55 protein-coding genes and 1 pseudogene are annotated in these 50,780 nt (G+C 53.7%); 34 read left to right on the plus strand and 22 right to left on the minus strand.

Features of this window, described 5'->3' with window-relative positions:
* Positions 1–377: 377 nt before the first annotated feature.
* The 3 genes from M1E04_RS25425 to trfA form a co-directional block, all read right to left on the minus strand.
* On the minus strand, positions 378–812 hold the full coding sequence (locus tag M1E04_RS25425; protein WP_456293350.1) for an antirestriction protein: 435 nt from the start codon (positions 810–812) through the stop codon (positions 378–380).
* A gap of 85 nt (positions 813–897) precedes the next feature.
* Positions 898–1,281, minus strand: coding sequence for a hypothetical protein (locus M1E04_RS25430; protein ID WP_456293351.1), 384 nt, complete (start codon positions 1,279–1,281; stop codon positions 898–900).
* Between the two features lie 1,508 nt (positions 1,282–2,789).
* Complete coding sequence (gene trfA, locus M1E04_RS25435) at positions 2,790–3,944, minus strand: plasmid replication initiator TrfA (RefSeq protein WP_456293352.1); 1,155 nt, start codon at positions 3,942–3,944, stop codon at positions 2,790–2,792.
* Positions 3,945–4,198: 254 nt separating this feature from the next.
* Here trfA and M1E04_RS25440 point away from each other — a divergent pair, with 254 nt between their 5' ends.
* From M1E04_RS25440 to M1E04_RS25585, 30 genes are all read left to right on the plus strand, one after another.
* Positions 4,199–4,564 (plus strand): helix-turn-helix domain-containing protein, encoded by a 366-nt coding sequence (locus M1E04_RS25440; protein WP_456293353.1) that lies wholly within the window; start codon positions 4,199–4,201, stop codon positions 4,562–4,564.
* Positions 4,565–4,776: 212 nt separating this feature from the next.
* Entirely contained in the window at positions 4,777–5,739 is a 963-nt protein-coding gene (trbB, locus tag M1E04_RS25445) for a P-type conjugative transfer ATPase TrbB (protein ID WP_456293354.1), read from the plus strand.
* A 10-nt stretch (positions 5,740–5,749) separates the two neighbouring features.
* Positions 5,750–6,184: a TrbC/VirB2 family protein gene (locus tag M1E04_RS25450; RefSeq protein WP_456293355.1), complete on the plus strand. Its 435-nt coding sequence runs from the start codon at positions 5,750–5,752 to the stop codon at positions 6,182–6,184.
* 5 nt (positions 6,185–6,189) lie between these two features.
* Positions 6,190–6,501: a conjugal transfer protein TrbD gene (locus tag M1E04_RS25455; RefSeq protein WP_456293356.1), complete on the plus strand. Its 312-nt coding sequence runs from the start codon at positions 6,190–6,192 to the stop codon at positions 6,499–6,501.
* On the plus strand, positions 6,498–9,050 hold the full coding sequence (locus M1E04_RS25460; RefSeq protein WP_456293357.1) for a VirB4 family type IV secretion/conjugal transfer ATPase: 2,553 nt from the start codon (positions 6,498–6,500) through the stop codon (positions 9,048–9,050). Before M1E04_RS25455 ends, M1E04_RS25460 begins: the two co-directional genes overlap by 4 nt.
* Entirely contained in the window at positions 9,047–9,778 is a 732-nt protein-coding gene (locus M1E04_RS25465) for a VirB8/TrbF family protein (RefSeq protein ID WP_456293358.1), read from the plus strand. The genes M1E04_RS25460 and M1E04_RS25465 overlap by 4 nt, the downstream gene beginning before the upstream one ends.
* Before the next feature lie 18 nt (positions 9,779–9,796).
* Positions 9,797–10,693, plus strand: coding sequence for a P-type conjugative transfer protein TrbG (gene trbG, locus M1E04_RS25470; protein WP_456293359.1), 897 nt, complete (start codon positions 9,797–9,799; stop codon positions 10,691–10,693).
* A gap of 107 nt (positions 10,694–10,800) precedes the next feature.
* Complete coding sequence (locus tag M1E04_RS25475) at positions 10,801–11,154, plus strand: conjugal transfer protein TrbH (RefSeq protein ID WP_456293377.1); 354 nt, start codon at positions 10,801–10,803, stop codon at positions 11,152–11,154.
* Between the two features lie 5 nt (positions 11,155–11,159).
* A complete protein-coding gene (locus M1E04_RS25480; RefSeq protein ID WP_456293360.1) occupies positions 11,160–12,587 on the plus strand; it encodes a TrbI/VirB10 family protein in 1,428 nt (475 codons plus the stop codon).
* A gap of 16 nt (positions 12,588–12,603) precedes the next feature.
* On the plus strand, positions 12,604–13,374 hold the full coding sequence (gene trbJ / locus M1E04_RS25485; protein WP_456293361.1) for a P-type conjugative transfer protein TrbJ: 771 nt from the start codon (positions 12,604–12,606) through the stop codon (positions 13,372–13,374).
* An 18-nt stretch (positions 13,375–13,392) separates the two neighbouring features.
* Positions 13,393–13,632, plus strand: a complete 240-nt coding sequence (locus M1E04_RS25490) for an EexN family lipoprotein (protein ID WP_456293362.1) — start codon at positions 13,393–13,395, stop codon at positions 13,630–13,632.
* Positions 13,633–13,709: 77 nt separating this feature from the next.
* Entirely contained in the window at positions 13,710–15,146 is a 1,437-nt protein-coding gene (trbL, locus tag M1E04_RS25495) for a P-type conjugative transfer protein TrbL (protein ID WP_456293363.1), read from the plus strand.
* Between the two features lie 11 nt (positions 15,147–15,157).
* Positions 15,158–15,457 carry a TrbM/KikA/MpfK family conjugal transfer protein gene (locus M1E04_RS25500; RefSeq protein WP_456293364.1) on the plus strand — a complete coding sequence of 100 codons (300 nt, stop codon included), beginning with the start codon at positions 15,158–15,160 and terminating at the stop codon, positions 15,455–15,457.
* 10 nt (positions 15,458–15,467) lie between these two features.
* Entirely contained in the window at positions 15,468–16,124 is a 657-nt protein-coding gene (locus M1E04_RS25505; protein ID WP_456293365.1) for a muramidase, read from the plus strand.
* 10 nt (positions 16,125–16,134) lie between these two features.
* Positions 16,135–16,866: a TraX family protein gene (locus M1E04_RS25510; protein WP_456293366.1), complete on the plus strand. Its 732-nt coding sequence runs from the start codon at positions 16,135–16,137 to the stop codon at positions 16,864–16,866.
* Positions 16,863–17,135 carry a hypothetical protein gene (locus M1E04_RS25515; RefSeq protein ID WP_456293367.1) on the plus strand — a complete coding sequence of 91 codons (273 nt, stop codon included), beginning with the start codon at positions 16,863–16,865 and terminating at the stop codon, positions 17,133–17,135. Before M1E04_RS25510 ends, M1E04_RS25515 begins: the two co-directional genes overlap by 4 nt.
* A gap of 209 nt (positions 17,136–17,344) precedes the next feature.
* Entirely contained in the window at positions 17,345–17,608 is a 264-nt protein-coding gene (locus tag M1E04_RS25520; protein WP_456293368.1) for a hypothetical protein, read from the plus strand.
* Positions 17,609–17,670: 62 nt separating this feature from the next.
* Complete coding sequence (locus M1E04_RS25525) at positions 17,671–17,907, plus strand: hypothetical protein (RefSeq protein ID WP_456293369.1); 237 nt, start codon at positions 17,671–17,673, stop codon at positions 17,905–17,907.
* Positions 17,908–17,983: 76 nt separating this feature from the next.
* Entirely contained in the window at positions 17,984–18,211 is a 228-nt protein-coding gene (locus M1E04_RS25530; RefSeq protein WP_456293370.1) for a hypothetical protein, read from the plus strand.
* A 165-nt stretch (positions 18,212–18,376) separates the two neighbouring features.
* A complete protein-coding gene (locus M1E04_RS25535; RefSeq protein WP_410935968.1) occupies positions 18,377–18,841 on the plus strand; it encodes a plasmid fertility inhibition factor family protein in 465 nt (154 codons plus the stop codon).
* Positions 18,842–19,119: 278 nt separating this feature from the next.
* A complete protein-coding gene (locus M1E04_RS25540) occupies positions 19,120–19,371 on the plus strand; it encodes a hypothetical protein (protein ID WP_192174986.1) in 252 nt (83 codons plus the stop codon).
* A gap of 118 nt (positions 19,372–19,489) precedes the next feature.
* On the plus strand, positions 19,490–19,798 hold the full coding sequence (locus tag M1E04_RS25545; protein ID WP_192136153.1) for a putative quinol monooxygenase: 309 nt from the start codon (positions 19,490–19,492) through the stop codon (positions 19,796–19,798).
* A gap of 52 nt (positions 19,799–19,850) precedes the next feature.
* Positions 19,851–20,219: a hypothetical protein gene (locus M1E04_RS25550; protein ID WP_456293371.1), complete on the plus strand. Its 369-nt coding sequence runs from the start codon at positions 19,851–19,853 to the stop codon at positions 20,217–20,219.
* A 219-nt stretch (positions 20,220–20,438) separates the two neighbouring features.
* Positions 20,439–20,711, plus strand: coding sequence for a hypothetical protein (locus M1E04_RS25555; RefSeq protein ID WP_456293372.1), 273 nt, complete (start codon positions 20,439–20,441; stop codon positions 20,709–20,711).
* A gap of 17 nt (positions 20,712–20,728) precedes the next feature.
* The gene (locus M1E04_RS25560) at positions 20,729–21,061 is read left to right on the plus strand and encodes a hypothetical protein (protein ID WP_410935971.1); all 333 of its coding nucleotides are present in this window, start codon (positions 20,729–20,731) and stop codon (positions 21,059–21,061) included.
* 673 nt (positions 21,062–21,734) lie between these two features.
* Positions 21,735–21,989 carry a hypothetical protein gene (locus M1E04_RS25565; RefSeq protein WP_456293373.1) on the plus strand — a complete coding sequence of 85 codons (255 nt, stop codon included), beginning with the start codon at positions 21,735–21,737 and terminating at the stop codon, positions 21,987–21,989.
* An 8-nt stretch (positions 21,990–21,997) separates the two neighbouring features.
* Positions 21,998–22,426, plus strand: a complete 429-nt coding sequence (locus tag M1E04_RS25570; protein WP_456293374.1) for a hypothetical protein — start codon at positions 21,998–22,000, stop codon at positions 22,424–22,426.
* A 24-nt stretch (positions 22,427–22,450) separates the two neighbouring features.
* The gene (locus M1E04_RS25575) at positions 22,451–24,406 is read left to right on the plus strand and encodes a DUF7380 domain-containing protein (RefSeq protein ID WP_456293375.1); all 1,956 of its coding nucleotides are present in this window, start codon (positions 22,451–22,453) and stop codon (positions 24,404–24,406) included.
* Positions 24,407–24,619: 213 nt separating this feature from the next.
* Positions 24,620–24,865, plus strand: a complete 246-nt coding sequence (locus M1E04_RS25580) for a hypothetical protein (RefSeq protein WP_410935975.1) — start codon at positions 24,620–24,622, stop codon at positions 24,863–24,865.
* Between the two features lie 512 nt (positions 24,866–25,377).
* Positions 25,378–25,902, plus strand: coding sequence for a hypothetical protein (locus tag M1E04_RS25585; protein WP_456293376.1), 525 nt, complete (start codon positions 25,378–25,380; stop codon positions 25,900–25,902).
* Positions 25,903–26,007: 105 nt separating this feature from the next.
* Here the strand turns inward: M1E04_RS25585 and M1E04_RS25590 are convergent.
* The 4 genes and pseudogenes from M1E04_RS25590 to M1E04_RS25605 form a co-directional block, all read right to left on the minus strand.
* Positions 26,008–26,496 (minus strand): annotated as a pseudogene (locus M1E04_RS25590) (tyrosine-type recombinase/integrase); the annotation flags it as partial.
* On the minus strand, positions 26,441–28,399 hold the full coding sequence (locus M1E04_RS25595; RefSeq protein WP_456293328.1) for an AAA family ATPase: 1,959 nt from the start codon (positions 28,397–28,399) through the stop codon (positions 26,441–26,443). The pseudogene M1E04_RS25590 and the gene M1E04_RS25595, both read right to left, overlap by 56 nt.
* 214 nt (positions 28,400–28,613) lie before the next feature.
* Entirely contained in the window at positions 28,614–29,597 is a 984-nt protein-coding gene (locus M1E04_RS25600; protein ID WP_456293329.1) for a tyrosine-type recombinase/integrase, read from the minus strand.
* The gene (locus M1E04_RS25605; protein ID WP_456293330.1) at positions 29,594–30,148 is read right to left on the minus strand and encodes a GNAT family N-acetyltransferase; all 555 of its coding nucleotides are present in this window, start codon (positions 30,146–30,148) and stop codon (positions 29,594–29,596) included. Before M1E04_RS25605 ends, M1E04_RS25600 begins: the two co-directional genes overlap by 4 nt.
* 256 nt (positions 30,149–30,404) lie before the next feature.
* On the opposite strand from M1E04_RS25605, the gene M1E04_RS25610 reads away from it, so the two are divergent.
* Positions 30,405–30,953 carry a hypothetical protein gene (locus tag M1E04_RS25610; RefSeq protein ID WP_456293331.1) on the plus strand — a complete coding sequence of 183 codons (549 nt, stop codon included), beginning with the start codon at positions 30,405–30,407 and terminating at the stop codon, positions 30,951–30,953.
* A 253-nt stretch (positions 30,954–31,206) separates the two neighbouring features.
* Here the strand turns inward: M1E04_RS25610 and M1E04_RS25615 are convergent, their stop codons facing one another.
* The 8 genes from M1E04_RS25615 to traJ all read right to left on the minus strand — a co-directional run bounded on the left by M1E04_RS25615 (position 31,207) and on the right by traJ (position 43,992).
* Positions 31,207–31,704, minus strand: coding sequence for a KfrB domain-containing protein (locus tag M1E04_RS25615; RefSeq protein WP_456293332.1), 498 nt, complete (start codon positions 31,702–31,704; stop codon positions 31,207–31,209).
* A gap of 97 nt (positions 31,705–31,801) precedes the next feature.
* On the minus strand, positions 31,802–36,145 hold the full coding sequence (locus M1E04_RS25620) for a zincin-like metallopeptidase domain-containing protein (protein ID WP_456293333.1): 4,344 nt from the start codon (positions 36,143–36,145) through the stop codon (positions 31,802–31,804).
* A 15-nt stretch (positions 36,146–36,160) separates the two neighbouring features.
* Positions 36,161–36,319 (minus strand): hypothetical protein, encoded by a 159-nt coding sequence (locus M1E04_RS25625; protein WP_456293334.1) that lies wholly within the window; start codon positions 36,317–36,319, stop codon positions 36,161–36,163.
* A 2-nt stretch (positions 36,320–36,321) separates the two neighbouring features.
* Positions 36,322–38,421, minus strand: coding sequence for a DNA topoisomerase 3 (locus tag M1E04_RS25630; protein ID WP_456293335.1), 2,100 nt, complete (start codon positions 38,419–38,421; stop codon positions 36,322–36,324).
* 4 nt (positions 38,422–38,425) lie between these two features.
* Positions 38,426–38,977 carry a conjugative transfer signal peptidase TraF gene (traF, locus tag M1E04_RS25635; RefSeq protein WP_456293336.1) on the minus strand — a complete coding sequence of 184 codons (552 nt, stop codon included), beginning with the start codon at positions 38,975–38,977 and terminating at the stop codon, positions 38,426–38,428.
* Complete coding sequence (locus M1E04_RS25640) at positions 38,974–40,917, minus strand: type IV secretory system conjugative DNA transfer family protein (RefSeq protein WP_456293337.1); 1,944 nt, start codon at positions 40,915–40,917, stop codon at positions 38,974–38,976. Before M1E04_RS25640 ends, traF begins: the two co-directional genes overlap by 4 nt.
* Entirely contained in the window at positions 40,914–43,580 is a 2,667-nt protein-coding gene (traI, locus tag M1E04_RS25645) for a TraI/MobA(P) family conjugative relaxase (RefSeq protein ID WP_456293338.1), read from the minus strand. The genes M1E04_RS25640 and traI overlap by 4 nt, the downstream gene beginning before the upstream one ends.
* Before the next feature lie 34 nt (positions 43,581–43,614).
* The gene (gene traJ, locus M1E04_RS25650; protein WP_456293339.1) at positions 43,615–43,992 is read right to left on the minus strand and encodes a conjugal transfer transcriptional regulator TraJ; all 378 of its coding nucleotides are present in this window, start codon (positions 43,990–43,992) and stop codon (positions 43,615–43,617) included.
* 325 nt (positions 43,993–44,317) lie between these two features.
* Between traJ and M1E04_RS25655 the strand changes: the two genes are divergently transcribed.
* Genes M1E04_RS25655 through M1E04_RS25665 form a run of 3 tightly spaced genes read left to right on the plus strand, consistent with a single transcriptional unit; the run spans position 44,318 to position 45,875 of the window.
* On the plus strand, positions 44,318–44,710 hold the full coding sequence (locus tag M1E04_RS25655; protein ID WP_456293340.1) for a TraK family protein: 393 nt from the start codon (positions 44,318–44,320) through the stop codon (positions 44,708–44,710).
* Entirely contained in the window at positions 44,710–45,438 is a 729-nt protein-coding gene (locus M1E04_RS25660; RefSeq protein ID WP_456293341.1) for a nucleotide-binding protein, read from the plus strand. Before M1E04_RS25655 ends, M1E04_RS25660 begins: the two co-directional genes overlap by 1 nt.
* On the plus strand, positions 45,438–45,875 hold the full coding sequence (locus M1E04_RS25665) for a conjugal transfer protein TraM (RefSeq protein WP_456293342.1): 438 nt from the start codon (positions 45,438–45,440) through the stop codon (positions 45,873–45,875). The genes M1E04_RS25660 and M1E04_RS25665 overlap by 1 nt, the downstream gene beginning before the upstream one ends.
* Positions 45,876–45,924: 49 nt before the next feature.
* On the opposite strand, the gene M1E04_RS25670 is transcribed toward M1E04_RS25665, so the two are convergent.
* The 7 genes from M1E04_RS25670 to kleA form a co-directional block, all read right to left on the minus strand.
* Complete coding sequence (locus M1E04_RS25670; RefSeq protein WP_456293343.1) at positions 45,925–46,563, minus strand: IncP plasmid survival protein KfrC family protein; 639 nt, start codon at positions 46,561–46,563, stop codon at positions 45,925–45,927.
* Positions 46,564–46,591: 28 nt separating this feature from the next.
* Positions 46,592–46,945, minus strand: a complete 354-nt coding sequence (locus M1E04_RS25675; protein ID WP_456293344.1) for a KfrB domain-containing protein — start codon at positions 46,943–46,945, stop codon at positions 46,592–46,594.
* A 378-nt stretch (positions 46,946–47,323) separates the two neighbouring features.
* On the minus strand, positions 47,324–48,337 hold the full coding sequence (locus M1E04_RS25680) for a ParB/RepB/Spo0J family partition protein (protein ID WP_456293345.1): 1,014 nt from the start codon (positions 48,335–48,337) through the stop codon (positions 47,324–47,326).
* Positions 48,334–49,104 carry a ParA family protein gene (locus M1E04_RS25685; protein ID WP_456293346.1) on the minus strand — a complete coding sequence of 257 codons (771 nt, stop codon included), beginning with the start codon at positions 49,102–49,104 and terminating at the stop codon, positions 48,334–48,336. Before M1E04_RS25685 ends, M1E04_RS25680 begins: the two co-directional genes overlap by 4 nt.
* 2 nt (positions 49,105–49,106) lie before the next feature.
* Positions 49,107–49,409 (minus strand): TrfB-related DNA-binding protein, encoded by a 303-nt coding sequence (locus tag M1E04_RS25690; protein WP_456293347.1) that lies wholly within the window; start codon positions 49,407–49,409, stop codon positions 49,107–49,109.
* 220 nt (positions 49,410–49,629) lie between these two features.
* Positions 49,630–49,965: a KleE stable inheritance protein gene (kleE, locus tag M1E04_RS25695; protein ID WP_456293348.1), complete on the minus strand. Its 336-nt coding sequence runs from the start codon at positions 49,963–49,965 to the stop codon at positions 49,630–49,632.
* Positions 49,966–50,075: 110 nt separating this feature from the next.
* Positions 50,076–50,297, minus strand: a complete 222-nt coding sequence (gene kleA, locus M1E04_RS25700; RefSeq protein WP_456293349.1) for a stable inheritance protein KleA — start codon at positions 50,295–50,297, stop codon at positions 50,076–50,078.
* Positions 50,298–50,780 lie beyond the last annotated feature (483 nt).

Raw genomic sequence — 50,780 nt, forward strand, 5'->3', positions numbered from 1 at the left:
GCTGCATAAGCCCATTTTCACACCTGGTACGCTTCGAGGGCAGTTAATACAACGTCTACCTGCTCGAAACCATAAGGTATAGAGGTATCCAGTTTCCCCAAGTCTCTGTCCAGTATCTCAAGAACGCTGAGGTCATAGGAAATATGAGCTTCCTGAAGCTCCATAGTGTGCTTGTCAGAGCTGATACGGTCCAGGTCATCACTGAATCCGGCACCGATCCCGCAGGGCGGGGCCCTACATCCTTACCCCAAGGGTACTGAGCAAGCACCTGGGCAATGGCTTCTGTATCGGCCTGGTCACGGACTTGTCGGGCCTGCTCGTGGAATGTCATAGATCTACCCTTACAAAAAGGCCCGGTATGAACCGGGCCTTTTAATTCAGTCGATGGCAGTCAGAATGGCCTGAGACTCGGGATGGTCCAGAGCGAACTCACGTAGCTTGTGGTAAAGCTCTACGAACCTGTCTGATTCAGTGTGAGGGATATTTGCAGCCAACAACCGACCAAGTACAAACAACGTAAGAACGACGCCGGCCGCTTTTGCGCTCATGTGCTCGGAGCAATAATTGTCTGCAATGACTACATGCTGCGGCTGGGTACTATTCAACGCGAGAAAGAAACCGCCATTGCTGAGGGTAAAGAAGTTCCAAAAGCCACCTTTGTAACCTTTGACATATTTGTCTGCATGGGCATACAGCAAGCCTTCGCCAGCCATGTAATATTTGCCAAAAAAAGTAGGCAAAAACGACAAACGATCGTCGTCGGCCACAATCATCGAGGTGATAAGAGGGGTGTCTTGAGTCTGAGTTGTCATCGGAGTTATCCGGTACTGACCTGGGCAAAATGCCTGGCCTTCGCGCACATAATAGGTCTTAAAGACCTATTATGTCAAAGAGATTTTAATGCATTCGATCGTTTTGTGAATACAGCTCACAAGCCTCCACCAGTCGCAAAGCCCGTGGGCTAGGCTTCTGGGACTTTATGCGCTCAATGCGATCAGCCGATGCCGCCAGAGTAGCTGTCAGGCCATTAACAGCCTCGGCCCACTGCTGCAGGTCATACGGCGTCGCACGCTTGCAGGTGAGGGGTTCAGTGTCCGCAAATGCCCGGCGAGCAACCGTCTGCCAGGTCTGAACTTCAATCACACCTACACAAGCGTGATAGTGAGTGTTGGCCAACCGAAACAGGCGGTCGGTTTCGTTACGTAGTACGGCGATTTTGACTATGTACATCGGATAACGCCGGTCATTGACCCTGGCAAATGCCTGGCCTCTGTAGAGCATTATAAGTCCTAAAGACCTAAAACAACGCATATACGAGTTCTTTTGTAGATTTGTATGCATTTCCTTTGGCGTACAACCAGGCAAATGCTTTGACACTTGGGGGGCTAATTACCTCTAACCTCGGCAAGCCAAACCAGGTAAAGCCAGGTAGGCAGTGACTGCGCGCCTAACCCATGACACTTGGGGGGCCGAAAAGCCTAACGCGCTTCGCTTGTTGGGTGGCCGACAGCACAGCGCCCTTCGGTCACTGCACTGCCCGCCACCTTGATCTAGGATCAACAGCCATGACACTTGGGGGGCACTGAAGTACCTCGATGCTCAGACTGGCACCAGGTCAAATTGACATATAGACCGAGAATCCTTGCCATGACACTTGAGGGGCCAGTGTCATAGAACTAGCGGGAAGGGGGTTTATGCGAAGGCTCGTAACCCATGCGCTGTAGCCTTCTGACTAGATCCTGAACCTGGCCTTTGAGGCAGCCAATATTGGTATTGGCAGTGTGCAAATCCGTTTGCAGTTCAACAACCCGCCAGGTTAGCTGCTGATGGATAGCCACAAGGCGGCGGACACTGGATCGCTCGCGCTCAAGATGCGCAACGTCAGATACGTCGCCTGGGTCATAACGAGCCTCTAGCCGGGCAAGAATATCTGATGGAATCTCAGGGACATCATCGGAAAGGAACCAGGACATAGCCACCGCCTACAACTGTACATACAAACAGTATGTAAGAAAGCGCGGCGATCCGCTATGAGCTGAACCGTCGAAAAATAGCCTCGCCGGCATAAGATCTGCGCTGTGTCGGAAGTGCACCTCTCCTATGGCGTAAAAACCTTGCTTTCGTATTGTTCATGCAAAGTTTCGAGTCTTACAGCGTACTACCCATCAACACAGCAAAGGAGGCTTTATTCCTTTGCGTAGCGAAGCGGTTATGGCGTCGCGCAGCGGCGTTGACTGCCTTTGGGGTGAAGTGAGCTTGCGAACGAGGGGCGTAAGCCCCTGGGGGGATGGGAGAGACGCGAAGCGGCTCGGGAGGGATCGAGAAGGGGGGTCTCCCCCCTTCGGCGCGGTTGGTTAAAAGGCGGTTTAAAGAAGGTGGTTTAAAAAAGGGTTCAAAAGAAAGGGTTAGAGCACCCGAAAAACGGCACGCAACTGACTGATTTTAAAGAGTTTACGCCAAAACGGTGGCCCCTCATGTGTCGGCAACCCTGCCCCCCATGTGTCAGTAGTTTAGCCCGCCAAGTGTCATCACCACAGCCCCTCAAGTGTCTGTAGTCGGCCCCTCAAGTGTCTATAGCAAAACACGGTTATGCGCCCGGTTATCCGCCACGGACGCATGCGGCCGTGCTTGGGAGGCTTCGAAGACGTGTGTTTCTGGCTCAATTAATGAATGATGGTTGAATTTCAGGCGCAAAAAAGGGAGGCTAGCCCCCCAAATGTCAACTAGATGGGCCTTCTAGCCCCCCAAGTGTCAATAGACCAGGTGATTATCCCGGCACTGTCCACACGCTACCTGACGCAGTGGACTGCTTCCTTTTCCACATAGGCTTGCTGAACCAGCTTGGCTGCCTCCAGTTCTTTACAGGCTTCCCGGGTTTGCTCGGCCCACTTCTTGGGGCGGGTAGACTCGGAACCACAAATGAGACGGAACGTCTCCAGCTTCAAGGGGTACGGGGCTTTGTGCGTGACGATCCAATCGAACAAGCGCCTAGCAGTGGGGGAGAGTGCGCGGTATCTCTCCCAAACGACCTTGGAATAATGATCGTTCGCGAAAAGTACGACCAGGTGCGTTGAAAGCTCGATCTGGCAAACAGAACGCTTATTGGCGTCCGTGACTATCTCGAACTCCTTTATCAAAGAAAGCCCTTTTATTCTGCTGTGCCGGGGTGAGCTTATTTGAAAAGAGGTCGCTTTGAGCCGATTGATACAGGCCAAGGCGCGCTTATAGTAGAAACCGTTAATCGGCCAGCCTAGATCGGTGAGTAACTGGTACAGAGTGAAGTAGACGTGGACACCAATCACAGAGTGCTTTGCGTATTCAAGGATCTGCTGCCATACCAGCTCGTCGTCGTCGGCGCGTAATTCAATCCCGGTGTAATGAATCTCCACCTCTTTGTTGTAGTGGTACACCAGCTCGTTGTCGTACGCTCGACGCTTGACCCCCTTATTCCTGACGGTGAAGACCGCAGACCTTGCCCAGTCATTAGGTATGACGCGCAAATCGTCGTCCCATGAGGCAACGTCATAGAGAGAAAACTTCATTTGCACCATTTCGCCAATGAGGCTGTCCAGCTTCTCTATCTCTTTTCGTTCTGCAACCTTTGCAGCGATAGTGTCTATAGGAGTAGGCGCACCCTTGCTTGAACCTTTTGGGAACAGCTCCGGCTGCTTGCGTGCCGTCACAGCTTCATCAAGCCGGTCCGCAACCGTGCGTTTCTTTTTCACAGGGGTGGCAGATGCTGGTTTTGGTGTTGGGCTGTCGAAATCTATTTTTGAGGACTCGGCCAGCGCAGCGGCAATGAAATCCTCAGACTGGACTCCAGGGTAAGCGGTAGTCGAAGCGAGCACTGCTTTCGCGGCTTGCATCGCAGCATCCTCGCGAGACATACCGTTTTTCATCAGCTTGTCTATGTGCTTCTGAGCGGCGGTCTTGAGACTTGCCATTGTCACTCCTTTACCTATGTAGAGCCGGCTTTATCCGGCATGCCGGCCCATGTCCAGGGAAATCTTACGCGCCAATTTGGGACGGATCACGCGCTATTAAAAAAATAGCGTTTACCGAAACTGTGTACAAAATGTAAGATGCCCGAAATGACGGGAACGATTTACTTACCAGCGCTTACTTTAGCTAAATAATCGCTCACGGTCAAGAATTTTAGCGGCTAAAGTTTAGCCCTGCATTGAGGCGCCGATCGACTGTGCATAACGCGATTTTTTTTACCAATGTGCTGCGCCTGCTAGGCGAGAGAGGCATGACTAAACATGAGCTTGCGAAGCTCACAGGTGTTTCTATTTCAGTTTTGTCGGACATCACCAACGGCAAGGGAAACCCAACGCTCAAGACCCTTGCTGCCATTGCGGACGCTCTAGAAACGCCGCTGCCAATGCTGCTTGAATCAACTGATCTAGATAGCAAGGAATTAGACGACGCTGCGGGAACTCATATCCTTCCTAGCTTGCCGCGTGGGTACTGTCGGACCTGCGCGACGCTCACGCTTCATCAAGCGTTCCAGGTACGCAAATGGCACGAAGTCAACACTGCGAAAATCAGGGAAAACATCTAACGGATCACAAAGCTGAGAATATTTAGCGGCTAAAAACCAAGAGCCCCTTGCAAGGGGCTTTTTTTGTCGGTGTCGGATATTAGCAACAAGTCACGGAAGGCGAGCGGTGTATATTAAATCCACTGTTAAAAAGGATGCTGAGTTGTTGCTCTTGACTCAGTTTCTGTATATCGTTTGCCTAATTCGCGAATTTATGGAATCTGGAGCAAACGATGAATGAAGAGTCCGACGATCAGGACACAAGCAAGAAGCGCGTAACCGAGCGCTTACGCCGTGACCTAGGGCCTATGGTCATGGGCGCTCTGAATGACGCAAAAACGACCGATCTTCTGCTTAATGCAGATGGAAACCTGTGGCTGAAACGCTTAGGCGAGCCAACTCGGATAATCGGACAGTTAGAGGCATGGCGGGCTATGTCAGCCATGAAGACACTCGCCGGCCTACTTGGTAAAACCATCGGCGCGCTTGAGCCGATCCTTGACGGCGAATTGCCATTCGGCAATGAGCGTTTCGCGGGACAGCTACCGCCCTTGGTTTCGTCTCCAGTTTTCGCAATTCGAAAACCAGCCATCAAAGTGTTCACACTCGACGAATATGTCGAGATGGGAATCATGACCCAAGCTCAATGTGACGCCATTGAGAAGGCCGTGCGTGAGCATAAAAACATCTTGGTCGTTGGTGGCACAGGATCAGGCAAAACAACGCTTGTAAACGCGATAATTCAGGAAATGGTTAATAACGATCCTAATGAGCGGGTCGTCATTATTGAGGACACCGGAGAAATCCAGTGCGCCGCTATCAACTGCGTGCAGTACCACACCACGCTCGAAGTTTCGATGACCGACCTCCTTAAAACGACGCTTCGGATGTTGCCTGATCGCATCATCGTCGGTGAGGTCCGGGGTGCGGAAGCTCTAGACCTTCTGGACTCTTGGAGTACAGGCCACCCCGGCGGCACTGGGACTCTTCACGCAAATAACCCCGAATCGGCACTTCAACGACTCTTGTCGCTTGTCACCCGTAACGCATCCGCTCCAACAACGATTGAGCCGCTGATTGCTGAAGCAGTGGATGTGGTCGTTCACATCCAAAAAACCACCGAAGGCCGCCGAGTAGAAGGGATTTTGGAAGTTCTCGGCTGTGAAAATGGCAACTACATCACCCGTAAACTCTAGGAGTAACACCATGCAAAACAACACTTCCCGCGTAAACACTAAAGCTGTCTTGGCTGTTGGCGCTGCGCTCATGCTTTTGGTGAGTGCGCATCCAGCGCTTGCGGCCAGTACCGCTGGCGGCGGGCTTCCGTTCGATGATTGGTTCACTAAGGTCCGTTCCTCCATCACCGGCCCGTTCGCTTTCACCGCGTCAATCGTGGGTCTGGTAGGTGCGGGGGCTGGCCTGATTTTCGGCGGCGACATGAACGGATTCCTTCGCACCCTGATTTTCATCGTTCTTGTTCTAGCGTTCATCGTTGCTGCGCAAAACACCTTGTCCGCCATCACCGGCCAGGGCGCCGAAATCACTGCTGCGCATGATATGGCTGCAAAGTCCGCGGACTGGATCATGGACAAGGCTGAGGCATTCAAGTCTGCGGCTGCTCACGTGGTTATGGGGGCCTAATTCCGATGGCACTACGCAAGATCCCTATTCGTCGGGCCGGCAACCGCCACAACCTATTCATGGGTGGGGATCGTGAATTGGTTATGTTCAGCGGTTTGCTGGCTGCCGTACTGATCTTCGCTGCACAAGATTGGTTGGCCTTCTTTCTGGGCATGGGTATGTGGTTCGCCTCGCTTTGGATGCTTCGCAAAATGGGCAAATCCGATCCGATGATGCGCCCCGTTTACCTGCGCAGCCGCAAGTACAAACCCTTTTACCCGCCGCGTGCCACTCCCTTCCGCGAAAACGGCACCACACAAGGGAAGCAATACAAATGATCGAATCAATACTGTTTGCAATTGCGGCCGTTGGCATCCTGTTGGTGCTGTTCTTGTTCATGCAAGCCCGACAGCTCCATGCTGATCTGCGCCTCAAGAAGCACCAGTCCAAGGACGCGGGTTTGGCGGATCTGCTCAACTACGCTGCTGTCGTCGATGATGGCGTGATTGTGGGCAAAAACGGCTCGTTCATGGCTGCCTGGCTGTACAAAGGATCGGACAACGCCAGTGCTACCGAAGTAGAGCGGGAAATGAACTCGTTCCGCATCAACCAGGCGCTGTCCAACATGGGCAGCGGCTGGATGGTTCACGTTGATGCGGTGCGTCGTCCAGCTCCAAACTACAGCCCTCCAGGCACGTCAGCTTTCCCTGATCGGGTCTCGGCCGCTATTGACGAGGAACGTCGTCGCACCTTCGAAGGTTTGGGCAACTTGTACGAGGGGTTTTTCATCCTCACCGTAACCTGGTTTCCGCCGATGCTGGCTGAGCGTAAATTTGTCGAACTGATGTTCAGTGATGATACTGACAAACCAAACAACAAGGCACGTACTCATCATCTTATCGAATTCTTCAAACGTGAAGTCAATAACATCCAATCGCGCATGTCTTCTGCCGTTAGCTTGGAGCGCCTGCGCGGTCAGAAAATACTGAATGAGGACGGCTCGACTGTTACGCACGACGAATTCCTGCAATGGCTTCAATTCTGCATTACAGGGGTGAATCATCCTGTGATGCTGCCGACCAATCCTATCTACATCGACAACCTGATTGGGGGCAAAGAGCTATATACCGGCGTGACGCCAAAGTTGGGTAACAAATTTATTCAAGTGGTTGCCATTGAAGGTTTTCCCATGGAGTCGTCGCCAGGGATTTTGTCGCACCTGGCTGAGCTGCCCGTTGAGTATCGCTGGTCTAACCGGTTTATCTTCATGGATCACCATGAGGCCGTTTCGCACCTGGAGAAATTCCGCAAGAAGTGGAAACAGAAGATCCGGGGGTTCTTTGACCAGATATTCAATACCAATGGAGGCATCGTCGATGACGATGCGGTAAACATGGTAGCGGATGCGTCCCAAGCTATCGCTGAAACAAATAGCGGTATGGTCGCGCAGGGGTTCTATACCAGTGTCGTCGTGCTGATGGACGAAAGCCGCCCTGTAGTCGAAGCGGCTGCCATGAGACTTGAAAAAGCGATCAACGCGATGGCGTTCACTGCCCGTATTGAAACCATTAACACGATGGATGCTTTCATGGGATCGCTGCCAGGGCACGGTGTGGAAAACGTGCGTCGCCCTCTAATCAACACAATGAACCTTGCTGATCTGATTCCAACAAGCACGATCTGGACGGGCGAAAACTTTGCGCCAAATCCACTGATGCCGCCAAATTCACCACCGCTGATGCACGGTCTAACTAGTGGTAATTCTCCGTTTCGCATCAATCTAGACGTGCGCGACTTAGGCCATACGATCATGTTCGGCCCTACGCGGGCTGGTAAATCAACGCACCTGGGCATCATCGCCATGGCCTGGCGCCGTTACAGTGGGTCGCAACTGTTCGCATTCGACAAAGGTATGTCGATGTATCCGGCCTGCAAGGCTGCTGGCGGCTCGCATTACGTTGTCGCCGGTGCCAGCGAAAGACTTGCTTTCGCACCGCTGTCCGGCTTGATCACTCAGGCTCGTCAGGCTTGGGCTATGAACTGGCTGAACGACCTGCTCGCGTTGAACGACCTGAACACTACGCCAGAACAGCGCAACAAGATTGCCGAAACCATTCTCGAAATGAGCAAGGTTGAACAGGAGACAGGCCGTCCAGGCACCATGTCGGAATTCAGCGCTATGGTTCAGGACAACAGCATTCGTGCTGCCCTAAAGGACTACACAGTTGACGGCCTAATGGGTCACCTGCTGGACGCTGAAGAGGACCAGCTTTCTATCTCGGACTTCATCACGTTTGAAATCGAACACCTGATGGACCTGGGCGACCGCTATGCGCTGCCGGTGCTTTTGTACCTGTTCATGCGGATTCAAGAAGCACTCGACGGCCGACCAACTTTGATCATTCTCGATGAGGCTTGGTTGATGTTGGGCCATGATGTATTCCGGCAAAAGATCCGTGAATGGCTTAAAACCCTGGCTAAGAAGAATTGCCGCGTATTGATGGCGACACAAAACCTTAGTGACGCCTCCGGCTCGGGCATCTTGGATGTTATTGTCGAATCGACTGCGACCAAAATATTTCTGCCAAATATGTATGCCCGCGATGAAACAGCCACTGAGCTGTACCAGCGTATGGGTCTGAACTTGCGGCAGATCGAAATCATCGCAACTGCCCAACAAAAGCGTGATTACTACTTGGTGTCTGAAAAAGGCCGTCGCCTCTACAGCCTTGCGCTTGGCCCCTTGGCACTTTCGTTCGTCGGTGCAACCGGTGCAGAGGACATTGCAACTATCAAGCAATTGGAAGAAAAACACGGCGACGCATGGGTAGATGTGTGGCTGCGTGACCGGGGCTTAAGCCTTGATAACTACAGAGGTGCAGCATGAATATTTTTAATCGTCAAGCAGAGGCTAGCACCGAAGTATCGGACGAAAATTTAGCCGCTAATAAGAAGGTCAGTAACCCTTACCTGAACGCACGCCGCTCCTGGAACGGTCATGTGATGGGAGTTATGAGTTCCATTCAGGTTTGGCAGACTGTGGGAATCATCAGCCTACTCATTGTCATGGGCGCTGTAGGGGGTGTCGTCTACATTGGCGCGCAGTCGAAAATCATTCCTATGGTGTTCCAACAAGACGCTGCTGGTAACACAGTTTCTGTTACCAAACTGGAACGCGTGCCGGATGCTGTGATAACAGACTACCAAAGTGCTGTGGTTAATTTCGTGACCAACACCCGCATGGTTACGCCAGATATCACGCTTCAGACTAAGGCGATCAAGGCTGCTTATGCCTATCTGGCTCCACAAGATCCAGCCACCGCTAAAACGAGTGAGTACCTTAACGGAACGCCTGAGCGCAACCCATTCAAGCGTGCTGAGAATGAAACTGTATCTGTAGAGGTTTTATCCGCTTTGCCGCAGACCAAAGATTCTTGGCAAGTGGACTGGGTTGAAACCGTTCGCAGCCGTGACGGCCAGTTAAAGGGCAAGCCGTACAACATGCGCGCACTCATCACTGTTTACCAAAACAAAGACACGCCGGTTGACGCAAATACTTTTGTTAACGGCCATTTCATTTTCGTGCGTGACTATAACTGGTCGAAACAACTTTAATTCGGGGCGGACACTCCTATGAACAAAACACTGATTTCCTCTCTTATCGCCGGCATTCTTCTTCCAGGTCTAGTGCAAGCGGCTGATACTCAGAAGGATATGGCAGATAAGTATTTCGCGCCGCAGACCATCAAGCTGACGCCTCAAGAGCAAAAAGCTATAGATATCGGCAAGAAGTGGCAGACCGGCCAAGCCACCAGCAAACCAACTCCTGGCGGTGACGGCGCCATTACATTCCTTTACGGCAGCGGTCAAACTCAAGTCGTCTGCGCCGTCCTCCAGGTCTGTGACATTTCCTTGCAGCCTGGGGAGCAGTTCAACGGTCTCAACGGGGGCGACCCTCGTTACACGGTTGAACCTGGTATCAGCGGCTCTGGTGCAGACCAAACGATTCACTTGATCTTGAAACCGCTGGACGTTGACCTTGATACCGCTCTGGTCGTAATGACTGATCGTCGTGTCTATCACTTCCGCATGCGCTCTACTCGCAGCGAGAGCATGCCTTATGCACGGTTCATCTATCCCGAGGACGCGGCAGCTAAATGGGCTGCGATCCAAACTGCTGAGGTCAAGGATCGCCACGACAACACCATTCCGCAAACCCGTGAATACCTTGGCAACCTGAATTTCAACTATTCCATCAATGGCAAGGCACGCTGGAAGCCAGTGCGTGTGTTCAATGACGGCACAAAGACCATCATTGAAATGCCCGACACCATGAGCCAGGAGGAATCTCCAACCCTGTTGGTGGTTCGTCGTGACGGCGGCATTTTCCGTGATGCGGAGACGCAAATGGTCAACTATCGCGTACAGGGCAATCGCTACATCGTTGACAGCGTATTCGACAAGGCGATTCTCATCGCTGGTATTGGCTCTAGCCAGGACAAGATCACCATTGAGCGGGAGGCCAAGTAATGCGCAATGTCCTCCTTATTTCGGCGCTAATCGCGGGTTTGAGCGGTTGCGCATCGAACTCTCCATACGGGAACTATTCGGCCGCACCTGCCGCTTACAACAAGACTATGGCAAGCGACACAGTTGCATACCTGGTGACACAGTATCCACCTGCGCTGACCAGCTTGAACATCATGCAGCCAGCGGATGATGCCTACGGGAACGCTCTAGTGACGCTTCTGCGCGGTCGCGGGTACTCAGTCAAAGAATACGCGCCCGAGAGCAGCAGCAAGGCACAGCCGGCCGTTAAGTCAGTTACTGCGCCTGGCGTAGACCTCCGCTATGTGGTTGATTCGCTTGCGCCTGCCGCAGACCTTTATCGGGTGACAGTCACAGTCGCTGGCCGGCCGGCCAGCAGGGCTTACATTCCACAAAAGAACGGGACTGTCGCTGCGGCCGGGTCCTGGTCGCGTAAGGAGTAATTGCCATGGCTGATAATGACCAAATGTCTCCCGACTCGTCGCCAGGTGCCTCTACCAAAAGAACCGGCGTACGCCGCGTCAATAACATGCCCCTGGTTATCGGGTTTGCTGTTATTGCTCTGTTCTTGGGACTGGTGGCAATGGTGGCCGTCAAACGTAACAACGAAGCGACTGTGGAGCATGCGGCGGTTACGACGGGGAAGGGTGGCGATAGCTCGCTGATGGCCGGCGATATTATCGGTGGTCGCGGTGCCGGCTTGATCGCTCAGGCAAAAGCACCCGAAGCGCCTGTTCTGCCGGGAACCGTCCCAGCGGCTCCTACCCAAGCCAACGGAGTTCCCGTTGCGCCCGTCGATAACCCTGATGCACCTCCGGTCCCTCCGCGTCCTAACGGAGGTCAGGGCAATCAAGCAGATCCAGAAGACACGCAACTTCGCCAGCTGAAAATGCAGGCGTTTCAAACGGCAGTAGGTGCAAAAACGGCAATCACCTTGCCTGACATGAGCCGTGTCGGGGAAAGCACAACTGCAAATGCAGAAGCTCCGCAAACCCGTGACGAAATGGTCAATCGTATAGCTCAGGTTCGACGCCAGATCGATCAACAACGTGCCACTGACCCAAACGCGGCTTACCAGGCTCAATTGCGCCAGGTGCAGGGTGGAATGGGCGGGAGTGGCGGTGGTCGCGGCGGTATGGGTGGTCGTTCGAGCGGATCGGCCGGCATGATGCTGGCAGCGTCATCTGACAGCTCGGCCAAGGATTACGGGAACTTTGACAACAACGACAAGAAAGATCGTTGGGCACTTGACTCCAAAGTAGAAGCGCCGCGTTCCCCATTCGAGATCCGGGCCGGTGCTGTAATCCCTGGGATCATGCTGAGTGGTATCAACTCTGATTTACCTGGTCAAATCATGGCGCAGGTCTCGCAGAACGTATACGACACAGCTACTGGCAGACACGTATTGATTCCACAAGGGACCCGCCTCGTAGGTTCCTACTCAAGCGACGTTGCATTTGGGCAGGAGGGCGTATTGATAGCCTGGCAGCGTCTGGTATTCCCAGACGGCAAAGCATTAGATATTGGTGCAATGCCGGGAGCTGATATGGCAGGTTACTCAGGCTTCCGCGATCAAGTGGATAATCACCTCTGGCGTATATATGGTTCTGCCCTATTCATGGCAGGTATCACCGCTGGAGCCTCCATGGCAACCGATCAGGGCCAAGGAAGCAGCGGCACAGGCTATCAGCAGCCGTCTGTGAGCAGCGAACTTAGCTCGGCGCTTGGGCAGCAACTTGGTCAGGTATCTGCGCAGATTGTCTCCAAAAACTTAAACGTGGCACCTACGATTAAAATTCGTCCGGGCTATCGTTTCAACATTGTGGCGGTAAAGGACGTGACTTTCACCAAGGCTTACCAGTCGTTTGACTACTAAGGCAAAGGAGCTAGCTATGTTTTCTAAATCAACTATTTTAGCCGTTAAAGGCTTTACAGCAGCGGCAATCTTCTCTTTGCTGGTATCTCAACCTGCGCAGGCTGGGATTCTGGTATTAGATGAGGTAGGACTAACTCAAACCACTGTTACTGCAATTAACCAGGTTAAACAAGTAGCCGCGCAAATTCAGCAGTATAAGACACAACTGGAACAGTATGAGAATATGTTGCAGAACACTGTTGCCCCTGCCGCTTACGTGTGGGACCAGGCAAATAGTGTCATGAACAAATTAGTTCAGGCACAGGACACTTTGAACTATTACAAAAATCAAAGCGGCAGTATTGACTCATACCTTTCACGCTACCAGAACGTCAACTATTACCGTAACTCGCCTTGCTTCACCCCAGCTGGATGCTCAGAAAGCGAGATGAAAGCTGTTGAAGATGCGCAGGCTGATAACTCCGAGGCGGTGAAGCGGGCTAATGACGCGGTGTTAAAAACTGTAGATCAGCAGCAACAGACGCTAAATACGGACGCAGCCAATCTACAGAAGCTACAGTCACAAGCGACCAGCGCAAGAGGGCAAATGCAGGCGATCCAAGCCGCAAATCAGCTAGCAAGCGCGCAGACGAATCAGCTGTTGCAAATAAGAAGTATGTTGGCTGCTCAATCGGCAGCAGCAGCTACTCAAGCCGCTCGAGCTAACGATGAGGCTGCAAGTCGGGCCGCTGGCGACGCAGTTTTTCGTTCAGGCACCTTTGATAAAAGCACACCAAGAAATTGGTAAGCAAAGAGGAATTAAAATATGAACCGCATGATTAACACTGGATGTGTTGTCGGTATCAGCATAGTGCTTGCGGCGTGCGGCAAGCCCCCATCCCACTCTGTGGAATATTACAAAGCCAACGTTACTGAAAGAACAGAAATGTTGCAGAAATGCGATGCCGACCCTGATCTATCGACGAAGACTAGCAACTGCACCAGTGCCGCAACTGCTGAATCTCTATCAGGAAGCTTTGAACAAAGCAAACCACGGGCGTGGTAATTATGAAAAGACTAGCCCCATTACTTATGCTAATCGTTACTGTACAGGCTCACGCCGCCCCCGTACGCGGCGGCGGGGTGCTGGACGACATTCTTGATCGCTTCGAAAAAGTAGCCAGCACTTGGTCCATAGCCATGGTCAACTATGCTAGTTGGCTCTTTTGGGGCTTAGTGCTTATAAGTATGGTCTGGACCTATGGGATGATGATCCTTCGCAAAGCGGACATAGGTGAGTTTTTTGCAGAAACCATTCGATTCCTAGCAACTACAGGTTTCTTCTGGTGGATTTTAAAAAACGGTCCAGCCATTTCTGTTTCTATCATGGACACGCTAAGGATAATTTCGGCAAAGGCGACTGGACTGGGGAATACAATTACACCCTCGTCGATAGTTAATATCGGCTTTGATATTGCCAATAAGGTAGTAGATAGTTCGTCGCGCTGGGAGCCGGTAAACACAGGTGTGGGCCTGATTATTGCCGCTATAATTTTAGTCGTGCTGGCATTAGTCGGCGTTAACATGCTGCTGCTGTTAGTTTCGGGATGGTTGTTGGCATATGGCGCGGTTTTCTTGCTTGGTTTCGGCGGGGGCCGTTGGACCAGCGATATCGCCATCGCTTACTACAAGACTGTTTTAGGTATTGCAGTGCAGTTATTTGCCATGATCTTGATCGTAGGGGTCGGTAAGTCATTCATAGACCAGTATTACGCAGCGACTATGAACGGCGCTGTTACCGTTAAAAACCTTCTGGTCATGCTGGTCGCTTCAATTATTTTGCTCATGCTGGTCGCTAAAGTTCCGCCGATGTTTGCCGGAATTGTTGGTGGCCCCTCTGCCGCAGGCATCGGTGGTTTTGGTGCGGGTGCAGCAGTAGGCGCGGCTGCAGCCGCTGCAGGAGTAGCGGCGGGCGTAGCAAGTGCAGGCGCTTCGCTTGCCATGGGCGGCGCCGCCAATTTGGCGGGTGCGGGTAGCGCGCTACAGGCCGCATTTCAATCCGCTCAGGCGAACATGGGTGGCGGTGGTGGTGGTGGTGGTGATGCCGGCAGCTCAGGTAGCGGAGGCGGTGATACGGGTAGCGTTGGAGGCTCAGAAGGCGGTGGTGGTGGTGGTGGTGGTGGCAGTAGCGGTGGTGGAGGTGGCGGCTCCAGCTTCGGCCAGGCAATGGGTACTGCCGGACGCTTCGCCGCTGATATGGGCGGCAGCCTTGTAGGAGGCGCAAAATCCGGCTTAGCCGCAAAAGGTGCCTCGATGTTCGATTCTGCTAAAGAGCGCGTTAGCCAAACCGCAGGCGGGAAGCTGGCTGCCGAAATCAATGGGACGGCTGGCCAAGCTCGAAACGATGCCCAAACAATGGACCGAGCTGGAGAAATCAGGCAAGAGCAAGAGCTACAGGAAGCGCGCTCAGTGGTTTCAAACTACGACAACCCAGCACCTCAAACCGAGCCGCAATTTGATGGCGACAGCGTAGCGAGCGGCAGACCCGATATTGACGCATTCGTGAACGGCAAAGCATGAGGACCATACATATGAAAAAGATTATCAGCGCATCCGTGGTCGCATTTGTTATGGCGACACAAGCCACTTGGGTTTTTGCAAAAGACCCCTGCGAAACAGTTCTGTGCATGGCAGGCATGCTACAGGGGCAGGGCAAAGCAGGAGGATGCGACGGGCCTGTATCAGACTTTTTTAGCATCGTTAAGAAGAAAGATGGCGAGTTCAAGCCTGACGCAACCCAAGATGCGCGTCGAGAATTCGTAAACCAGTGCCCAACACCTGACGGTTGGGGTGACAAGATCGCAGACAAGTACGGCCGGCTGAAAGGCTAAGGGAGTACACATGCCATTTCTTGATCTGCCACCCCAAATGCAAGAGCGCGTGGTCTGTTCCGTTACTGCTGCCATCAAGTATGAGGTTCCTGCAAATCTGGTGTTGGCCGTGGCAGAAAAAGAGGGCGGGAAACCGGGTCAGCGCGTTCGCAACTCGAACGGCACTGACGACATAGGAGCAATGCAATTCAACACGGCTTATCTGCGTGACTTGGAACGTCTATACGGAATTACAGCTGACGACGTGGCGCAGGCCGGTTGCTACTCCTATGATCTTGCCGCCTGGCGACTGCGCGGGCACATACGCAATGATTCCGGCGATGTGTGGACGCGCGCAGCTAACTACCATTCACGTACACCGCAATACAATGCGTCTTACCGTGCCGACCTTATGAAAAGAGCGGCAAAGTGGGGCACCTGGTTGTCAGATCGGTTTGTTACCTACGATCCAAGTGCAGCCGGCGCACCGGCCCTTGTCGCCGCCACGGCATCGGGGGAAGGGACACCAAAGGAAAGTGCTGTAACCATTCCTCAATCCGCGATCACAGCCATGGTTGAGCCGGCCCAGCCAGCGGCGCAGACGATTACGCACACTCGCCAACGGCCCCGCAACGAAGCAGCCGAACGCGCCCTGGCCGCTATGTATGCGCCTGGGCTGATGAAATAGGGTAGGGCTGATGCATCAGACAGCAACTCGCACCACATCATGGCCGCGCCTGGAAATCTCAAGTGGGACCATCGAGGCGGTGAAGTGGCTCGCCCTGGTCTTGATGATCGGCGACCACATCAACAAATATCTCTTGAACGATACGATGCCGTGGCTGTACAGCGCCGGCCGCTTGGCGATGCCTTTGTTCATGTTTGTTCTGGCGTACAACCTAGCTCGTCCTAGAGCGCTAGAGCGCGGTGTGTACCGCCGCACCATGCAACGACTGGCGATCTTCGGCGCACTGGCGTCGCCGGCGTTTCTCGCCCTGGGGGGCCTTCTGCACGGTTGGTGGCCGCTCAACATCCTGTTCACGCTGTTCGTGTTGACAGCGACTCTGCGCCTAATGGAAATAGGCACCCTCCAGGGCTACATATCTGCTGTCGTGGTCTTCGTCCTGGGCGGTTGCATAGTTGAGTTCTGGTGGCCGGCCGTGGCTTTTGGAGTGGGGATCTGGAGCTACACAAAACGGCCCTCATTGCCGGCGTTGATCCTCATAATCGCGGCGTGCGCTGCGCTTGGACATATTAACGGCAACCAATGGGCGCTGGCTGCACTGCTGATTTTGGCCGGTGCTCCGCCCGTCACGTTAAGGTGTCCTAGAGTACGTTGGTTTTTTTACGCATTTTATCCAGCTCACTTGACCTTGATATGGCTCGCCAGAATTCCTTTGCGCCATGCCGGATATTTATTTTTCACATGACCTTAAAGCCGCTTCCTGGAGAAGGAAAACGCTTCATTCGAAAGCGAGCAGGCGCTGCGCTCGCCTGCGCTGACAGTGGCAAAAATCGTGCTGTAGAAGCCTTGCTTGATGAAGGCGTAACGCGCGCCGAGCTGGCCAAGCGGCCGGGCTGTTCGCGGCAGGTGTTGGATCGTCTGGTCGACTTCCTGCACACCTCGAAAATCGAGCAGGTAGAACGCGCGCTGGCCGTGCTGGGGCTGCACCTTTCGGTCAGCGTGCAGGCGGCCTGATTGCTACTTAGCAAATTAGCGAAATAGCTAAAAGGTGAGCGAATGTCGACTGATGATCGGGAAGACGGCCGCGCCGTGATGCTGGCGGGCCACGACGGTTAACGATCCACTTGGGGGTTTTCCAAAAACGTGGCTCGACGGAAAACCAAAAGCGGGGTCGCGCTGAAGCGGCCCCACTTCTACCAGCAACCCTGCTTAGGAGTTTCCCCATGATTGAAGCTATGAATGACATCAAGCGTATCCGCACGACGTTCGATCTTAAGGAGGCGAACAAGGCGCTAGAAACCGGCTGGAAGCTGATCAACGTCGCGGCAGGGCAGGACGAGTCTAATTTTCCGATCACTAAGTACACGCTGGGGTCGACACGGACCGAAGCCGAGGTAGAGGCCGCTAGGGCCCAGAAAGACCCGTTGGCCGGTGCCACGGCGGAGAGCCTTGCCCGTGCCGACGCCCTGTTTCGGGATGACGCATAACGTAGAGAACGGACCCCGGCCGTGACACTCTGGAGCGGCCATTTATAGGCAAGGAAACGAGCATGAGTGATCAATACGATCCAGAAGTCAGTTATGACCTGATGTACGAGAGCCGCAAGGTGGGGGAGGTGCGCAAGGGGCTGTATTACGAGGGCGATTGGGAAGTGGGTGCCATTGAGGGTGATGTGTTCATCTACAACCGCGAGCCTGCCGGTTCGGTCGAGGGGTTGAGCGTATCGCGTCACGATCAGCCCAACGGCCCGACTGTGTTCCAGTTGGTGCCGCAAGAACCCGCATAACCGCCGTTACACATAACGAAAGGAACCCCGGCCGGGCCGCCCTGGAACGGCCACCCATGCAGCACAAGGAGTTGTTATGCAGTTCAGTGACGTGAAACAAGTTAAGCAGGTGATCGGTGTCGGCAACGCTAACACTCTGCTCAATGAAGGGTGGGCGCTGCTGGGTATCGTGCCCGCCAGCTTGGCCGCTGGTGGCGCCTCGGTCATATACGTGTTCGGCAGCAGCGAACCTGCAGAGCCGAAAAAGCCCACGAATATTTCGGCGGCAGCGCTGGCCCAGGCCAACGAGGGACTGAGCCTCTGACGCGTTACGCATAACGGGTCATTGGTTAAATAGGCCCCCGGACTTTCCGACAGTCTGGGGGCCTTTTTCATGCCTTTCGGACACCGATTTACGGTAAACGGGAAACCGATTTAGGCTAAGTCGGTTTCGGGTGCAAGCCTGCCCCCCATCAGCAAAGGACAAAGGATGAACACAGATCTGTATGAAGTCAGTCTCTCTGGTGGTCACCCTGGTTATCAGAGCGTGAGTCTGCGGTGCCGCCCAGGCTACGATAACCATGTGGTTGTCATGGTTGATGTACAAAAGTTGATTCACTACTCGGATCAGCACGAACACCAAAGCTTTGTCGTCTCACCTGTAGAGGAATGGGACCAAGATAAACGCCAGGGCATCTTTGAATTTCTGGCACCACCTGGTCCGAAGGAGCGGCACGTCGAAATGCCGATCGTTTCTTTCAACGAGGTTAAAGAAGAGTCCAAACAGCCTATCTTGAAAATATTGGGTCGTAGGTCTGAGCGCGTGTCGCGCTGGGTCGGCTACACCAATGGTCGTCATCGCACGCGCTATCTTCACTTCGCGGGTGCGCAAGAAATGCCGGTCATGTGTCACAAGGACCAGGTGGCACTTCTTGAGCAATATTGCGGCGTTTAGCTGCTGCTTAGCGCATACGTAATCATTTTCCGTGAACACCGCGCCGGGCCTGCCTGTAAGCTATTCAGGAGGCCTGCTGGCTACTCTCTCCAGATTCATCGCGATTCCCGCGGCATCCTGACAGAGAGCCCGTATGACTCCCCGCCATGCCACTTCGCTACGCCCTGGGCAATTCAAACACCTTATTCGCGTTGCATCCGTCACTGGCCGTCTGGCGACGACTATAACGGGGCGAAAGCGTGGGTCGCTGTTGACCCCGATCAGGACTAGGAAAAGCCATGGGCATTATCAAGATCGAGCAGGACAACCCCAAAACCGTGATGCGCATTCGTGACAGGATTTCCGCCGTCAGCGATGCGCCCAGCGATCTCTTGGTGAGTTACTACCATGCTTTGGCCCTAGGCTGGATTATGGCCTTGGGCCTAGAAAACGTGATCAGCCCAAGCATGAGAAACACCTTGGAGACCGAGCTGAAACAGACACATCAGGCTAGGCAGACTCAGGTCCAGCCGATCAGGCCGAGTATCTAGGAAAAGGGTGGCGGCGCAGTAACAGTAGCCTCCCTGTTTTTCTGAATGAATACCTTACGTGGCATGTCTCATGCGCTGACGGCTCCATTCCGGCGCCGGCATTGCCAGGACTCCCCACATGACTTCACCTCTTAACGTCGTCGCGATCATGAAAGCCAAGCCAGGCAAGGAAGCGCAACTGAAAAACCTACTGCAATCCGCCCTGCCGCAATTCCAGCACGAGCCTGGGTGCCAGGCCTATGCGCTGTTGACGGATCTCGAAGACCCCGCCCGCTTTGTTTCCTACGAAAGCTGGGACGATGAAGCGGCATTGCAAGCGCACATGAAGGCCCCGACCCTGACAAACGCTATGCCGGTTCTGGAAAATATCCTAGCCGAGCCCATGCAGCAGATTCGCCTTAATCAATTGCCGGGCAGCACCGTCTAGGCCGTGGTATGCCATGTACGCGGGATTGACATCCGATCAAAGGGACTGAGTCATGAAACATATTTTCTTCACTTCGTTGTTTGCTTTTAGCCTGACCGCTACTGCTGCACAGCAAAGCCTCAATCTTCCAAGCTGCGACATCCAAAACCAACAAGAAATAGCCGGCGAGACCGGCGGGCAGATCAGCGATCTAGGACAAGCACATATCTCAGTAAGAGCGAATGTTCTAAATGCCGATATCAGTACCTCAAGAAAAGGCCGTCGTATTACCGAGGTTGAAGCACAGCGCATGGTGAAACGTGTAGAGAACGTCCGGAATGAAACTAATCGGTTCGTCGAGCAGCAGGGTTTCTTGAGCGCGGCAGAGAAAGCTAGCTTTGACCGTGAGTTCGATGCCATTGCGATGCAGCTGTGTAAGTAAGAAAAATTGAGCAACGCCCAATTCCCGGCACGAGTGGGGCTGTGGCCGTAGAGGAATACAGCGACGCCGCGGCCAAGATTGACGCTGCATTGGCGGCCCTGCGCGCAAAACGCACCTGACACAGGAAAGCACCAGGTTCACCCCAATCCCAGCCATCGAGCTGGGCCGAGGCAGTAGGATAGGGAGCACTCGCTTTCAAAGATCGAGAAGGGAATTCGAATGCAGATCGTGAAAACCAAAGGGCACCTAATCTATAGCGCTAATCATGGAGCACCCAGCCACGCATGCCTCGGGAGTTGTCGGAAGGTTTGGTGGCCGGACGACATCCCATCGAACTTGGCAGTTCTGGCGAATCCAGCCTGTCCGCAGTGTGGCGGGCCGCTCACGATGGATATCCCATCAGGGCATTACAAGGTGATTTCTGATAATGCAGGGGTGCTGAAAAAAAACGGCGCAACGATCACAAATGCTGGCCTCAACCTCGGCAATTGATCAGTAAGGAAATTAGCATGGCAAAGAAAGTCATCGTGAAAAGCGGCACGGTTTATAACACCCTCGGCGCTGCTAAAGCTTACTTCGATGCTTTACGGGAGAGGACGGCCATCGAGGGCAAGCTCTCAGATCCTGATCGATCTGACGTGCTCGACATCTACCACCGTTATTGCCAACTCGACAGCTGGGGTGGAGAGGTGAAAGACACAGTTGATGTGGTTGCTGTCTGGGACAATAGGGCACGTGGGCCAGGTCAATACGCTCAAACGAAGGCCTTCGCAGTGGTTTCCGAGTCTGGCGAACGCTCCATTTTTAGCATCGGTCAAGCGCTGGCCAAAATAGCGGTCTGATCATCAGACCGAGAATCACGGAAAAATCCGCTGTGCACTACAGGCCTTTGGCAGTACCGGGGCGCGTCTTTCGCGTCCGAGAGTTCAAGGGGAAGATCGCTTCCAGAATGTTGCCGATGTGCAAAAAGAGATCACAGGTAGGTCATGGATGAAAGCAGAACTCAGTGATGCCCCGGAACGAATTACCCGAAGAGGCCACAGGCGTGGCGTGCAAAGTCTTGTCGCGTGCCTAGCAATAGGCAGTGTTATTGGAGTAAGCGCTTTGCTGTGGTCAACCCGATCGGAGCCCCACCGAGGAGTCGCGTCGATGGAATCCAAAGCTCAGGAGTTGAACGCAGAAGTGGACAGGGGCTCTGTCATACGCTCGAGTTCAACATCGTTGGACACGGGTCCTAACCCCGGGCCTCGGCAAACCAGCTTCAATAATCAGAACTTTGTTCCCACGGGCGCTCACAACATTGTCACCTTTCATCACAGCCCCTCTATCCCTCCTCGGGCTGAGTCTCCGCAGAAGGTCAAGCTGACGATCGTCCGGCAAACTCCCAGCATGAAGGATCGGGCGTGCTGGCCTTTCAGGCAGGGGAGTATTGAGTCCCGCAACTGTCGGCTTTCAGTGGGCCTCAAGCATCGCGACTAAAGAAAAATCGTCCGGAGGCTCAACCAATGAGTGATATTGAAAACCGACCTGTTCCATCACCTGGAGCAAGCTGTTCAGGACTTGGACGCTGACTCAATTAGCCTGGCTCACAACATGTTCGACGCCTTGCTGGAGCAGCTTTACGAAATCGGGGCCTTCACCGAGCGCTTTGAAAGATGGGGCTTTGGTCGTGATGAATCTGCGGGAGCGCAAGGCTCATGGCGTCGACGATCGGCATCTGATTTCCCCCCCAAAGGGCTGTACCGGCTACTACCCGGAAAGTTGAGGTAAAAGCAAAAATGCGGATTTTCTACTACTTTAAAAAACGTGCACTTCTAGCACGGGTTGCTGCCGAGCTAAAAGCCCAGTGCCATGACCAGGGCCTAGTCAACAAGGTGTGCTACAGCCTACCTGGTGTTCACATTACTGCCGAATTGGCGGAAGGCCGATTTCGGGTGAAGAACCGCCTGCGTGAATTCATGATCGTCACTTTTCTTCTTGCCGAAACCATGTGTGTGGTCGGTGTCCCGATCACTATCAAGGCAGCCTGTTTTGAGCTGCTCAATCAGCGCCGCGCAAGGATTCAGTCGCTGATTGACACCGGTGTTGGTAATGGTGAGCTCAATGAAACTGACATTGTTGACCTGGACCAGATCAGCGATGTTGGTATGCAACTTTTTTGGTCTGAACGCAGGGAGCATTTAGCGAGTTCGCTCATACAACCGTAGATAGGAAAATAGGAGTGACGCAAAGTGAAGGACACTGATCAATTGGAGGCGGCCCAGCACGACCAAGGGGCTAGAGGTGGGCAAACGATGCAAGGGGCTGAATCAGAGTCCGCGCCTATCACTGACGACGAGCCCAATCGTTTTGAATTAGAGCTAGCGTCTACCACAGACTTCGAACAAACAAAGATTAGCAACCTGCTGGAAACCATGGACACCCTCGAACTTTTTACGCTTGATTCTCAGTTCGGGGCTCTTTCCAGACAGGCGCTTGCCGATGGTCAGCACGGTGCATACCGAGCGTATCGGGTGCTAATGGTCGTGTGCTCATTCCATTTTTCCGTTGATCGCCAAGATGCATTCGTCCCAAGGTTGATCAGAGACGGAATGCGCACCTCTGCTCCAGCTGACATATGCGGTGAGCAAAGCCAAGTACTCGCCACCATTGCAGAAAATATCGATCATCCCCTGCTGCGCGCTAGGGTGGCTGACGTGGCTTGGTATAACCATAGAAAATTCCACCAATCCGCCAGTCTGTCGATCGAGGCTTACTGCCAGGCAATCGAGTTCTATCTCGACGACAAACTTTCTTTCAGCTATGAGCCACCCTCCGGCTTGTCCTCGAAAGTCGTTGATCTGATCCATCGGGTCTTCCATATCATCGCCAGTACGGGTAAGCGTAAAAACCCTCCTGATGCTTCTGTGGCTTCGTGGAAGCGCCTGTACGCTGAAGCCCAGAGGAAGCGGTGCTATTCGAGTTTCGTCCGACTTGCACGCTTGGCTGAGACATTCAAGCTAATTGAATGGGCACAAGTGGCTCAAGACGCTGAGGAGTTAGCAACCAATGCTGGGGCTAGTGAATACGCCATGGCGGTCAAGGGGGTGTGGGAGCTTGCCGCCCAGGCTCACCAACAATCACAAGATCATGAAGCCTTCAAGCGCTGCAAGCTCCAGTCGATCCAGCAGACCCTCAAGATGGGGGACGCTATCGAAAGCTACATGGCAAAAGCTAGTTGGACCCGAGATGCCATCCGAGAGCTTCGTTCAATCCCAGGGATGCAGGAAGAACTGAAGGTCTTGAAGGCCCAGTTACTGGAGCAGCAAGCGCAGGCTGCTCATGAATTCTCGGTCTTCCGAACTCCCATGGATCTAAGTGAGGAGCGCCAGGGAACTATCGATATCTTCAAGCACCTGACGCTTCCAGACTTCCTCTACAGGCTCGCGTTTGTCTGCGATGTGCCACAAAAAATAGCGTTGCATACCGACATCATCAAATATCGCAACGACTCGTTCCTATCTGACCTATTCAGCGGTCGGATATACACCGACGTCTTGGGGCGCGTAATTAACCAAGCACCAGTCGCCAACCTTGACCAAGCGCCGCCCCCAGAGTGGTACGAGCATGAGAGCCTGATCTATCTGGATATCCATTACCAGATGGCAGTCGAAAGTCGGGTGAAGCCCGCCGCGCAGACGTTGCTTACAAAATTTGCTTTAGACGATCGCCACCTTATGGCTATTGTATTGGCCAGCCCCTTCGTTCCTCCGGGATTCGAACACATCTACGCTCTCGGCCTCGCCCGCTTTCTCCAAGGCGACATGATGTCTGCCTGCCACCTGCTATTCCCTCAGTTAGAGAACTCGCTGCGTCATGTACTCAGCGATGCTGGTTTTGATACTTCAAAACTCGATGAAGAAATGCTTCAAGAAGACAGGTCAATCAGCGGACTGTTGAAAAATCGGCGTGATCAGTTGGAGTCGATTTTCGGAGTGGATCTGATTTACACCATTGACCTGTTGTTCAACCTCAAGGGTGGCCCCTGCCTGCGACACGAGCTAGCGCACGGCAAGTTGACTGCCGGCAATTGCTATCTTCATTCCAGTATTTATGCATGCTGGTTGATGTACTACATGGCCTGCCTACCATTGCTCCCGCACTGGAAAAGCCATATTACACCGCATCTGGAAGAGTTAGCCCTTTGAAGGCTGGAGTGGGGAAGGCGGCTGCCGCGATTTGGGGCTTGCTGGCTGCTGCCGACCAGAGCGACAAGTCATCCCGTCCACCACCAGATCCACGGACAACGGAAAGATTTACCAAGCCCAATGCAGCAGTTCATCTGCGACCAAGGCAGGGGGGGGACCAAGTTTGTTGAATATGAAGTAAACTTTTTGAGAAGTTAACGCTAGGGAGACGCTATGCACAGCAAGGAATTCACAAAACTGGCTGACGCCATCCGCACGCAAAGGGAGAATGGCTGGACAAAATCGTCGAGTGAGGCGATGCACTCTTTGGTCAAAGAGGCCTTGGCAAAGAACGAAATTACGCCGGAAGAATGTGACCAGCTCATCAGAATGATCGACGATGCGAACACGCCTCCACCGCCCCCGCCGCCCGGTGAGGAGCCAAAGTCCAAGAAACGAAAAACGCTGGGTTATCAGTGAAATTTGCCATGAGACATTTGATTGCACTGACCGCCGTCGTAATCCTCATGGCAGGCTGTGCAAGCCAGGAACAAAAGGCCGCCCAACAAGCGGCCGCCGAGGATGCCCAGTGCCAATCCTACGGAGCCACGCCGGGGACCGATGCTTACATTCAGTGCCGGCTATCGTTGAGCCAGCAACACGCACAGGCAGACCAGGCTCGGAAGCAGCGCGCGATACAGGCCCTGCAGAACTACCAGGCCCCGCAATCAGTACAGCCAATGCCAGTGAACACGTACCAGTTGCCCGCTACGGTGAACTGCACGTCAACCTCCTTCGGCGGGACGACCAACACCAGCTGCCGTTGACGCTGATCGTTTCTGCGGTCCAGCTCTCGGCCAGCGGGAAGACCGAGAGCGATCGGCGCTGGTCGACGCGTTTCCCTCTCAGCAGACGTATGGTCGAAGTTAAATAGGTAACGTTACCAAAATTTATTATAGTAACGTTACCTCAATTGAGTCAGATCCCAGATCATGGCCGACATCACCGAAGCACCTCCAGCATCATTGACCCAGGCTGCCCCTGAAAAGCGCAAGCCTGGCCGGCCATCGACCGGTCAAGCGCTGTCCCGTGCGACCATTCAACGTCAGTACCGTCAGCGCATTAATAGTAACGTTACTAAAAATACCGTTGAGTCCCTGGACGAGAACATGGCCTTGCGCGCACAGGTGCTCCAGCTGATGAACGAGCTGGAAGATGCGCAGATGAAAGCCCGGGTAGAATTCGAGTTGGGGGAAAAAGCTCGAGCGCGTGTCCGCGAGCTCGAACGACGTTTAGCCGGCGCTCAGCCGGCCGGCACCAAAAAGGCTTCATCTGAAGCGCGTTATGAGCTTCAAGCTCGAAGTGACTTTGATGGGGAATGGTTTCGAATGGGATCAGAGTGGACTTACAAGACGAAGTCCGTCGCTCTGGCAGATCTCAAGCGGACTACAGAGGGGAAGGACGATTCGCCATATCGAATACTGGACCGCAAAACCGGCAAGATCCTTACGGCGTGAGCGGAGCCCCGGGTTGATTTCACCCGCACCCCACTTTGCCTTGCTGCCCGCCTATTAATGGTAACGTTACCTAAAACCTTCACTTTTCCGCGCTGCACACACAACTCAAAACTTCACCCTGAACGTGGGTGAGTCCTCAGGCCGGTTCTGCCGGCGATCGTAGATCCGCGTCGTGCTGATATTGGCGTGGCCTAGCAGGCCTGCACCTTGGCGATATCCGCCACGTGCTCCAGGGCATTGGTTGCCGCCGTAGCGCGCAAGCGATGCACCCCCAGCCCACCAGCGCATAGATGCCATCGTGATCCCTGCGCCCGTTGCGCGACCGCGCAGCGGGTGGAAGAGGGGAGCCTTGCTGTCCTGCTGATCATGTCCGGAAGCTTCCAGGTAGATGTAGATGCGTTCAGCGGCAACCGGATGCAATGGCAGGAAGCGCAGCTTGCCGTCCTCGCCGTGAATACGCAGTTGCTTGGTACCATGGCGCTTCTGGATGTCAGTCACCATCAGCTGCGATCGAGGCGCAGCTGGACATAGCGAATGGTTAGATGAGATCTTTTCGAATTTCTGTAATCCATGCTGGCCCAGAATGAAAAGGATCCTCCCGATCGACAAATTTTACATACTCATTCGCAAACCTGAATTTAAAGCCTTCTTCCTGGAAGAGTGCCTTCAGGGCTTCGCGTTCGTTCCTTCGCCAGTTAAATGCAGATGCAGCTGAATGCGAAAGATCAATAATCTCAATATTGTCCACAAGTTTCTGAACGTCTTCATGGTCTGCGCGAAGTTCATACATGGTCTGGAGAAAATAATCAGCGTCTAGACTATCCTCTACATCGGTTGGGGTCTTCTGGTTGTGACCGCCTTTAACTAAATGCGTTGCGTTAGCTAAATCAAGAAGACGTCGAAACTTTAAATTTGGATAGTCTTGAAAGTCGCATTCCATGAACTCGACATCTGTATCTATGAGGCACAAAACCTTGCCCGTCACCTGCTTAGCGTCTTCTTTTATTGGTAGCTCTAGATATTCAAATAGTCGTTTAACCTCTTTTGCCCCCCCAACTGGCAAAATCTTGAGTTCTTGTTTATCAATTTCATATGAGAAGTAGTGCTCAAAGTATATCCGTTCTGTTGTCCCTTCGCATATAATCCAACTGTAGGGCAGAGGTTTTCTAATTGATGCGATTATTGTTTGAACTAAATCATTTCTGCTTTTCAAGCTGATGTCAGCCGGTAGAGCGCCCTTGTGTGTTATGTTCTGTTGCTTGACCGTTTCGCGGTAATAAGCAATGTCTAACAAAGTATTTAGAATCTCATCCTTTTCTTTATATATATTGATGGCAGCTCCGGTGGTAAGAATTGGGACGAATCCATACCAGTGCGTTGTTAAAAGGCATTGGACTCCCAGTTCGGATATTTGATAGATTCTTTCAAACTGTTCAAATATCGCGCCCGTGTGAAGGGACGCCTCCGGCTCGTCCATTGCGAAAACAACTTCTGTATCTAGGTTATTGTTTTTGCTGAGAAAAGCGTATGAAATATCTACTAGTGCTTTCTTTTTCTCCCCTGAGCTCAATAGATTGACCGGTGTGCGGATGCCTCCATCGCTTTTGTTTAGTACGCGGATAGAGAAATACGATTCTATAACTTTTTGGCTTAGGTCTGAAAAGTTAAGCTTTGATTGTCTTTGTGTTGGTTTTTTGTATTGATAGTCTACTAAAATGGCTTCAATCTCTTTAATGAAATCCGCAAGCTTTTTGTTTATTTCATCCAGTGTTGGTTGGCCGATGATTCCTTTCAGTATAGCTTCTATGTCTTTGCCAGAAAGCTTTTGGATTGCCTTGCTTTCGATCTTTGTATAGCGCTGTACGTCTACTTCGGCGGGTGTGTAAATGTAGTTATAATTTGGTCTTATAAACTTGCTTATGTTAGAAACCAATTTGTCTAATTCATCGTCGATCGGCACGCTTCCGTCCCAGGATGGTGACATCAATACCAACGTATGAATGGTGGACATAGACCGAAATATTGATAGAAACGATTTATCAGGAGGTGAATCATATTCCTGCCCGACTGCACATAAGAAGTGGGTGTCCTCCGAAATTACAAGAGATTCTCTGTGAAAAATAAATTTCTTTGCTTGTTCTTTGTTGGCACTATTAAATTCGTCAAGCTTGGCGTTCCAAAGTATATTGCTCAACAATTCTATTATAGGCAGTAATTCTTGGTCAGCTTTTGTCTTTGCTATACGATTCCATTTCTTTTTTTCAAGGGCGACTACCAAGCATATATGCGGCCATCGTGTGCTGAGCCCATTAGCTTGCGCATCATTATTTACATTCCAAGCGCCGCCGTTGAAATAAATATCTAGTGCTTCTAAAACTGTACTTTTACCTGCGCCATTTTCGCCGATGTACGCGCTAAAATCCGTGCCGTTGCTTACGGGTATATAATTAATTCCTTCGTAACATTTGTAGTTACGCAAAATAGTCCCGATTATCATTGCTCATCCTTGGTTGGTTGCTTGGTCAGCGGGTGTTGGAATTCTTCTATTAGTCGCATGTATCCAAAGCGGTTGTCAGCGGATTTTATCAAGAAAAGGTCAGCAGAGCTAAGCGAGACCGACCCGAGCTGGATCGGTTGGTGGACCATCTTCGGGCTACTTAAGCTTGAGAGAGCAAACAGCGTGACGGGCCAGTGCGCGTGCTGCACACACCTCAATACTTGACCCTGAACGTGGGTGAGTCCTCTGGCCGGTTCTGCCGGCGATCGTAGATTCGCGTCGTGCTGATATTGGCGTGGCCCAGCCAGGCTTGCACCTTGGCGATATCCGCCTCGTGCTCCAGGGCATTCGTTGCCGCTGTAGCGCGCAACCCGTGCACCCCCAGCCCCGCAACCTCTATCCCCGCAGCCTTGGCGTAATGCCCTACCACTGCGTAGATGCCATCGGCGCTGATCCCTGCGCCCGTTGTGCGGCCGCGCAGCGGGTGGAAGAGGGGAGCCTTGCCGTCCTGCTGATCAGGGCCGGACGCTTCCAAGTAGATGTAGATGCGTTCAGCGGCCACCGGATGCAACGGCAGAAAGCGCAGTTTGCCGCCCTTGCCGTGGATGCGCAGGTGCTTGATGCCTCGACGCTCCTGCAGGTCGGCGAGCATCAGCTGCGCGGCCTCTTCGCGGCGCAGCCCGTGGTACAGCAGCACCGCCAGAAGCGCCCGATCGCGCTTGCCTTTGAGCGTGTCCGGATCTGGCGCATCGAGCAGGGCCTTGGCCTGGTGATCACCGAGCGCCGGCGTTTTTCCTTCATTGGTTTCGATACGGGGTCGTTTCACGCCATGCACCGGATTGCCGCCGGTGACCGCATTACTGTTGAGCAGGTGGTCATAGAGGCTGGCCAGCGCCGCCAGTTTGCGGCGGATGGTTGCGCCGGCCAGGCCCCGACGCTCCAGATCGGCGCGCCAGGCGAGCACGTGGGCCCGGGTTACCGAGCGAAATTCGTCTGCAGTCGCCAGGCCCACGAAACGGCAGAAGTCCTCAAGGTCGCCCTGGTACGCTCGCCGAGTACGCAAGTTGTCGATATTGGCGAACCACTCGACGGCCGCCGGCACTTCGGCCAGCGTCTGAAATTGTGCCGCTGTTAGCCGGCGCTCAGTCGGGGAGGGGGCTGGCACGCCGGCGCCGGTGAGGCTCGTAAGGTCCGTCATCGGATACCCGGCCCTGCAGGTCGACCTGCCGCGTGCTCGCTGGCCACCCATTCCCAATACTTGCCGTGTGAGATTTCAACTTCGGATTTCGGTACCAGGTGCTGCCAGCGCAGCGCTTCTTGATTCGTGTCCTGGAGGCTGTCCAGTTGATCAAGCAGCTGCGCACCTGCAGACCTGAACCTCAGACGCGCTTTATCCCAAAAACCGTACGACAGCTCGTATTCGTGCAGCGGCACAATGGGAAGCGTGTGGATCTGCCAGAGGTGCCACAGCAAGGCGAGCCCGACGCCCTGACCCTGATGTGCCGGCACGATTTCAATCTCATTGATGTACACCCGATCGCGCAGCGCATTCACGGAGTAATCGACATGGCCAACTCGTTGGCCGTCGCGCTCTGCCACCAGGTAGGTCTGAGTGCCTGGGAAGGGAAACTCACCGCGTTTGGAATCACTGCTACGGTCTGTGCGCAGGGACATCATCGTCAGACGTTTTGTCAAGCGGTCTGCCGCTCGACGTTGAAAGAAACCCCGGACCGGATCGAATATGGCCACAAGCCACCTCAGTGAAGAAAACTAACGATAACGTATTTTATCATTATTATTTAAAGCAGTGATGGTGGTATGGGCGATGCGTTGGCAGCTTAAGCCTGATTTTCGCAATCGGAGTTTGGTCGTTTAACGGGCAGCAGGAGCCTAGGACGAAAATCCGCAAGGTCGGCAGGCTTTTTTATGCGACTAGAACTAAACATCACTGGATAATAGCCCCAAGTTTTCCAGGTAAAATCACATTCATGCCAAGGAGAGCCGCGTGACTGATTCGTATTTTCCCGCTTTAGTTATCGCTGGCACGCCAATCGACTTGTCGCACTTGGAGCCGTTTTCGTTTGAAGTCGACAGCCAGCTCGCTAAAAAAATGCTTCGAGTTCACGTAACCTTTTCGAATCACTGCTTTTCCAAGGGCTATGATGCCCAAAGGCACCCACCAAATGAGCCTATCATTGGTCAGGGACAGTCCAGGCCACGGACGTTCTGCCCAATTCGGTACCGGCTTTCCCATGTGTTGCCGGCACTGATTAAGAACCTGGCAGATTGGCCTAGGACAAAAGTGTGGGAAACCTCCGCTGAGCGCAATTGGTGCTACTCGATCACGATCGAAGATCCTACTGGCCCGTACCATGTATTTTTCGAAGTTAGACGCGCGGCAAAGGATCGTCGGCAATGGCAGGATCTGCAACTGGTAGTAGAAAGTGCATACCATGAGGAAGATGAAGGTGGGCCTAGCCTGAAAGGCAGTATGGCGTTCGTTCTACTGTGCGGAAAAACGTACATGGGGCAGCCGACTGCCACAAAACGCTGAGGTCAGAAACGAAAAAAGGCGCCGTAGGCGCCTATTTCGTGTTTGGTAAAGCAGGTCCAGACACCACTTACGAACCGCCTTGCGCGGTTACGGCTTTCGCCGCTGGGAAGCGCTCAATCTCATCTGGTCAGTCGCTTCGATGTGCTAATACTAAGGAAAAGATGACACATACGTCAACTCATACTTCGCATTCTACGTCACCGTCGATCACCTGAAATCAGCCGTGTTCACAGGCACAAGTCGCACTCTAAGTCTATATCGTGTTGACTTTTCGGTTCTGAAGCTTTTCCCCTTCCTTTTGGGATAATTCCCCTTTCACTTTACCGATGCCGCGGGCGTAGGACACTTCATAGCACATGCCAACTATAGGCTCTTTGCCGTCCAGCGCCTGATCGAAGATCTTGCGGTCGTGCTTCACAACTGTAGATTTTCCTTTGCCGTCCTCAGGGCCGAACTGGTAGACGTTCTGCTGATCGACATGCAGGACCTGGCCGCCGAACTGCTGAGGGTGAACCTTCTTACTCGCATCAGTGGCTGCACTCAGCTGATAGATACCTTTCTTGAGGCCGTTTTCCCCTAATACCTCCTGGGTCTGCCAGCCAGCGGCACCATCAGCCCCAACGCCAGGCACTACCTTGTCAATTTGACGACTGCCGTTAAGGATCACAATCTTGACTGATCCAACCTCGGGCACTGCTCCCACGCCTGCATCTCCTGTGTTGCGCGGGGCACCGATTTCACCGTGCTTCATGTATTTCTCCTTTTGAGTTTTTTTGGGGGGGGGGTGTCAGCCTTCCATTCATTGATGGTCGACTTAAAAGCCTCTGATTGACTGCTCACAGCACCTCCTACCGGCCTATAGCCCTTCGAGTCTGATGACTGTCCTCAATGCCTTGCACACGCTCCTGGTTAGGCTGCTGCACCCTCCCCTGCTGCTCGATCACCTTGGCAACAGCATTATTTACCTGGCGTTCCAACCCGTCGCGACCAAGCGAACTTTTGGTTGCAAGGTCGTTGAAATCTGTCAGACGCTTCATTCTTTCCAGGGCGGCGAGCTGAGCATCAGAGAGCAAACCACTTTTGAGCTGTGCGGCACGCTCTGACTGCGCAGGATCTGCTGCAGACGGGCCAGATTCACTAATGATCGCCTTCAGTTCGCCGGATGCCTGAACGTGCTTGCGGTACGCCTGGGGAGTGATTGCCGGCAACGCATCGGGGTAGATCACTTCACCAGGTGCAAAGGTCGGAAAAATGGCTTTTCCTCCGACAGCTTTTGCAGCTTCAAGCGCTTTGGTGCGGCCAGCATTAGTGCCATGGGTGATGACCTGGTGCTTATCGTCGTCTCCGGCAATGACGATCGGCTTATCAGGAAACTTGGCATGAAGCGCTTTTGCCACTGCCGGGAGATTGCCCGAATCGAAGGCTGCGACGGTTGCATGCCCCAGGCTGGAAGCGAGCGTGCTGGACGTGGCATAGCCTTCGGCAATCACAATCACTGGGGCTGCTGCGAGCGCCTCCATGCCGCCTAGCGGGTGAAAACAACCCTCTTTGCGACCATCCTTAGCGAACCGCTTTGTGCCGTCCTTCTGGATATATTGGGCGGTCCACTGCTTACCGTTCTCGTCAATGGCGGGTATCACCGTTTGGATGCCGGCCTTGTCGGTTAGGACGCCATGTAAAGGCTTGATTCCTTTTGCCGTGAGATAGGGGGTCGATTCAGCAACCGGCACCAGGCTCTCCATACTGCGGGTCACTTTGGCTGCAACAGCTTCATGGGTCCTGAGCGTTTCGGCTTCCCGGGCTTGCGTCTTGCTCGCTGCCTCGGCATGCAAGGCCGCTTTTTGCTCGTCAGTGAGGGAATAGCCTTTGCTTTTCCACTTAATATCAACGCCGGTTTTGTTGTTAATCAAGACGCCGGCCGGGTGGCCGTCCAGGTGAGCCACATAGAACCCATCCGCCGCACCTTTTCGGCCCCCAACGACAGGAACGCGGTGCTTTTTGCCATCCATGATTGGATGATCTTTCGCACCGCCAGGCACCAGGCCAACAGCCTCCATCGCCTCGATGAATTCCTGGCGAACGTCCATTGCCGGCGACTGCTGGTTGCTGACATTTTCCGGCTTCCACCGGGCCAATGCTGCCGCGTCACCATCCGGGCCGACATACCAAGACTTGGCGGTTTTATCCCAAGCGGCTCCAGCGGCCTTGGCTGCCGCTTTTTCGCCAAAGGGCACTGCCAAGTACTCGCGGGATGACTTCGGTATTGCCGGGGTCTGGGAGACTTCATTGCGCTCCTGCGTCGGTTCCGCGGCCTCGATCTTCGGCGCCGGATTTAGCCAGTGAGCGAATGGCTCTTTGTCTACGCCGTCCGGGATGTACCAGGATCTCTCTTGGCGGTCCCATTTAGCTCCCAGCTCGCGTGCCTGCTCTTTCTCCTTGAAGGGCACCTGCACATAGGTTCTATCTACAACTTGGGATGGCTCTGCTTGAACGCTCGGGCTTTGCTCCTCAATGAGTTCAGGAGCAACCTCAGACTCAGCAACTGTTTCTTTAGCAGCTAAAGCGGTCTGGTCATTCGTGGCTTCAACCGGCGCGTGGCTGTTGATAGCAGCCAGCCTTTCTGCCTGTGCTTGCGCTTCGGCTTCGGTGGCATAGTCTGCTAACCAGACGGCCATGCCTTCCTGATCGCCTGCATAGAGGCCGTAAAACTCAGGCGTTTGATCGCCCTGGACCATGGAAACACCTTTACCGTCAGGATCTGTAGCGATGCCTGTCACCTGCGTTTCACCTGACCAATCGCCGGGCAGTTCGTATCCCATCACCTGGCTGCTGGTGACTTCTAGCAATCTCCCAAAACTCGCTTTTAGCTCGGGTTCTGGCTCGCTCCGCACGTTGCGCAATGCTGTGGCCACCATCTGCTCATCAGCGGAAAGCGCTGGCAACAACGCCGGCTCAGATTCTGCTTTCGTTGCTTGGTCACGTTTCGCCACGTCATCACGGCGGTGTAGTTCATCTCCGAGGATTTCGCCGGCACGCTCGATCTGGTCTGCCACGTTGTCTACGTCGTTGAACATGGCCTCCATAGCGTCTTTGCGGCGGGTCCAGAAATCATTGTCGCTCCCTAGCGGGTGCATGGAATTCAGCACCTGGTTGAACACCTTCAATTGATCGTCAGTCATCCGTAGCACAACTTGATCGAGGTCATTCCGCTCGATGGCTTTCAATGCCCATTCTTCGGCTTGAACAGTCGGTTTTTCTGGAGATGGGATCTGCATGTTTACCCCCTGCTCGCTCTGTTCGGCTTGCGAGGTTCGTGCTTCCATTTCTGACAGGTATTCGCGAAGCTCCTTGTCGTCCTCGATGTCGCCTGTATACCGGCCAAGGTCACGAACAGTTTCATACATCCGCTCCTTGACTGTTGGGTTTCTCAAGACGTTCTCACGGACCCATTGCTTGGCTTCCGCGATAGCGTGCTGCTGCTCATCAAGAAGCTTTTGTTCCTTTGGCGACGGCTCAAATGACATTTCTGAGTAAGTTGCCAGATAAGAAGCAAGCTCACTGGCCTTGCTGTATGTCGGGTCGCTCATGCGTGCGGCCATTTCCTCATCGAACATCTGGCACGCGGGGCCTAGCCAGCTTTCCGGTACGGGGGCTGGTTGTTGTTGCGATTGACCTTGAGTCTGAATTTGTTGCTGCTCTAGACCGAGGACAAATGTCTGGATTTTCTCGGCGTCCGAGGCAGCGCGGAAAATCTCCATAGGATCGTTTTGTAGGGCCTTGATCCAGGAGGCTACATACGAGACATGCTTCTCTGGATCATGCCCGATGCCCAGCTCGTCGCCGAGGATCATGCTTGCGATTTCTGCGCGCAGTTCCTCTTTGGCGTAACCCTCTGAGCCAAATGGATGAGACAGGTCGCGATCAAGACGCGACCCATGGCCTGTCCAATGGCCCAGCTCATGCAGTGCAGTCGCGTAGTAGTTTTCAGCGCTTGGGAATTGCGCCTTGTCTGGCAGCTGGATGTTGTCGGTCGATGGTCTGTAATACGCCTGGTCACCACCGTGGCGAATGTCCGCGCCCGATGCTTGAAGGATGGTTTCAGCGCGCTCCAAGGCATTCCAGGTTTGGACCGGCTTCTGGTAGGTCGGCAGGCCGTCGATCTGCTCTGCGTTGAAGACGTTTGCCATGAACATCTTTGGCCGTTCCAGGCGAACACGGACTTTCACCGGATCACCGTTGCCGTCCAGGACGGGTTTATTGTTCTCGTCGCGCTTGGCCTGCTCTTCCTCAAATTTCCAATACTGAATCGAAGTGCTTTTTTCGCCTTTCCGGACTTGGGCACCGGCCGCTTTCGCCTGGTTGAAGGTCAACCAGCGCTGATCCTCGCGGCCTTGAGACAGCAGGTGAATCGCGTTGATGCCCTTGTAGCGGTTTCCGGTAGTAGGGTTGAAGGGCATCATCCCGCCGCCGTCGCCTGCTTTCCAAGGCATCTGCCACGGCGCTGTGCCTTGTTTCAGCTGCTCAATGAGGCGTTCGGCCACGACTTCGTGGAATGGTTTTTTTGATTCCATGGTCTGTTCCCGCTTGAACTGTGCCTGGTCTGATTCGGGGAAGTTTTGTTGCGACCTAGTGCGGTCGCGCATCCCTTCGGCAACCATCGTCGTGACATTGATAAGGTCGCGGATCTGCATAGGGCGCGAGCGCTCTATGCAGGTTTCGCGAAAAGATCGTGTGCCCTCGATCACGTTGCCGCGCGTCTGCGGCTCGATGGCTTCGCACGCAAAGGCAAACACTTCCTCGGCTTTTAGCGAGTCGTCTGCTTCTGGATAAAGCTGCGCAACTTCGTCCCAAAGTTCGGACATACCAGGTTCGTTGCGGGCTTCAATGATTCCGTCTAGGACTGCTCGCTTTTCGGCGGGCTTGAAGGTGTTGATCCCAAAGTGTCCAAGGATTTCGTGCCTAAGAGTTCCTTTAAACTCTTCCGCGTCACGAAAATTGGAAGTGGGGAAGTCTGCTTGTCGGCTTCCGGGACGAAATGCACCGAGGATTCCTCCAACGGCGTCTCTTGTGGCTTGCGGTCCATAAAGTTCCTCCTGCGTCTCTCTGAGTTTGTAGCTGACTTTCGCTGCAACCGGGTAGGTCGCGCAAAACTCAACAATTAGAGCCTTGGCATCATCGACGGATAACGTCATTGAAATTCGCCTCCGTTACTCGTCGCCGCTACTGTCTGTCGCGTCTTCGACGCTCAAGGCGTCCTCGCGAAAGCTGCCGGCTTCATCTGCTTCGTCCGGATCAAATTCAACCTCAAAGCCTGGCACCATGGCGTCGGTCAGCTTCTCGTTAAGTGCTTCGTTTCGATCACTCATGGTCATGCTCCTTTAGCTTCGGCAGTGGTTGCCGCTGGCTTGCCGATGTTGGGCTTGTTGAGGTTGGGTTTGCCTTTGAAGTCGGGAAAACTCGCTGTGCAGGATGGGTAGCCGCTGCATGCCCAAAAATGCGTGTTGGGCTTTTTTCCGTCGCGACGAATAAGACCCTTTTTGCACTGAGTGCAGAAATGCACGGTTGATACCTTGGGCGCTTGCTTGGCCCCGGCAATCTTGACTGAACCCTGATTAGCCTTTGCCACCTGGTCCCGGACAAGCGTTTCTTGTTTATCCATGAACGCTTGCATATCGCCGCTGCCTTGCTCGATGGCGAGCAACATGCGTTCGTACATCGCCGTCAGCACAGGGCTTTTCACTACCTCCGGCAAAGCGTCAATCATGCTGCGGCCAAGCTCGGTGCTAACCAGGGCCTTGCCCTTGACGACCAAAAAATCACGGCGCTTCAATTCCTCAATGATGGAAGATCGGGTTGCAGACGTTCCGATCCCATCACCGTCGCGCAGCATTTTTTTATGTTCTTTGTCGTCTACGAATTTGTGGATGTTTTCCATGGCCTGGGGCAACGTCCCCCCCGTGAAGCGGCCTGGTGGTTTGGTCTTTGAATCGCGGCGGAGTGCCTTGAGGCAAGCGACTTGTTCGCCGGTTTTCATGATCGGCAGGCTCTGTGAGCCAACATCTTCACCTTTACCCTCGTCTTCTTCGGAATCGTCCGATTCGTCAATACCAAACGCGTCTTGCCAACCGTTTTCCGTGACTACGTTGCCATGGGCAGAGAAATATTCGCCGGCAACGTCCAGCTCCACAGTGGTTTTCAGGTACTCATGTAATGGGTAAAACTGGGCTAGGTAATGGCGGACGATGATGTTGTGGATAGCCTTTTCTTCGGGGCTGAGCCTCGACGCATCAACCACCTGAACGGTAGGAATGATGCCGTGGTGAGCCGTAACCTTGGCGTCGTCCCACGTCTTGGATTTGATTTTAGGGTTGGCCCCGTCAATCAAATTTCCCAGTTCAGGCACAACGCTTTTCAGCGCTTCCAGGATTGCCGGTGCATCTGCAAACTGCGACTCTGGCAAGTAAGCACAATCAGTACGCGGGTAGGACGTGATCTTGTGGGTTTCATACAGCGACTGACAGGTGTCCAACACGGTAGCGGCGCTGTAACCGAAGTGTCTGGACGCCAGAACAGTCACGTCTGTGAGCGAAAGCGACTTGGGCTGCGGCTTGGTTTTGGGCTCTTGCTTATAGCTTGTGATTTTGCTGTCTTGGCCTGACAACTTTTTGACCAGGGCGTCAGCTACAGCCGTATTGGTCAAGCGGCCTTCTTCGTCCAGCCCCTCTTGATCCTCGCTCGGTTTCCAATCAGCCAGGAACTGCCCGCCTTCGTGTTTAAAGGCACCGCGAATTCCATGGAACGGGATCGGCTTGTAGCCTTCGATTAGGCGGTCACGCATCACAACCAGGTTCAAGGTCGGAGTTTGTACACGACCCACTGTCAACAATGCCCGTGAGCCGCCTCTAATAGCGCGCAGCGTAAAGGCACGGCTCAGGTTCATACCAATCAGCCAGTCAGCACGGCCGCGTGCCTCGGCTGCGGCTGCAAAGCCTGCAAAGTCTTTGTTGTCTTTGAGCGAGTCCAGCCCCCGTTTAACTGACACGGAATCGAGAGCGCTGCACCAGTAGCGCAGCACGGGCTTGTTATTACCAAAAAGCAGCTTTACTGGCTGATCGACCAGCAGCTGCCCTTCCCTATCCGGGTCGCCGGCATGAATGATCTGATCCGCTTTGGCATACAACTTCGCAACGATGTTCAGTTGCTCCTGAGCGTCTTCGCGAGGGTTGTATTTCCATTCATCAGGGATGATTGGCAAATCCTCGGTGCGCCAAATCTTCTTGCCGTTCTCTGCCCGAGGGGCATCTGCTGCGGTGTAGGTATCGGGGTCGGCCTGCTCCAGCATGTGACCAAAAAACCACGTTACTAAGTCGTTACCGCACTCGATGTAACCTTTGCCTTTACCGGTTTGGCCCAGCTCGGCGGCGATTGCTTTTGCTACAGATGGTTTCTCTGCAATGAAAAGACGCATTGGGTCACTCCCCTTTCCAGGTCAGTACAGGCCGAATCACCGACGTGACCTGGCCGCGAGTAATGGGGCCGAAGTAGCGGCCGTCGAAGGATGTAGGGCTGCGGTCGGACATAAGCAAAAGCTCCGACTCCCCTAGGGTGTACCGCTCCGGCGAAAGCTGCGGCAATGGACGACCTATGCCATCGACGGCAACAGGCTTGCTGAACGGCAGAACGGCACCATTGACCGTAACCCCTTCTTGCGTAACAGAAATGATGTCGCCTTTAGCGGCTAAAATCTTCTTCATCAGATGCCCGTAGTCTCCAGGGCAAAAGCCGGCGTCAATGTAGCCCCGCGCTTTAGCGTCCTCGAAGATTTGTCGCTCTGGCGGGCAGAACATCACATAGGCGCCTTTAGTCACCGGGGCATCCGTTATCCAGTACAACCCAAGCTCCAGGCTCTTACTGGTATTGAGGCGTCCACCAGCTGCGTAAATCCCACCGGCGACTAGCCCAGCACATGCGCTGAATACGAGAGTGGCACCGGCGACGATCCGAAGGCCCTTGCGCGTATTCATATGGCAATGGCCTCCCGAACCGAAGGTTCGTTGACCAGGCGCAGCCGGTCAGTGTCCTTGGGTTCTTCGACGGCCGCGCGAGCTGTGAAGGTAGGGTCTTGGAAGTAGAGGGGTTGTTCGCCGTAGATGGCCGGGAAGCCAGCGACGTAAACGACCATATCCCCAGCTTGAGTAATTTGCCCCTCGGAGTCCTTTTTAGGGCCAGGCATACGCAAGCATTCATCATCGGTAAGCAAAGGCCGCTGGACTTCCTGCATGGTCCTGGACACTTGCCCCATGAAGACACCCGCCCGCTTGCCGCTTGTGGTGATTTGCTCTTTCACCACCGTAGTTACGCCGGTCAGCTTGGAAAGGTGCTGAGCAGTTTCAATCCGGTTAGGCGGATAGGCGTTTTGCACATGGCAGTTCGACGTAATGGTTTCGTCGGGGCCGTACCCTGTTTCACGGCTTTTAAGCTGGTTGATGTCCTGGCAAATCAAATAGAACTTAATTCCGTAGCCAGCAACGAATGCCAGCGACTCTTGCAGGATCTCCAGCTTGCCGAGACTTGGGAACTCGTCCGCCATGAAAAGAAGGCGGTGTTTATAGTTCTTTTTGGAACGAACGTAGGAAAGGGCTTGTTGCTGAAAGCCGAACTTTTGGGCCATTCGCCGCCAGGTAGGCATTTCAGACTGGACTCGCTCAAATTCCATTTTGTCTGCCAGTAGGCGAACAATCATGTTGCAGAGAACACGCACCAGGGGCCGCAAACGCGCTTTGTCGTTCGGCTGGGTGACGATGTAAAGAGTTACCGGGTCGTCATGGTTCATCAAATCCTTGATGCGCCATTGAGACTTGCCGACGTTGCGGGCTACAACTGGATCGCGATAGAGAGACAGGTACGATTTCGCTGTAGACAGCACAGAGCCGGCTTCCTCCTCGGGCCGGTCCATCATGTCGCGACCAGCAGAACCGATCACAGGATGGTTTTCGCCGTTGACGTGGCTGTACTGCGTCATTTCCATCCATAGCTCGCCTACATCGCGGTTAGGATCTGCAAGCATGTTATCGACGTAAGGAAGAGTGGCCGGCGTGCCTTCGTGCTTGGCCTTGTACAAAACGTGCAAGATCATGCCAACCAGGAGTGCTTGGGAGGTTTTCTGCCAGTGCGACTCAAGGCCCTTGCCGTCTGGATCGACAATCAGGGTCGCAAGGTTTTGAACGTCACCCACCTCGTATTCAGTCCCAAGACGAATTTCGTCGAGCGGGTTCCAGAATGCGCAGCCGGTCAAACTGGCAGGCTCAAAACGAATAACCTTGTTACCTGCATGCTCTTTGCGCCATCCGGCCGTCATGGCCCATAGCTCGCCTTTCAGGTCAGTCACAACGGCGCTGTGAGGCCATGAGAGAAGCGTTGGCACAACCAGACCCACACCTTTACCCGAACGGGTAGGTGCGTAGCACAGGACGTGCTCAGGGCCGTTATGGCGCAGATAATGGAGTTTGCCCGACTTGTCGCGCCAGGCACCGACATAAACCCCACCGTCGCGGCCTTCGTTTCCCAGCAGGGTCGCGCCTTCTATGTCCTTCTTGTCAGCCCAGCGCGCAGAGCCGTGGAGATGCTCGTTGGCTTTAGACGAGTTGGAAGCAACCACTTTGGCTGCGGCTGTCACGATCAGGCCAACCGCTGCTACCAGCGTGCCCACACTTCCGGCCGCCGCTAGCTGCTCGGGATAGATGCCGTACCATTTGTACCACCAGTTATAGATGGCCCAAGGCGCGTACACATGGTTGAAGTGGGCACCTAGAACAGCCTGGTAGTCGAACTTGTAGGCAAAAAATTGGCTTGCTGCGGATGACGCGGCAATAAGACTGGTGATGGCAAGGGCTGGAACTACTTTGCTCTTCCCTGGCTTCTTGCCTCTAGTCTGCGGACCTACCGCATTATTGGCTTTACTCATCTGCTCCTTCCTTTTTTAGTAATTACACCTTTGCCATTCAAAATAACTGCGTCTCCCAGCGCATAGCGCTTGATGCGGCGGGCGGTGGCCGCATCAACGGGCAACACAATGATTTCTTCGTCGCGCTTCAAAAGAGCCAGGGTTTCCCCTTCGATCTGCCGTGTTCCGGCGAACAATGCGGCCCCTTTATCCGACTCAGTATAACCCCTATGATTCTGTATATCGAATCCTTTAGCCTGTTTTGAGGTGCGTTCCGCAATGTAATTGTCTGCCGCTGTTCGTGGTCTTGTCGGGGTATTTGCTTGCGGTAAAGGCTTGGGCACGGGTGGCTGCTGCAGACTTGGGACCGCTATAGGGCCATCTACCGGAAGCTCTCGGAGTTTGGACATAGGCTGCAACCTGCCGCGCAACATCGCAGGGGGTTTTCCCCCAACAGGAGTGACACTTGGTCTGTTGCTTAACCCTGGACCGCGCCGGCCTTTTGGATGGGAGTTATTTTCGACTGGCTGTGGCCGCTCGACAGGCACAGCGACAGGCCGACGTATTAAGGGCTCACGAAGCAATGCCGGGGGTTTCTGTCCGACAGGCAGAACCGCGCCCTTGTTAGTTAATCTTAGCCCGCGCCCGGACTTTCCTACTCTTCTTCCTGATTCAGAAAAATCCCGTCGCACGCCAGAAGCATGTTTGGCTCCTTCGTGCTGCATGTTATGAGAAACATCACGCGGCAATAGCACTTCACCTCTTTCGGGGAAGCGAACCACACCGAGTTCGGGCAGCTCTCGCAGACTGTTCCTGGGCACGGACGGCGGCTTGGGTCCAAGTCCTCCAATACCGGACTTATTTGTTTGGCCTGGTCCTCGTCGAATTCTGGTTCCTCTGGGCCCTCCACTACACTTTGCTCCAGCATTGCCATGGTTGCCGCCAGTTGCTCGTCCTCGCTCATCGGCACTTCGGCTTGGTCTTCGTGATCGGTCATTGCCGTTCTCCTTGCTTGTTGATCGCATCAACTCCTGACGCCGCGCCTCTAAGGCACTGTCGTTGAAGGTGATATTGAGATTTGAAGTTGCCGCAACCTGGGCAATCTTCTCTTTGAATTCGTGGCTGCCGCTGACGGCGATGTTCTCGCCGTAGCGATGAATCGCCATGCGCAAAACAGCTTCTAATCCAGCGCGGCCAGATCCGCGCGCTACCAGGAGTGCTTCGCCATCGTCCCGAATAGCTGAGCGGCCGAAGCGATGGATAACGGTGCCATCCTTGGTAACGCTGTCCACCTTCAACGGCACCGGGGTAGACCGCTTTACAGGGCCGCTACCGGCCACTGCGTCTCCGGCCTTGGGCTTGATGCCCTTTCTTGCTCGAAGCGCTTTTAGTGCGGCCTGGTCGCCTTCTTTGGCTTTTGCTTGAAGCCAGTCGGCCCATGCTCTCTTTGAATATTGCCCGTGAATGGATTGGCGCTCGGCCAGGTACTGCGTATTGGCTTTCTGAATATCAGCGTGCATGGCCTTGCTTACCAGGGCATACAAAAGCTTTTTGTTTACGCCTGGACCGCTAAGCAGTTTGATGGCCGAGCGCTTGAGTCTGCCGGTACGCTTAGCAGCCTCTACGGTTTTGTCCTTTCGAAGCTTCGCTACTCCCCACGCACTTGTACGCGCATGGATTTGAATGCCCTGCTCGGCCTTGTAGCGCGCGTACAGCTCGGTTGTGCCTGCGTTATCCGCCCTATGGATCGGTTTCCCTTCGTAACGCTTGCCTGGGTCACCCTCCATATCTCTCAATTGGGACAAGCTGCCGAGACGGCCACGGCGCATAGACGGAGGCTTGCCACCAACTGGAATGACAGGCGGTGCCTTACGATCCCGGCTAGTTGGGTTCTGCTTTGTCGGCACACTCCTTATGGCGTCCACCTCGAAAGCGCCTAATCGCTTTTCAAGGCTTGGCTTTGAGAGATTCCGCGATACAGAACTGGCCTTGACCCCAACACCCTTGCCGTCAGTTATCACTAGGCCATTGCCGCGCGCTTGCAGCTCCAACCCGTTCTTGCGCATCACTTCATGCAGATCAGTCCAGGTCTGAGCCTGTGTCAGCTGATCCGCGCAATCGCGCTTGATCCATCCCAGCAGGCTTTCGATGCCTGCGTGCTGCTCCATATCGTCAGCGCGGTTCTCACTACCGCGTTTCTTGCCTGTGTGATTCGTGAGCTGCAACCCATGCTCACGCTCAAGGATCGACGCCATATCCCCCATGGTTTGATAGGCGCGAAATGGCTCATGGATCGTATGCCGCTCGGGATGAATTTTATTGATGGCGATGTGAATGTGCAGATTGTCGGTGTCGTGGTGTACAGCACTGATCCGCTGATGCTCTCCGAATCCTATTGCCGAACATATACGGTCTTCTACATCGCGCATCACTTCTGCGGGCGGTTGCTCTCCAGGCGCAAAAGAAATGAGCAAGTGATAGGTCTTGTCCCCTTCCGCGCGCTGGTTCCGTTGCTGAACATGCAGAGCCTCAGTTACGGCCCAGTCCAGGGACTCACTTTGAAAATTTGTTAGGCGGACGTCTCCTACACGCTCCTGTTTCTCCTGCGCATTGGTTATGTATTTAACCAAGCCTGCGAAGCTACTTAGCTTCACCTCCTTCATAGGAACGTGACGTGCGATCACAGCAGGCCTCGGCCAATTTTAGCGGCTAAAAAAGTCATAGCTTTTTGACTGATTCGTACATGACGGCTTGCGTTTCTTCGATCCGCTTTAGCAGAGCGCGCACTGTGCCTTCGGTGAGGCTATAGCCTCCGACGGCAAGCTTCTTGTCGTCGGTTAGCCACAACTTGAGCAGTCCTCCCAAACGTCCAAGATCGGCATTCACTTTCACCAGGTCGCCTACAAGCTGGCTATCCAAGGTGCTTTTAATCTCGTAGCCGATTCCTACGTTGAGCAGATAGCTCGACACGGTAAGGCCGACCGCATTGGCGTTTTCCGTGATCTTCGCGCGCTCGCTCGGCAGGCAATACACCTTCAAGGGCGGGCTGCCTTTCCGCGTTGCCGGCTTTTGATTTGATGGTTCTTGATCTGGCATTTGCTTCTCGCTTCTGTCGGCGGTAGCCGGCGCCTCGCAGAGCAAGATTCCCGTTGAGCACGAAGTGCGAATAAGGGGTAGTGAAGGAGGAGCCGCCCGTTTACGGGTGGGCCTACTTCACCTATCTTGCCCAGCTAATCGCCGTTGGTACTCCAAAACAATACCATGCGCAGGGCCGTTCCTTTACCATTTTTTTCGATATAATCGTTGTTTTCTTCTCGCGTAGCCGGCAAAAGTACGGTAAAACAACGATGTGTTCGGCATAACAACGGTAGAATGACGGCAAAACAACGTTCGTTGATTGCTAGAGGAACGCGGTAAGAGCATGGCTAAGAATCTGTCAGAGAGAATCGCTGACCGGATGCGCAATAAAAAAACCACGGTTAGCGCGCAGAACCGAGGGGCTTTTCTTGCTTTGAAGGGCGAAATAATTCAAGCCATTGAAGACCGATGGCCTGTGAAGCAGATATGGGAAACGCTGCATGAAGAAGGAAAGGTAACGTTCAGTTACCAGGCATTCCGCAACTATGTGAATAGCTTGATCTTGGCACCAAAGCAGCGCGCAGTATCGAAACCTCCAGCTCAGGGACCGCGCCCTGAAAAAGAGCCGGTGCCGGAAAAACCGCGCACCCCTGCATCGGATATTTTGCCGCTCCAGCCCCCCGCCGTGACCGGGTTTCAGTTCGATGCAAAACCCAAAAAAGAGGACTACATCTGATGGCAAAAATCCACATCATGCTCCAGGGCAAAGGCGGCGTAGGGAAGTCGTTCGGATGCTCGGCACTGGCTCAGTTCTATAACTTCAATGACCGCAAGGTGACACTCATCGACACCGATCCGGTGAATGCGACCTTTGCCGGCTATGAGGCTCTGAACGTCCAGCGTCTCGAACTGATGAACGCGCAGAAACAAATCAACCCGCGCTACTTCGATGATCTGATACAGATCATCGACGCGACCGATTGCGACATTATTATCGACAATGGCGCCTCGTCCTTCGTCCCGTTGACCCATTACCTCATCAGCAACGATGTTCCCGCGCTCCTAAAAGAAATGGGGCACGCGTTGGTCATTCATACGGTGATCACTGGTGGCCAGGCGCTTTTCGACACGGTTTCTGGCCTGGGTCAACTGGCGAGCCAGTTCCCGCAAGAAGCTGAATTTGTGGTCTGGCTCAATCCGTTTTGGGGGGCGATTGAGCATGAGGGCAAGACGTTCGAGCAGATGAAGGCTTATCGCGACAACAAGGCGCGAATCAGCTCTGTCGTCCACGTGCCAAACCTCGATCCCGATACGTTCGGCAAGGATCTGAGCAACATGCTGCAGGACCGAGTTACCTTTGACCAGGCGATTGCAAACTCCGATTTGAGCATTATGAATCGTCAGCGCTTGAAGTTGATCCGTAGCCAACTGTTCAGCCAGCTGGAGACAGCGGGGGTACTGTAATGGCTGACGACCTGGACAATCTCCGGCAAGAGATTCACCGCGTACACGGTGTTTCAGTCGGCATGGATGACCCTATCATGATCCTTTACACCCTCAATAATCGGTTGTTGGCCGAGGGTGCAAAAGCTCAGGAAGAACAGCTAGAGCAATTCAAGAGCGAGCTAGAGGGGATCGCTTACCAGTGGGGTAATGATGCTAAAGCCAAAGCCGAGCGCATCTTGAATGCGTCACTGGCGGCCAGCAAAGAGGCAATGGCTGGCTTGATGCAAGTGAGCGCAGCCGAAGCCGCGAATGCGATGCAAGCAGAGTTCGACAAAGCACTACGCCGCGCTGAAGCTCCGGCGCAGTCCGCCCGCAACCTCGCAGCGTTGAACATTGCTGCGTCGCTGATGACGCTTGTTGCCGGCGTATTGGTCGCATGGGCGTCACTGCACTAACCCGGCAAAAGGTCCAAAAAAAACCGGCATGAGCCGGTTTTTTTTCGTATCAACCTTGAGAGCGACTTAAGCTGAGTGACTGCGTATGTGCGCGACCTAACGTCGGAGTCTGCTCGCGCTCAACTTTGAGACGCTTCGCTTGGTCTTGTTTGCGCATTAGCGCTTCATGGGCCCGCTGGGCTGCGCGCATTTCATCCCAACCTTCCGCTAACTCCGGCTCAGCCTGGCGGAGCTTGCGGGTCGCAAGCTCTTCAATCCGGGGACCATGAAGGCCCATACCATCCTTGATTTCCCTAACGCCTTCTAGACGCCCATGAAGTCGCTGTAAAAGCGCCTGTTGCTGCTGGACTTGACTTTGCCAACTGGCTTTAGTGCTGGGCAGCGAAAGAAATCCCGGTTGCTTCGCCTCAATCTGATGGAGCTTGGTCTCCTGCTGTTCGATTATGCCTTCTAAGCGGTCCTCAATCCGCTCCACCTGATCGTGCTTAGCTTCGACTTGTGCCGCCAGGGCGGCGCCGTATTGAGACGCCAAAGGGGCAGTTTCCAACATCGTCTGTTGTTCGCCCTGGGCGTCCTCTGCTTGCCGTTGAAGTACGTCAGCCTCTGATGCAAAGGTTGCCGTCGATTTGACTGGCACATCAGACAGGGGCTTTGCGGGCTTCTGGTTTTTGTCTCCAACTGCATTCATAAGGACACTCCGATTTTAGCCGCTAAAATTAGCGCTTGACCCCCCTACTTTGGGTTTGTGCTGGGGTATCAACCTTCGCACGTCCCGCATCTTGACTATAGGTAATGGTTTTTGCGCTTCCAATTTCAGGTACTTTATCGAAATCTGAGCGGTTGTGCTGCACAAATTCGCGTCCGATTTGCTGGTAAACACTATCCTTATTAGCGTGAACAATCACACCACTGTGCGCAGCCGTTTTGTCGGCCTGTCGGGACTGATGGATGTTGTAAATGGCCGGCTTTAGCGCTCCGGCTTTCTCCACATTCACGGTTTCCCACTTCCCTGGCGCATTCTCATCTTGAACAAGCTTCTGCCCATTCATTACAAGGAGGCGCTGTTTCATGTGTCGCTCCGAAATCGCTGCTTTGGCGATGACTGTAAGGTGCTCAAACGGGCCGAGGTTCGGCCCGTGCCATCCGATTTATTATCGTCGAATTCATTCTAACGACTCTGAGTTCGATCAATAAGAATTTTCTGCCGCGCCATTGTGTCGCAAACCCTTATCAGGTTTAGGTTTTTGGCGTTTTTTTCGAGGCGGCATACTGGCCTTTTAACACCTCAATCCAAAGCTAAGCGGGGTCCAAGCTCCTTTCTCTGACAAACACTTGCAGTGCTGCGGATGTCGCCGAGCTCCTCGAGGTGAACAGTTGTCATCCCTCGATCCTCTTCCCAGACTTCAAATGGAATCTGCGCCTAATGCCAGGCGCAGCTCCAGCACACATCAACCCTCGACCAGAGCAACCAACTTTGCGGACGCTAAGCTGGCTTCAAACTCTTCCCCGCTGACCTCGTTCTTGAACCAGGCCACTTCACCTTCGCTCGGGCGCTTGTTCAAAATCAGTCGGCACAGGTCGCCATCAATCTCGACCTGGACGATTGCTTTCTTGAGCTTGGTGGGATCTTCCTCTTTCGTCTCGGACTTCTTCTTGGGCGGCTGAGCTTCGCCTTCGGCGTCTGTCTCACCGTTGAACGCGTCAACTGTGTCGGGATCGCGCTTAACGCCCTCCTCCAGGAACTCACGCAAAAGCTTGACCGATCCACGCGTAATCTCTTGGTTAACGTCGGCTAGCCAGTCGGCCACCTCTTGGGGTTTCGACTTGTGAGCCGTTACCAGCTCGTTAACCAGCGTCACGTCAGCGATACGGCCACTATCGTAAGCTTGGGCAATCGCAGCAGGCAGATCGAGTAACGCGGCGTGTTGCGTGATGTACGCCGGCGACTTGCCCCAGCGCTTCGCGATTTCCCCTTTTTTCATACCCGACGCCATACGCTGAGCGATCAATTTGGCAATTTCCCGGGCCGTGTGACCTTCACGCTGGATATTCGCGACCACCTGGTCATCTGGTACAAAATCGTTATCGACGATTGACCAAATGGTCGCCTTCCCGGCCCATTTGGAGCCACGATAACGGCGGGCACCGTCGTTGATGATGTAGCGCCCTGGTGCGTCTAGGTTTTCCCGGACTGAGATAGGCTGCTTCACGCCGCGCGCCTTAATCGTACCGCCGATTTCAGCGATCATTTCCGGACGAAAACCTGGATTGTCTTCAAGCCGCGGTTGATTGGCATCTTCGTCGATCACATCCAGGGGCAGCTCTTTGAGCGCGCTATCTGCTACAGCCTCTGCTTGAGACTTTAGAAGACCCGAGAGCTTCATGCCTCCCAAACCTATGCCGCCTGCCTTCTTCGGCCCTACACCGCCTTCCTGCCCCTTCTTGTCAGCATTGGCATTCATTGGATGACCTCCATTTTCTCAAACACGTACTGAGTCATTACTAGCACCTCTTTCGTCGCTTCACGGGCAGCTGATTTCTTAACTTCCCATACGGGAATCTGATTGCCCAACGCCTCCGCGATGCTGTCACGTTGCCGAATGTCGAAAGGCATAACCAGATCTGCGTAATCGGCGCGCAGGATCTGCATATTTTCGACCTGACGCGGAATTTTCGCGTTGTAGCGGTTTGGAAGCATGCCGATGAATTCCAAACCGGGATTTGCTTCGCGAATGTTCTGGATAACGGCAACCATCAATTCCATACCCTGCAAGCTATACGGCTCCATTTCCACTGGCGACATAACAAAATCAGCGCTGAGCAGAGCCGATGCCATGACGTTGCTGAGAAAAGGCGGGGTGTCGATCAGGCACACGTCGAAAAATTCTGACAGCGCATGCACATGGATGCGCAATAAGGTGGCCGCGTCCTCCAGCTCCAGTTTTTCGATGTTGGCAAGGCCATCATCGTTACTGATCAGCGTGATCCCGCTATTATCGCGATCAGTGAAAAAGGACGGCACCAGATTCGGTGACTCGTCAAACATCTGGCTCGCGGACAGGCCGCACGCATGCGGATGCAGGGTGTAGCTCGCGTTACCTTGTGGATCAAGGTCGATCACAACCACGCGTAGCCCACGGCGAGCTCCATCGAACGCCAGGTGGCAGGTCGCCATGGTCTTCCCTTGACCGCCCTTCTGTATCGCTGTTGCCAGTGTCTTCATTTTCATTTTTATGATTCCGGTTTTTTGCTCGCCTGAGCCCACTTTTTCACTATGAACGCCTGATGTGCCGGCAGGATTGCCGTTACGCGCTCGTACCCGCTTGCTACTGCGGTTTTTTCCTCGAACGCTGCCCACACCCTGCCAACGGCTTGTGAAATCGCCCCGGCAGTCAGTTGGAGTTCCTGCGCGAAGTGCGCTTGCGACTTGCCCTGTACCAGCACCCCATGCGCTATTTCCAGCGTCTGAGCCGATACGTTCAAGCCCTTTGTTGCTTCCGCAAACTGGGCCTTGGTCATGTTTTTTTTGCGCATGGATCATACCCATAATTAGCTCCGCACCTGGCAAGTTGAACAAAGCGGTGTCCGCCGCCCACGCCATCTAGTTTAGCTAAACTATTAGTAAAGATCAACAACTTTAGCCGCTAAAACCTTAAATGTAGCTAAATAAAAAGACCCCTGGGTAGGGGCCTTTTTATACACTGCTTTCGGGTCGAATTGCTCTCTGAGTCGCACTTTATTTTCGATATATGGGTTACTTCACGCCCTTCGGCTTAAATACTGATACGAAATAGGTAAGAACTACTAATACTAAAAAATGAAGTGCGAACGTCCAGCCTGCATGACTGCCAGGCGTGTCCCAGTGCCAAACCATCACCAGCGCTTGAAACACTACGTCAAGGGCAACAATCCAACGCAACAAGGGCCAGGTAAGGACCGCCGTGAACCAAAGGGCTTTGACCACACCGAATACTGCTTTTTTGACTACACCAGATCGGCCGGGTGTCTTGACTGCTATCGGCTCTGGTGCCGCATCGAGAGCTGGACGGGAACCTTCACTCCCTGGAAATTTGTATACATTATTAGTCATAGCTTGACCCTCCCATGCGATTGCATGACCATGCTTAATGCAAGCACCTGGCTTGGGCTTGATGTGTCCGCATCGAGTCAAGTGCCCCGGAGATATCCGGGGCGCTTCATTCAACTTGACGGATAAGCCAGGTTTTTTGCCTTCTCTACGCCTTCCGCTGAAAACTTACCTCTGACGTCTCTCTCAAGCTTACAAGCTGCAAGGCTTGCATGCTCACGAAGCTGCGGATTGTGCGTCAGCTCGGCAGCCTGCAGAGTCAGTTCCTGAATGGTGTCGCGACGTTCCTGAAAATCCGTTTTGGCGGCTCCTAACAATAAGTCAATCCAAGGCATGATTAACTGTTAACTCATCGGGTTTCATTTCCGGTCTTTGACATGGACGAAACGGCTGGCATTCTGCGGCAGAATAGGTCTTAAAGCCCTATATAGTAAAGATATTTTAGCTACCTTCTGTAATTTAGCGGCTAAAATTCTCGGACCCTACTCGACCCAAATGCGCGGATTCCCGGCCATATCAGCCAGGATTGCCCATGCAGCATAAGGTATAGGCGCATCGCCGCCTGTCCACCGCCGGATCTGTCGGCCTGTTTGAATACCCAACAAACGCGCCGCTTCGGCGCCCTTGAGTCCTCGCGGAGGATCAATCCTCAAGAGTATTTCCCGAACTTCGTCCGGGGTGGGTTGCTCCCAGCTCGCGGCAGGCCGGAAACACTCTCGTCGAATCTCATATCTGACGGTTTCGGTCATGCTCTGTCTCTCTGTTCTCTTCTGGCGTTCGACCGGGCTTTGGCCCTGGCCTGTTCAAGTCGCGGAGTT

It is taken from the genome of Pseudomonas sp. AK106 (genome assembly GCF_053903055.1).

Bases quoted from the DNA above. Each gene is read 5' to 3' on its own strand.
- M1E04_RS25520 (WP_456293368.1), top strand. From the start codon at position 17,345: ATGATTGAAGCTATGAATGACATCAAGCGTATCCGCACGACGTTCGAT.
- M1E04_RS25580 (WP_410935975.1), top strand. From the start codon at position 24,620: ATGCACAGCAAGGAATTCACAAAACTGGCTGACGCCATCCGCACGCAA.
- M1E04_RS25660 (WP_456293341.1), top strand. From the start codon at position 44,710: ATGGCAAAAATCCACATCATGCTCCAGGGCAAAGGCGGCGTAGGGAAG.
- M1E04_RS25570 (WP_456293374.1), top strand. From the start codon at position 21,998: ATGCGGATTTTCTACTACTTTAAAAAACGTGCACTTCTAGCACGGGTT.
- M1E04_RS25665 (WP_456293342.1), top strand. From the start codon at position 45,438: ATGGCTGACGACCTGGACAATCTCCGGCAAGAGATTCACCGCGTACAC.
- M1E04_RS25545 (WP_192136153.1), top strand. From the start codon at position 19,490: ATGACTTCACCTCTTAACGTCGTCGCGATCATGAAAGCCAAGCCAGGC.
- trfA (WP_456293352.1), bottom strand. From the start codon at position 3,944: ATGGCAAGTCTCAAGACCGCCGCTCAGAAGCACATAGACAAGCTGATG.
- M1E04_RS25515 (WP_456293367.1), top strand. From the start codon at position 16,863: ATGACCTTAAAGCCGCTTCCTGGAGAAGGAAAACGCTTCATTCGAAAG.
- trbJ (WP_456293361.1), top strand. From the start codon at position 12,604: ATGTTTTCTAAATCAACTATTTTAGCCGTTAAAGGCTTTACAGCAGCG.
- M1E04_RS25560 (WP_410935971.1), top strand. From the start codon at position 20,729: ATGGCAAAGAAAGTCATCGTGAAAAGCGGCACGGTTTATAACACCCTC.
- M1E04_RS25615 (WP_456293332.1), bottom strand. From the start codon at position 31,704: ATGAAGCACGGTGAAATCGGTGCCCCGCGCAACACAGGAGATGCAGGC.
- M1E04_RS25595 (WP_456293328.1), bottom strand. From the start codon at position 28,399: ATGATAATCGGGACTATTTTGCGTAACTACAAATGTTACGAAGGAATT.
- M1E04_RS25555 (WP_456293372.1), top strand. From the start codon at position 20,439: ATGCAGATCGTGAAAACCAAAGGGCACCTAATCTATAGCGCTAATCAT.
- M1E04_RS25600 (WP_456293329.1), bottom strand. From the start codon at position 29,597: ATGACGGACCTTACGAGCCTCACCGGCGCCGGCGTGCCAGCCCCCTCC.
- M1E04_RS25465 (WP_456293358.1), top strand. From the start codon at position 9,047: ATGAATATTTTTAATCGTCAAGCAGAGGCTAGCACCGAAGTATCGGAC.
- M1E04_RS25620 (WP_456293333.1), bottom strand. From the start codon at position 36,145: ATGACGTTATCCGTCGATGATGCCAAGGCTCTAATTGTTGAGTTTTGC.
- M1E04_RS25450 (WP_456293355.1), top strand. From the start codon at position 5,750: ATGCAAAACAACACTTCCCGCGTAAACACTAAAGCTGTCTTGGCTGTT.
- M1E04_RS25670 (WP_456293343.1), bottom strand. From the start codon at position 46,563: ATGAATGCAGTTGGAGACAAAAACCAGAAGCCCGCAAAGCCCCTGTCT.
- M1E04_RS25625 (WP_456293334.1), bottom strand. From the start codon at position 36,319: ATGAGTGATCGAAACGAAGCACTTAACGAGAAGCTGACCGACGCCATG.
- M1E04_RS25510 (WP_456293366.1), top strand. From the start codon at position 16,135: ATGCATCAGACAGCAACTCGCACCACATCATGGCCGCGCCTGGAAATC.
- M1E04_RS25430 (WP_456293351.1), bottom strand. From the start codon at position 1,281: ATGCTCTACAGAGGCCAGGCATTTGCCAGGGTCAATGACCGGCGTTAT.
- M1E04_RS25455 (WP_456293356.1), top strand. From the start codon at position 6,190: ATGGCACTACGCAAGATCCCTATTCGTCGGGCCGGCAACCGCCACAAC.
- kleA (WP_456293349.1), bottom strand. From the start codon at position 50,297: ATGCCTTGGATTGACTTATTGTTAGGAGCCGCCAAAACGGATTTTCAG.
- M1E04_RS25505 (WP_456293365.1), top strand. From the start codon at position 15,468: ATGCCATTTCTTGATCTGCCACCCCAAATGCAAGAGCGCGTGGTCTGT.
- M1E04_RS25540 (WP_192174986.1), top strand. From the start codon at position 19,120: ATGGGCATTATCAAGATCGAGCAGGACAACCCCAAAACCGTGATGCGC.
- trbG (WP_456293359.1), top strand. From the start codon at position 9,797: ATGAACAAAACACTGATTTCCTCTCTTATCGCCGGCATTCTTCTTCCA.
- M1E04_RS25475 (WP_456293377.1), top strand. From the start codon at position 10,801: ATGGCAAGCGACACAGTTGCATACCTGGTGACACAGTATCCACCTGCG.
- M1E04_RS25655 (WP_456293340.1), top strand. From the start codon at position 44,318: ATGGCTAAGAATCTGTCAGAGAGAATCGCTGACCGGATGCGCAATAAA.
- trbB (WP_456293354.1), top strand. From the start codon at position 4,777: ATGAATGAAGAGTCCGACGATCAGGACACAAGCAAGAAGCGCGTAACC.
- M1E04_RS25535 (WP_410935968.1), top strand. From the start codon at position 18,377: ATGAACACAGATCTGTATGAAGTCAGTCTCTCTGGTGGTCACCCTGGT.
- M1E04_RS25640 (WP_456293337.1), bottom strand. From the start codon at position 40,917: ATGAGTAAAGCCAATAATGCGGTAGGTCCGCAGACTAGAGGCAAGAAG.
- M1E04_RS25685 (WP_456293346.1), bottom strand. From the start codon at position 49,104: ATGAAAATGAAGACACTGGCAACAGCGATACAGAAGGGCGGTCAAGGG.
- M1E04_RS25680 (WP_456293345.1), bottom strand. From the start codon at position 48,337: ATGAATGCCAATGCTGACAAGAAGGGGCAGGAAGGCGGTGTAGGGCCG.
- M1E04_RS25500 (WP_456293364.1), top strand. From the start codon at position 15,158: ATGAAAAAGATTATCAGCGCATCCGTGGTCGCATTTGTTATGGCGACA.
- M1E04_RS25525 (WP_456293369.1), top strand. From the start codon at position 17,671: ATGAGTGATCAATACGATCCAGAAGTCAGTTATGACCTGATGTACGAG.
- traF (WP_456293336.1), bottom strand. From the start codon at position 38,977: ATGAATACGCGCAAGGGCCTTCGGATCGTCGCCGGTGCCACTCTCGTA.
- M1E04_RS25675 (WP_456293344.1), bottom strand. From the start codon at position 46,945: ATGAAACAGCGCCTCCTTGTAATGAATGGGCAGAAGCTTGTTCAAGAT.
- kleE (WP_456293348.1), bottom strand. From the start codon at position 49,965: ATGACTAATAATGTATACAAATTTCCAGGGAGTGAAGGTTCCCGTCCA.
- M1E04_RS25530 (WP_456293370.1), top strand. From the start codon at position 17,984: ATGCAGTTCAGTGACGTGAAACAAGTTAAGCAGGTGATCGGTGTCGGC.
- M1E04_RS25630 (WP_456293335.1), bottom strand. From the start codon at position 38,421: ATGCGTCTTTTCATTGCAGAGAAACCATCTGTAGCAAAAGCAATCGCC.
- traJ (WP_456293339.1), bottom strand. From the start codon at position 43,992: ATGCCAGATCAAGAACCATCAAATCAAAAGCCGGCAACGCGGAAAGGC.
- M1E04_RS25425 (WP_456293350.1), bottom strand. From the start codon at position 812: ATGACAACTCAGACTCAAGACACCCCTCTTATCACCTCGATGATTGTG.
- M1E04_RS25480 (WP_456293360.1), top strand. From the start codon at position 11,160: ATGGCTGATAATGACCAAATGTCTCCCGACTCGTCGCCAGGTGCCTCT.
- M1E04_RS25585 (WP_456293376.1), top strand. From the start codon at position 25,378: ATGGCCGACATCACCGAAGCACCTCCAGCATCATTGACCCAGGCTGCC.
- M1E04_RS25550 (WP_456293371.1), top strand. From the start codon at position 19,851: ATGAAACATATTTTCTTCACTTCGTTGTTTGCTTTTAGCCTGACCGCT.
- M1E04_RS25490 (WP_456293362.1), top strand. From the start codon at position 13,393: ATGAACCGCATGATTAACACTGGATGTGTTGTCGGTATCAGCATAGTG.
- M1E04_RS25460 (WP_456293357.1), top strand. From the start codon at position 6,498: ATGATCGAATCAATACTGTTTGCAATTGCGGCCGTTGGCATCCTGTTG.
- M1E04_RS25690 (WP_456293347.1), bottom strand. From the start codon at position 49,409: ATGCGCAAAAAAAACATGACCAAGGCCCAGTTTGCGGAAGCAACAAAG.